The organism is Sulfurimonas sp. NW15 (assembly GCF_051132285.1).
Lineage (GTDB): Bacteria > Campylobacterota > Campylobacteria > Campylobacterales > Sulfurimonadaceae > Sulfurimonas > Sulfurimonas hydrogeniphila.
The window spans coordinates 917412-975082 of record NZ_CP093237.1 but is presented as its reverse complement, the minus strand read 5'-3'; the positions used below and the strand labels follow the sequence as shown (position 1 = coordinate 975082).

Here is a 57671-nt window from a genome sequence, read left to right as displayed (position 1 = left end):
GGTGAATTAGAGATAAAAGTATCCGTAGAAGAAGATAGTATTTGGCTAACTACAAATGATGTAGCGACTCTTTTTAGTGTTCAAAGACCTGCAATCGTAAAACATATTAATAATATCTATAAAAGTGATGAGCTTAGTGAAAAATCAACCTGTTCCATTTTGGAACAAGTTGCCAAAGATGGAAAAAAACGAAAAATAAACTACTACAATCTTGATATGATTATCTCAGTTGGATATAGAGTAAACAGCAAAGAAGCAACTCATTTCAGACAATGGGCTACAAAGGTATTAAAAGAGTATATTAGCAATGGTTATGCAGTAAATAGAGAAAAAATAACCCAACAGAGACTTTTAGAGCTAGAAAAAGATGTAGAGTATTTAAAATCAAAAGTCAAAGATGATGTTTTAGAATACAATCAAGGCATCTTTTTTGATGGTCAAATCTTTGATGCCTATGAGTTCATAGCAACCCTTATAAAAAGTGCAAAAAAAGAGATAAAACTCATAGACAACTACATAGATGAAAGTGTTTTAACTCTTTTTAGTAAAAACCAAAACATAAAAGTAACCATATATACAAAAACCATCTCCAAACAACTCAAACTAGACCTAGAAAAATACAACTCTCAATATAACCCCATAGAGATAAAAAAGTTTGAAAACTCTCACGATAGATTTTTGATTATTGATGAAAAAGAGATTTACCATATAGGGGCGAGTTTGAAGGACTTGGGGAAGAAATGGTTTGCTTTTTCTAAGATAGATAGTGAGAGTTTGAGTGTTTTGGAGAGGTTGAAGTTATGAATGACTTAATAATTGATGAACAAAATATTCAAAATAAAATCTATACCTTAAGAGGTGTGCAAGTGATGCTTGATAGAGATTTAGCAGAGCTTTATGGAGTTAAATCTATAAGACTTAGAGAACAAGTCAAAAGAAATATAAAAAGATTTCCAGAGGATTTTATGTTTCAACTTGAAGATAATGAGATTGAGTTTATGGTATCGCAAAATGCGATACCTTCAAAACAACATCTTGGAGGTGCGAAACCTTATGTCTTTACAGAGCAAGGTGTATCTATGCTAAGTGCTGTTTTAAAAACTAATTTTGCTATTGAGATGAGTGTTCAAATTATCAGAGCTTTTGTAAAAATGAAAAGTTTTTTATCTCAAAATGCAAACCTTTTTGCAAAAATAGAACAAATTGAGAAGCGACAACTTTCTTATGAGATAAAAACAGATGAAAAAATCGATAAAATATTTAAAGCAATAGAAGATAAAAGTATAAAACCAACTCAAGGAATCTTTTACGATGGACAAATCTTTGATGCTTATGAGTTCATAGCAACCCTTATAAAAAGTGCAAAAAAAGAGATAAAACTCATAGATAATTATGTTGATGAAACAGTTCTTACACTTTTTAGTAAAAACCAAAACACAAAAGTAACCATATATACAAAAACCATCTCCAAACAACTCAAACTAGACCTAGAAAAATACAACTCACAATACAACCCAATAGAGATAAAAAAGTTTGAAAACTCTCACGATAGATTTTTAATCATAGATGAAAAAGAGATTTATCATATAGGGGCTAGTTTGAAAGATCTTGGGAAGAAATGGTTTGCTTTTTCTAAAATGGATAGTGAGAGTTTGAGTGTTTTGGAGAGGTTGACGTGATGGATAATATAATAGTTTACAATAGTGGTGCGATAGAGTTAAATATACCAATAAAAGATGAGACAATTTGGGCTACTGTTAAAGATATAGCAAATATTTTTGAAAAAGAAAGAAGTGTAGTTTCAAGACATATAAAAAATATCTTTAAAGATGGCGAACTAGATGAAAAAGTGGTGTGTGCAAATTTTGCACATACCACGAAGCATGGAGCTTGGGAACGAGGGAATAACCATAGTGTAACAATTTTAGATAAATTGGTTTGGGTGGTTTGAGATGAAACAGTTTGATAAATGGAATGATTTAAAAAAGAAGATAGATAGTAAAACTAAAAAGATTGTTACTCCAAAAGAGAGAGAAGTTTATTGGGCTAGTATTGGTGAAAATATTGGCAATGAACAAAATGGAAAAGGAGATATTTTTTCAAGACCTGTACTTATAGTAAAAAGATTTTCTAAAAGTATGTTTTTTGGTGTGCCATTATCTACTCAAATAAAGCAAGGTAGTTTTTTCTATAATTTCAGATTTTTAGACAATTTTAGCAATGCCCTTATAGTTCAAGGCAGATTATATGATACAAAAAGATTAGAAAATAGAATCGGGATGATAAATAAAGAAGATTTTGTAAATATAAAACAAAAATTAAAGGATCTATTAGATGTGTAAGTTTTCTCCCCTTAGAAAACCAAGGGGCGTCCCGAAGGAAATTATGGAAGAATTGTATCATAAAAATATTAAAAATTCAAGAGGTAAAGATTAGATGCCAACATACATAAGACTAACAGACTACAAAAGTAGTGATGAAAAAGAGATTTATCATATAGGGGCTAGTTTCCCCTCGTTCCCAAGCTCCAGCTTGGGAACGAGGGAAGATGGATGGTGAGAGTTTGAGTGTTTTGGGGAGGTTGAAGTGATGGAATTTAAAATAGATAAAAGAGCTAAATACTTAGAGGAAAAAGATTTTGTTAAATATTGTAAGTCATTAAAATTAAATATTACACTTCAAGACCTAAAATATTTCTCTAAACAAAAATTATTATATCCATATTATTCTGTTGTATCTGATAATATAATAGATTTAGAATATAATATTTATAAAAATCATGAACAATATCAAGAAGTTATTGAAAATGGACATCCTTTTGATGTTGCATTTAAAAATTCAAATACTCAAATTAAAAAAAATACCAACTCTAATGACATAAACTATTATGCAAGATGGCAAATTATAATTATACAAGAGTTACTCAATAATAATAGAGCAATTGAAAAGAAAATTTGTTCTATTAAAAATTATCATTTAGTTAAAAAAACAACATCACAATTCAATAGTAATATAATTGAATTTGAACCACTTTTTCAAACTATTACAAATAATCTAATGATTGAAACTTTATTACATGATGAATATTTTAAACTTCCAAAAGAACAAAATGATTTAAATATCATTGAAGGTATATTATTAGAAGAACTAAATGTAGAAATAACTACAAATAGTAAAAAACACTATGAGAAACACCTTTATATTGAATGGATAAAGTTTATACGAAAATTAGTTGAACTTTATAACAATTATATAGATATTGAAAAATATAAATTAGCTGATGAGATAAAAATATTTTTAACCACTACAATAAACCTAATTATTGATTCTGAAGAAAAAGATTTTAATCAGATATGCATAGATTTTGATGGAACTCCATCACTAATTCAGAAAATAGAAGATGATATTATATTTAGTTCAGGTGATTTAAAAAAAATTTATCCTGATGATATAGAACTTTCAATAGAGAAATTTAAAATTACTTTTAAAGATATTGCTGATAAACAAACAATTGATGGACTAATAGAGTTTATTAAAAATAAAGAATTAAAATATATATTTTTACATATTTATGATATTGAAAAAATATGGTTTAATAGAGAGCAATATTGGGAAAGAAAACTATGGGCATATATGAGGTCATTAACTGTTGGAATTGAATTTTATTCAAAAGATATATTTTCTTGTAGATTAGGAGACTTATATTCTCATCTTGGTTTCACTCAAACAAATGGGGACAACAGTATCAGCTCCCATCTAAACAAACCAAGAATAGGCGATGCTGAATCACTTGAAGATTATATAGAAAAATTAAATACTCTCATAGAAGCTTCAAAAAAAGCAAATGACCAATACAAAGATGAATATTTTTATCATATCTTTTATTTAACAAGAAACTTTTTTGCTCACAAATTTAAAGTAGATAATGCAATGACAGGGATAATATTTTATCCGATATATGAATCGCTAAAAAAAGTATTATTAAAAGTTTATGAAATTCAACAAGGACAAAATTAAAATGGCAACATACATAAGACTAACAGACTACAAAAGTAGTGATGAAAAAGAGCAAGAGTTTTTTAATCCTGAAAATAGATATGAAGCGAAGCAGGAAGATTTTTCTAAAATATCAAGTAGCCCAATTGCTTACTGGGTAAGTTCTAAATTGCACAATATATTTCAAGAAAATCCATTGCTTACAAATATTTCTCAACCAAGAGTCGGCTTTTCAACAGGGGACAATGATAGATTTATGAAATATTGGTATGAAGTATTTAATAATAAAATTGGATTTAATTGTTCTAATAGAATAGAAGCTCAAAATAGTTTGTCGAAATGGTTTCCACATAGTAAGGGTGGAGGGTTTAGGAAGTGGTATGGAAATGATGAATATGTCGTTAATTGGGAAAACGATGGATATGAAATTAGGAATTTTTATGATACGAAAGGAAAATTAAGGTCAAGACCTCAAAATTTAGACTTTATGTTCAAAGAAGGTATTACTTGGGGCGATGTAGGAACAGAAATGCCATCTTTTAGATATCAACCAGCCTGCAATACTGCAAATGCAAGAAGTCCGATGTTATATGTAAAGGACTATTCACTACTTGCATTATTAAATACAAATATTGTTATAAATATATTAGAAACAATAAGCCCTACTATTACTTTTAATGTTGGAGAAATTGCAAAACTACCTATTATACTCCCAAAAAATAGTAATGTAAAAAAACAAATAGAAACCCTAACCCAACAAAACATAGACATCTCAAAAGAAGAGTGGGACAGCAGAGAAACATCGTGGGACTTCACAAAAAATGAACTCATAAAACACAAATCAGACAGTAAAATAGAAACAGCATACACAAACTATTGTAACTATTGGAAAGAGAAGTTTAACACTCTCCACCAAAACGAAGAGGAACTAAATAGACTGTTTATAGATATATATGAACTGCAAGATGAGCTTACTCCTGATGTGTCGCCTGAAGATATAACTATACTGAAAAAAGAGACTAAAATAGGCATTCCCAACGAGGACGTTGGGAACGAGAATGAGAGCAAGGACGTTGGGAACGAGAGTGATGGCGATGGGATTGGAAATAAACCCCACCAACCTAGTTCCCAAGCTCCAGCTTGGGAACTCATATTTCAAGCAGATGAGGTTATGAAACAGTTTATCTCTTATGGTGTTGGTGTGATGTTTGGTAGATATTCACTTGATAAAGAGGGGCTTTGGATAGCAAATCTTAATCAAGATATAAGTATGCATTCCCAAGCTGGAGCTTGGGAACGAGAGGGACAGCCAACATTTGAGATAGATGATGACAATATTATTCCAGTGCTTGAAGATGACTACTTCAAAGATGATATAGCTTCAAGATTTGTGCAGTTTGTTAAAACTGTTTTTGGAGAAGAGCATTTAAGTGAGAACATACGATTTATAGAAAACTCACTCGGATCTACTCTAAGAAAGTATTTTGTAAAAGGCTTCTATGAAGACCATATAAAAAGATACAAAAAAAGACCAATCTACTGGATGGTAGCATCTCCAAAAAAAGGTTTTATGAGTTTAATCTATATGCACAGATACGAAGCAGATACATTTGCTCGTGTGCGAAACTCTTACTTAACAGAATACATAGCAAAACTTGAAGCACACAAAGAAACACTCGCTCTTACAACCAGCTCAGACACAGCATCAGACAAAGATAAAAAAGATGCAGACAAACAGATGAAAAACATAGATACAAAATTAAAAGAGATTATAGAGTTTGACAGAGATAAAATGATGCACTTTGCACAAAATCAGATAGAGATAGATTTAGATGATGGGGTGAAGGTTAATTATTGTAAATTTAAAGATATACTTTACCCTATAACGGGGTTGTGTAAGTGATTATGAAAAAGGTAAAGAGTTTCTGGAATGCTATTCTTCATAATTGGCATATTCCTTTTTTTATTATTGTAGGGCTAATTCTTATAATTTATCTTAGAAGTTATACTTCAGATTTTGATGCAGAAACATTTAAATACTATATAGATAATATACATGTAGAATTAGCAGGTGCTTTTTTCGATATTGTAATTTTTGGTATTATTTTTTATTCTATGCAACTTCTATTTCAAAAAAAAGCGAAGATAAATCAACTAAAAGAACAACTTGATGATTTTAGAGATTGGGATGAAAAAGAAGCTGGGTATAGGGTAATAGGCATTTTAAAAAGACTACATAAACTTGGTGTAGAAAATGTTGATTTATCAAGATGTCATTTTAATGAAATTAATATTATTGGAGATGCTGGAAGAATATTTGGATTTGATTTCAAAAAAGCAAACCTAACTGATGTTACCTTTATAAATATGAAAATGAATAATATAAAATTTAATAATGTATTTGGGAATGATGTTCTGGATTGGGCAGACTATGGTAATGACCCAAGAACAATGTTTATAAATTGTAATCTTCGCACTCCAAATTTTTCAAATAATACTTTTACCAGTTTTAATTTTATAGAAACGACATTTATAAATGCAAAGTTTGAAAATGTGCAATTTTATGCTTCACATTTTAATGAATGTATATTTAATAATACAAGTTTTGAAAACACAACATTTTTAAGCTCATCATTTCACAATATGGATATAGCAACAGTAATGTTTTCTAATATAACATTTAAGAAATGCACTTTTGTTAATTGTATATATAAAGACTTAGGTAAATCAGTTGTTTTTGATGATTGTAAGTTTGAAGAGCTAGTGAAATAATGGAGCAAATAAACCAATACCTTGAGATTATAAGAGAAATTATTGTAAAAATAAGTATGAAAGATAACAATCTTATGGAATTTAATGAAATGATGCAAAAACAGTTGAGAATTGACAAAAATAAAATTGAGATAATACTTGTTTCTTTAGATATTATTGGAGATACCCAAGAAGCAATAAATAATTTTTTACAATATGGATTGAAAGAAGAAGTAGGAGAAAAGTATATAAGACTTTATGGTCTTTTAAATGCTATCTATCTACATTCACAAGCAGTTGTTTCTCTTGGAAAATATTTTAATGTCAAAAATATTACAGATATGGAAAAGTTTCTTAACAGTAAAATAATATTAGATGTTAGGCATAAACTTGGTGCACATAGTGTGAATTATGAAAACTTAGATAAAACCATTTCTTGTTATACTCCAATAAGAATGTTAATGGAAGCAAGCACCCTTGTATTTTATAATATGAATCCTCAAAGTACAGAATCTGAAACGATAAATTTATATGATGAAATTCATAAATATATACTTTATGCTAAAAATATCATAAAAGAAACCGTAGTAAAATTATCTACAACTATATATAAAACTGCACCAAATAAGTTACAACAAATTAATAAAAAAATAGTACAAATTGAGATTTCTAAGGTTAATTAAATGAGGGAAACAATAGAACAAAAAGCTATACAATATCTAAATGAAAATAAACAAAAGTTTTTAAAAGAATACTCTGATGGTATAATACCTTTAGATGAAAAAGTAATTGTGTTAACAGCAGGTATGAGTGGTATTGATAAATTGTTAAAGAGAGATTAAACAATATGATAAAATGTTTTGAATATGCGACCCAAAGAGAAGTAGTAACACATAGGAGAATATTTTGAATTTTAATGATAAATTTATGCAAGAAGCCATAATAAGAATCAATGAACTACAAACAGAGATAAAAGAGAAATCTAAAACTATTGAAGGTGCGCAACAATACATACAACAACAGGTAAAATTATATGAAGAGAGTGAAATATTAAAAAATAAAGCTAAGAATCTTCAAGAAGAAGGGCAAAGAATTGCAAATGATTTTTTTTTCTAAGCATTTAAAAATGATTGATGATGCAAAAAAACATTTTGCTTCATAAAAAATCTATTTTTGGAAGGTATGGAAAATGAATAGTTTAGAGATAATGATTATAAAAGTTGGTAAAAAAGCAGTGAAAGATGCTCAAAAAGAGAGTTTAAAGCAAGGTGTAGCAAATGTTTATAGTAAAAACAAGCAACTGTTTTTTCAGTTGCCAGATGGAACAATAACGCAAAATATACCCAAAGAGTATCAAAAATAATTATGAAAGATATACTTTATCCTATAACGGAGTTGTGTAAATGAGTGAAATAGTAAAAGAAGATTTTAATGAAGTGTTAAATCGTATTCAACTATCTAAACAAAAGGCTTATAAGCAGGTCAATACTGTTTTAATAGATTTATATTGGAATATAGGCAGCTTTATATCTAAAAAAACTTCACAAGAAAACTGGGGAAAAAGTATTGTTAAAGAGTTAGCAAATTATATTAAATTACATGACCCAACTATAAAAGGTTTTAGTGATAAAAATCTTTGGAGAATGAAACAATTTTACGAAACCTATAAAGATAATGAAAAACTCTCAGCACTGCTGAGAGAATTGTCTTGGACAAATAATTTATTAATACTATCTCACTCAAAACAGCCAGAAGAAAGAGAATTCTATATACTGTTGAGTATTAAAGAAAAATTATCTTCAAGAGAGTTGGAGCGACAACTAAAAAGCTCCATTTTTGAAAGAACAATGTTAGCAAATGAAAAACTCTCAGCAGTGGTGAGAGAATTACCACAAGATACAACGAATGTGTTCAAAGACATCTATTCATTAGAATTTTTAGGATTACCCAAAATACATAGTGAAAAAGATTTGCAAAAGTCATTAATTAGTTCATTAAAAGAGTTTATTTTAGAGTTAGGGATGGGATTTGCTTTTATTGGACAGGAGTATAGAGTTCAAGTAGGTATGGAAGATTTTTATATTGATTTACTGTTCTTTCATAGAAACCTGCAGTGTTTAGTTGCTTTTGAATTGAAAATTGGTAAATTTAATCCTAGTGATTTAGGGCAATTAGAGTTTTATTTAGAAGCACTTGATCGAGATGTTAAAAACAGAGATGAAAATCCAAGTATTGGAATTTTAATGTGTTCTTCTAAAGATGATGAAGTGGTCGAATATGCTCTTAGCAGAAGCCTCAGTCCAACTGTTATATCTGAATATGAAACTCAGTTAATTCCTAAAAAAGTATTACAAGATAAATTAGATGAATTATATATGCAATTAGAGAGTAAAAATTAAATGATAGATATACAACAAAGATTAAAAACAATTTTCCAAAAAGAAAGATTAGTATTTTGGTATGATGACAAGGAAGCTCTAAAAAATGAGTTTGAAGCCATAGAGTTGGAAGATGTAGAGAAACTTGTCATAGACAACAATGAGTTTGGCATAAAACGGCAACTGCTCAGTTTGCAACCAAACGATAAGTTTTTAATCTACTCTCCAACTAAAGCACCACAAGATGAAGAGAACTGGCTGCTTGATTTGAACATCGCCAACTATATGTTTTCTGCTGATAAAACCAGCCTTGTTTTACAAAATCTTGGTCTTGATGTCAGTTTCAAAGAGTTTGTAAGTCAGTTTGATAGGTTTTTCAACTCCAAAACCCGTTTAGAAGCTCTAAAAAATCTACTGAATGATAAAGAGAGTGAAGACACCCTTGCACTCAAGATAATGGCTGTAAGTATAGGGTGTGATGATAATATAGAGAGTATTATGCTAAAACTCTTCTCTCATGAGAGGCACTTTGAAACATTGGGCAAATACAAGCTTGCAAATGAGTTCTTCAAAGCTGTTACATCCAAATACTCTTATGATGGGGAGAGTCTCAAAGACCTGCTCTATAAACTTTTTCAAAATCATTTCTATTACTCAATTGACAAGAGCAAAAGCACTCTCAACTCCGATGCACGACTTTTTGTAAAAAGCTGGATGGACAGCAGCAGACACAAAGAGAGTTTTGAGATACTCTCAAAAGAGATAAGCGATGCGCTAAATATTGACAATATCATTACGGATATAGAGATTGCAAAAGTAATCTCCTGTGATACTTATGAGAAGTGCGATCAAGTCGTTATATCACACCTGCTTCGTAAGCTGGACAACGACAGCATTAACTCTGTTGAGATGACTAAAATCATTACTATGAGAGAGCATACATTTTGGTTTGAAAGTTATAAGAACATATATAAGGCACTGCTGAGTGCTTCACTGCTCTTTGACTTTGTAAAAGATACAAAACTTACTATGAAAAATTTTGAAGATGGGTTGCAAGAGTATGCTAAACATTGGTATAAGGCAGATAGCTATTATAGAGATTATTCCGTTTATTCAGGCAAAGCCGAACATCTTGAACTGCTAAAGCCGCTCAGCTCCAAGATAGAAGATGTGTATCTGAACTCTTATTTAAGAGAGTTAAATGATAACTGGCAAGAGTTTGCCCAGAAATATATGACAAATACAACAATCCTGCATCAACAAAATTTTTACAACACAAAAGTTGAACCATACCTGCAAAAGAAAAACAAAGTATTTGTAATCATTTCAGATGCCCTGAGATATGAGTGTGGAGTTGCACTCACTTCACAAATATTGGCAGAAAACAAAAAGAGAGACAGATTTTCTGCTACATGTAAAGCCATGCTGAGTTCATTGCCGTCATATACACAGCTTGGAATGGCAAGTTTATTGCCGCATAAAGAACTCAGCATCAAAGATAAGAACGACATTGTATTTGCAGATGACAAGAGTTCATCCGGCATGGCAAACAGAGATAAAATTCTGAAATCGTATGATGAAAATGCTTTTGCTATCGGCTATGAAGATTTTTTGAAATATAAAAGAGAGGAAGGCAGAGCGTTAGTAAAAAATGCAAGTGTAGTTTATATCTACCATGATGAGATTGACAAGATGGGAGAAAAAAACGAGATAAAAACATTTGATGCCGTGCAAAGCACATTTCTTAGTATCATTAAAATCATCAAACAAATTGCTAACTTCAATGGCTCAAATATACTCATAACAAGTGACCACGGTTTTCTTTATACTAATCAAGCGACCCTTGAGAGTGAGTTCTGCAAAGTTGAAGTGCAAGATGTCATCAAACAAAACAGAAGATTTATCATAGGCAAAAACCTGGAGAGTGGCACTTGTGTGCATAAATACAGTGGTGCAGATTTAGGGATTAGCGGAGATAACGAATACCTCATACCAAAGTCTATAAATAAAATCAGAGTGCAAGGCGGAGGCAACCGTTTTGTGCATGGCGGAGCTTCGCTGCAAGAGTTGGTTATACCACTCATTGAAGTCAATGTCGGCAAAGGAAAAAAAGATATAAAAGAGGTGAATGTGGATATTATACCTCTTAGGAGTATATCTACAAATACAGTGAATGTGTCCCTGTTTCAATCAGAAATAGCAGATGACAAAACGAAGCCTGTTACATTAAAGATTGCATTTGAAAGTGCTGAGGGTGTATTGCTCTCTGATGAGATCAAGCATACATTTAACTCTACAGAGCAATATGATACAAACAGAGAAACAAAATTTAAGATGACCTTCAGGCAAAATATAAATGAGTATAATAACCAGACTATCAGACTTGTAACAAAAAAGGTACTTGATGGCAGCAGTGAAACCCCAATATATAAAGAGATTAAAGTAAAATTGGCATTATCCTTTTTCAATGATTTTGATGATGGTTTTTAATGAATGAAAATATACAATATAATAATAAGGATTTTAAGAATGTTTGGATTTTTTGGCAAAAATGAACAGGGTGCAGAGGCAGAGAAGAACGGGATGCAAAATCAAGACGAAAATCAAGACGAAAATTTAAATACTAAGTTAAATAGAGAGTTTATAGGTAAAGTAGTAAGAAAAGATTTGACTAAAAGTATTAAAGAGGGAGCCAATGTTCCTATCTATGTTTTAGAGTATCTGCTTGGTATGTATTGTGCAACTGATAATGAAGAGCTCATCCTTGAGGGTGTTGCCAAGGTTAAAGACATACTTGCCAAGAACTATGTAAGACCAGATGAAAAAGAGCTTATAAAGTCTCGTATAAAAGAGAAAGGTCGTTATAAAGTTATAGATAAAGTATCTGTAAAACTGAATGAAAATGATGATGTTTATGAAGCAGAGTTCTCTAACCTTGGTATTAAAAAAATAGTTATCAATGAGGAGTATGTAAAAAAATACCAAAAGTTACTTGCAGGTGGTATATGGGTAATCGTCACTCTTGAATACTACTATGATGAAAATGCAAAAGGTGCAAGTCCTTTTCATATACAAGACCTCAAACCTATTCAGATGCCAAATATGGATATGGAAGACTTCAAAGCTGGGAGAGGTAAATTCACTAATGATGAATGGATGGACTTAATCATAAGAAGTTCCGGAATGGAGCCGACTAACTTTGATACTAACACTAAATGGCACTTATTGGCCCGTCTCATTCCTTTTGTAGAGAACAACTACAATATGTGTGAGCTTGGACCTCGCGGAACGGGTAAATCATTTGTATATAAAGAGATTTCACCTAACTCCATCCTTGTAAGTGGCGGTCAAACAACTGTTGCAAACCTTTTTTACAATATGAGCAGCAGAACTATTGGTCTTGTGGGGAACTGGGATATTGTAGCATTTGATGAAGTAGCAGGAATAAACTTCAAAGATAAAGACGGCATACAGATTATGAAAGATTATATGGAGTCTGGGTCATTTGCTCGCGGTAAAGAACAGAAACAAGCTAAAGCTTCATTTGTATTTGTTGGAAACATTGACGGGAGCATAGAGAACATCATAAAAACTTCACATCTGCTCTCTCCTTTTCCAAAAGAAATGATTGACACTGCTTTTTTTGACCGTTTCCACAACTATCTTCCAGGGTGGGAAATCCCTAAAATGAGAACTGAATTCTTTACCAATGAGTATGGCTTCATTACAGACTTTATGGCGGAGTGGATGAGAGAGCTCCAAAAGATGAACTTTTCCAATGCTATCGATAAGTATTTTAAACTTGGAAAGGATTTGAATCAAAGAGACAGTCGTGCTGTAAAAAAAACGGTAAGCGGTCTTTTAAAACTTATGCATCCAAATGGTGTTTATGATAAAGAAGACGTAAGAGTTGTATTGGAGTATGCACTTGTTGGGAGAAGACGCATAAAAGAGCAACTCAAAAAGATTGGAGGCATGGAGTTTTACGATGTAAATTTTTCATACATTGACATAGAAGATGACAGTGAGATAAGAGTTGCTGTGCCTGAGAGTGGAGGAAATGCTTTAATCCCCAACGGACAACTTCCAAACGGTTCATTATATACAGTCTCATACAATCCGGATAACGGTCATAAAGGCTTGTTTAGATTAGACTTGCAGGTAATGGCAGGTGGAGGAAAGCTTGATACAACAGGGTTTAGCGGAACTGCTGTTAAAGAAGAGATAAAAGAAGCTACTAACTACATACAGGCAAATTTACACCGTGTTTCGTTGAATGCAAAGTATAAAGATTTTGACTATCACTTAAAAGCAAGTGATCTTAACGGTATAGGCAAATCAAAAGATATTGAGTTAGCTATATTTATATCTTTATGCAGCGGTGTTCTTGAAAAACCATTACTGTCACAAATGGTAGTTCTTGGAAGTATGAGTATAGGCGGAACAATTATCGGCACAGAGAGTCTCCCGAATGCTCTGCAAATTGCAAGTGACAGCGGAGCAAAAAAAATACTGATTCCCGCTGTTGATATGGCACAAATGGCAAAAGTTCCACCAGAACTGATGAGTAAGTTTCAGTTGATTATTTATTCAGATCCTGTTGATGCCGTGTTTAAAGCTCTTGGTGTAGAGTAAAGTGTAATTTTTGATATAATTGCAAATATCAATAAATACATGTAACATTTTTACAAATAATATTAACAGAGTAACAGGATAAGAAAATGGACGAAATTGAATACAAATTATATATAGATGATGTTATCAGACGGGTTGAGACGGCACGTCTTAAGGTAAGTGAACACCATATAGTAAAAATTGTTGCTGTGAGCAAATACTCAACGGCTGATGAGATAAAAAGACTTTACCATATCGGTCAGCGTGCTTTTGGAGAGAATAAGGTACAGGATTTAAAAGCAAAAGCAAAAGAGCTTGAAGAATTGCCGCTTGAATGGCATTTTATAGGCAATCTGCAAAAAAACAAAATCAACAACCTTTTAGATATTAATCCAAGTCTTTTTCAGGCACTTGATTCATTGGAACTTGCCCATGAACTGCAAAAAAGACTTCTGGCAAAAGAGATGACACTTGAGTGCCTTTTGCAAATCAATTCGGCAAAAGAAGAGAGCAAGCACGGTGTTATGCCTGAGGATGCCATAGAAACCTACAAGCAGATTATGCAGGAGTGTCCGAACATACACCTTAAAGGTGTTATGAGCATAGGCGCACACAGTGATGATGAGCAGCTTGTAAGAAAAAGTTTTGAGACGACCCATGCAATCTATGAGCAGCTTCCAAATGCAACAATCTGTTCTATGGGAATGAGCCAGGATTTTGAGCTCGCTATTGAGTGCGGGTCAAATATGGTTCGCCTTGGCTCCATTATGTTTCCCAAGTAAGTTTTTTATCTAATCTAATTATAATTATTATAAGATATACTTTAAGCAAAATTATAATTAGGATTAGCTGATGACAAAAACAAATTTTATGGATAAGTATCCCGTCTTTTCATTACATGTAAAGAAAAATGAAACAAGTTTCAAAAATGCAGATGAAATTATTGCATATTTTCAAGAACGCATACAAGAACACCCTGTAGCTACTTTTATAGCGATTTTCGATCACTATCAACACACATCCTCATTACAGGACGCTACTATTGCCCCTGAAATCAAAGATGCAAAAAACATTGTATTTTGTTTTGGCAAACAGCTGCCAAATGCTAAAATGCTTGCAGTGCGTCCCAGAAGCATAGGTGTTTGTGAATTGGATGACAGTTTTGAGATCAGTTTTTTAGAAGTTCCAAATGAACAACTCCAAAACGTTGTTTATGAATGGGTACAGGCACTAAAAACTCAAGCCTAGTTTACTCTTCTCTTAAAGCGTACCGCGTGAGAGCGTGGATTTTGTATCAGCTCTTTTTGGTACGCTATCATTGCATGAAACGGTTTTAAAAAACCGGCTAACTGTTCTTCTTTAATCTGCTCTATTTTCCACTCCTGCAACAACTCCAAAACAACCAAAGTCGATTCTATTGTAGAGAGATAATTTTCATCCGGCTGTATTTTTATTTGATATTGTGACGTTTTTGTCGTTGTAAAACTCATATGTTTGAGTTTTTGCAGGTTTTTGCTTTGTGTAAACATCTTTTTTGTACAGCTCCACGTAGAGTCTATCAAAAAAATCGCCAGAGGCTTTTGGCTTCTTTTTGGATTTGCAGTTGTCAGGTTCACAGCATCTTCTGAGGGAAAAAGTATATAACTCTCATGTGTGGCAATAATCTCATTAATTCTGGTGTTACATGTAAAGTCTATGCCGACAAAAAGTTCGGAATTGTCAAGACTCTGATGCGTGAAGTGCCCTGTATTGTTTTTGACCTTTTTAAACTCTTTGGGGTGCATCAAAATGATAAATTTTGTTTGTGTCTGTATATGCTCAAAATGCCCGCACATGCAGGAACTTTTGGGTCTGTAACACTTATAACATTTTTCTCTGTCGCCGTAATAAGTTTTCATTAATGCAATTATACTAAAATTACAGAATGATTGAACCAGAGAATAAAAAACATTATGATGTCATCGTTGTCGGAAGCGGTGCAGCCGGAATCATTGCAGCAATAGTTGCGGCACGTGAAGGCAAAAAAGTCCTCCTTTTGGAAAAACTCTCAAAAATAGCTTCCAAACTAAAAGCCACAGGCGGTGGCAGATGCAATCTTACAAACACCCTTTCAAATGAAGATTTCATGGCACGTTTTGGAAGAGAGGGGCGTTTTATGCAAGATGCACTCAAAGCCTTTGACAACAAAGCTCTCGTCACTTTTATGGATGAAATCGGCGTAGAGACCCATGCCCCTGACGGATTTAGAATTTTTCCCACATCACACTCTTCTGCCACCATCATTGCCGGGCTCCAAAAAGAGATGCTCAGACTCGGCGTCAGCGTTACATGTAACCAAAGAACCACAAGGCTTTTGGCAACCGGCAATCACATAGACGGGGTTAAAACACAAACAGATATCTTTTATGCACCCAATGTCATCATCGCAACCGGTGGGCTTGGTTACCCTGTGCTTGGTGCTGAGGGTGACGGCTACAATCTTGCCAGTGAAATCGGGCATAAAGTAACCGACCTCTCCCCTGCCATGATGCCCTTAAAAACAAAAGAGAGCTGGGTCAAAAACTGTCGGGCTGACACCATTGCCAAGGTTGAACTGCGTGTCAATCTGAAAAAACATAAAAAACTGCGGGCAAAGGGTGATTTGATTTTTACAAACTCCGGCATACGAGGACCCGTTGTGCTTGATTTTGCCAGAGAAGTCACACCGCTTTTAAAAAAATACGGTGAAGTGCCACTGCTGTTGAATCTGACAAAGGGAAAAAATGAGGAACAGATACGCGAACATTTTAAAAAAGAGAGTGCAAAAGAAAATATGACAAACATCTTGCAACTGCTTAAAACTCTTTTACCGGAAGCACTTGGCCTTGAGCTGTGCCGATTAGCAGACATAGAGCCAGACACACCATACAAAAAACTCGAAGGGAAAAAACGAGACAGACTTATTTCACTCTTGGCATGGACACCCCTCACCGTTACAGGACATGACGGCTTCAAAATGGCAATGATAACAAGAGGCGGCATCTCCCTCAAAGAGATCAATCCTAAAACAATGCAGAGTAAGATTATGGACGGTTTGTATTTTTGCGGCGAGGTTATGAACCTTGACGGTCCCTGCGGAGGATACAACCTGCAATGGAGCTTTGCCAGTGGCTTTCTTGCAGGCAAACTTTTAAAATAAAAAAGCTTCACTTAATGACAGTGAGGTTGAAACCCAGGTTTCAAGAAAGTATCGAAAATACAAACTTTACTTTTTTTGAGTCTGCCATAGTGGTTTTACCAGAGCACACTCCCAACCGTCATATTTTCCATTATAAGCTTCACTTACATCTATAAGTTCCACAGTCAAAGCATCTATGTCATAATAAAAAGGCTTGTCTTTTCTGTAAAAAGAAATACCGTACATTGTTTCATCTCTAAAAGGCACTTCACTTCTTTTTTGCTCTGCAAATCCCATCTCCTGAATTTTTTGCACAAATCCTTCTCTGTCATCATTACATGTAAAGTAGCTTTTATGTTCTATTGCCCTTGCCTGATGAAGGTCATCACCTTGTTCTTTAAGGTTGTCGCAGGCATGATGATTGGTGATGATCTGCCACTCTTTTACAGTCGGAAAGAGAAGTTTTTGATAAACCTCCCATTCGCTGTCTATGCGTGATCCAAACTCATAGCTATACTCAGGAAAATGTTTCATCGCATCTTCAACTGTATTTTTCCATTCAAAATCCATTTTCAGAGCATAAATAAAATTTACTGCACCCTGTGTAATAATACGTCCTATATATTTTCCGTTGCGATACCGCAAAGACTCCATCTCCAGCCTGTCTTCTATAAATCCGACATCATCGCCCTCTTGTTCCCAAACCAAACCGTCCTCTTTTGGATTATTCAATTTTACTTTGACAAATCCTACATACATGTACTCTTCATCCGGCACGCTGTCCGCCACACCAGCATTCAATGATACCATCGCCGCATGCCCGTCTACAGGCTTCATATACGCTTCCCAATACTCTTGCATTTTCTTTACTCCATTTCCAAACTCATAAGGAACATATCTTCCCCGTCTGTTACATCGACATCAACCGAACCACAACTTTGACAACAGTAATGAATTTTTTCAAGTTCACTGACTTCTTCACAACTGTTGCACTTTATGACAATCGGCTGAATGTTCATGACAAACTCCGCACCGTCGGCTATGGTCTTTTCCTTAAAGGTATTAAACGCAACCTCAAGAAGGTGCGCTTCTATACCGCTCATGACACCGATTTTTACAATGATTTTTGTTACTTTTGTTGCTTCATTTTCTTCCGCAATATTTTCAATCTGTTCCAATAGTGCCTGGACTACACTGTACTCATGCATTTACTTTTCCTGAATGATTATTCGTTATTGTAGCTTTTAGTCGCTGTGGTGTTTCTAAAGGGCATATTTTATAGACAAATTCATAGCGTTTTTTATGAAAAGAGCTGCCTTCTTCCCAAAATTCCGGGTACATCACTGCTATTTCTTCTTCACGATGATGCTCTATCTGTTTTTTATGTGATTCTATGTATTCCTCTTTGTCCCATAAAAAATCTTCTAATTTTTCCTCATCACAAATAAGTTCCAAACAAAAATTTTCAAGTTCTTTTCTGTACTCTTTGTGAGCAAAAAGTTTGTCCGCCAAACCTGTCTCTTTTGCTTTGCCTGCACTCAAAGGCAGACACTCCTCTAAAATCTTCTCAGCATACTCTTTACCGACCCGCTTTGGTAAGCTGTAGGTGTGATACTCACTGCCACTGAGGCGCAATGTTTTATAGTGGGGATTAAGCACAACCCCTTCTTTTACCACAACATAATCACAGGCAAGTGCCAAAAAAACACCGCCTGCTCCCGCATTTTTATGAAGAGAAGCTACAGTGACTACATCATCGGCAAACAAAACACTTTTTACCAAATCATTCATTGCATTGATATTGCTCCAGCCGTCTTCGCCGTTTTTTTTACTGTCTTCTAAAATATTCAGATGAATGCCATTACTGAAAAAATCCTCTCCGCCCATCAGCACAACAATTTTTACCTGCTCTTTGATATATTCAAAAGCATATTTTAATTTCATACACTTGTCACTGCTGAAGGCACCGTTGTGAAAATTGAAATACAAATATGCCACTTCTTCTTTTATATCACAGCTTATTTCATAAAAAGTTTTATAACTTTTGTCAAAAATCAAAGGCAGTCTTTGCTCTTTGACACCTTGCAATCGCTCTTTTAAAACATAGGTGGCAGGAAGTTTGAAACGGTTTGGCTCTTTGAGATGGGTAATCCAGACCGCTCCGTCAACAGTTCCCAGACAGATGGCACCGTCTCGTTTGGCAAGAATCTCTTTTGGTTTACCTTTTAGTTTTTCCTCTCTCCATGCTCCGTACAGGTAACATTCTACTCCTAAAATTTCATCTTTTACTCCAGGATGCGAATCACTCATATATATTTTTTTTAGAATCTCCTGTGTTGTGTCTTTCTGCCAGTCAATCGCTCTGTCTTTTTGAGACAGAGCCTGATGCATCGGTAAATTTGACTGCGATGTAAACTTTTTACCCTGTATATTTTCTAAAAAACCGTCAAGCATACTGTAAAAAGTTGTTATGACTTCATTTCTGTATATACTTGCTTTGTAAGCTTGCCGCATCCCAAAATTTTGTGTAATGACAACATCACCACTGTCAAACTCTCCATTTGCTTTAAGAACAGTAACTCCCCACTCTTTTTTGTCAAGCCTGATGGCATTATCTATCGCATACGCCCCTCTGTCACCCAGTACACCAGGATGGACAATGTAGGTATCAATGTTTTCATAAATCTCTTTGGGTACAAACTTCTTTAAAAACGGACACAAAATAAAATCGGGGCCAAAACAAAAAACCTCATCTATCATCTGTTGTTCATTGATGGCAAATACCACATCAACACTGTACTTTCTGTCTTTAAAGTAAGTATATGCCACCTGTGTCAAGGAATTAAAGGCACTGACAAGAAGAGTAATTTTCATTTAAAAAAACTTATGACTTAAGCTTAAGCGGAATTTTGTAAAACTGTTCTATCGCTTTTTTTCCCAAATACCCGAGTATTCCATCTACTTTTACAAATGATGCTGTTGCAATGGCAAATTTTCCTCCAAGGGCTATGGCCAGACCGTAAATTTTTATATTTGCTTTGATAAGCGGTTTTTGTTTGATTGTACGGAGGATATTTTTTGCAGCGATGACTCCGCTTTGTTCTGCGGTTTGCGCGGTTTGCGGTAACGGTTCACCTGTTTTGTCTTTTAAAAATGCACAATCCCCGATAGCAAATATATGTTCATCTACTCGCAGATACTCATCGACCTTTAAAAGATTTTTCTCTTTTTCAAAGCCAAGATTTTTTATAAATTCACTTACTTCGAGTCCAATGGCTACAACCCCAAAATCAAACTCTATGAGCTCATCCTCAAGGTGCAAGCTGTTTGCTTCAACTTTTTGTACCATTTTTTGCAGTATGCGTATGCCGCTGTTTTGTAAAGTTTGCAGTGCTTTTTTTCTGGAGTGTTCATCAAGTTCACTCAAAAAAGCATCTGCAATCAAAGAGATTTGTATCTCCTGTGCCAAATTTGATTTTAAAAGATAATTTTGCATCTCAGCAGCAATCTCAACACCACTCGAACCGCCGCCGATAACAACTATGTTCGTATTTTTTTTCTCTTTTTTGAGATGTTTTACGATGGTGTCCTCAAAAGATTGTTTCAAATGCAAAGCATTTGAGAGATTTTTAACTTCAAAAAGATGATCATTTTTAAAAATAGAAGGAAGCAGTGTCTTTACCCCTACTGCTATTATGAGATAGTCAAAAAAATATTCTCCTTCTTTACATGTAACCGTATGTGTATCCACCTTGAAAACTTCATCCTGGATAAAACAAAAATTTTTATCTATCCCTTTGACAAGACTGTCCAAAGGGATGATGATATCATCCAAAGAACTGTTCAATGCAACAAGATTATAACTTTCTGTCTGCAGATAATGATAGCGGTTTTTATCTATCAGCGTTACCTCGATGTTTTCATTGTTGGCCAAAGTTTCCAGTGTTTTGATACCGCCATAGCCACCACCGAGAATAATAACTCTTTTTTTTCTGTTCATCTGTTACCTTCTGCTGTATTCCTGTATATGTTCAAGTCGTGCTTCTATAGGAGGGTGTGAGGCAAAAAAACTTCCTAAAAATCCGACTATTCCAAATGCTCTGTAATCATCACTGAGTGCCAATTCTTCTTTTGGAATACGCCCTAATTTCGCCAGTGCATAGTATATTCCCTGTGGTCCGCTCAAGTCAACAGCCCCTTCATCTGCACGATACTCTCTGTGTCTTGAGTACCACATCAGTATAGCAGTAGCAAACAGAGAAAAAATCATCTCTAAGGCAAAACTTATCGCAAAATACATCATATGGTTTGTATTGCCGTTTCTGTCCCGCGCAACCATAGAAGCAAGTAAACGGGAGACAAATATGACAAAAGTATTCAAAACCCCCTGCATAAGTGTCATCGTAACCATATCACCATTTTTTATATGGCTTATCTCATGTGCAAGAACGCCCTCTATTTCATCTTTGTCCATACTCTCAATAAGTCCGGTACTCACAGCAACAAGAGAATTGTTTTTATCCCAGCCTGTTGCAAACGCATTCGGTGGTGCATCAAATATACCAACTTCCGGCATACCTATATTTGCCTCAACTGAAAGCTTGTGAATTGTACCCAACAGCCACTCTTCAAAACTGTTTTGCGGTGTATCTATCAGCTCCACACCCATACCTCTGACAGCCATCCATTTTGACATAAAAAGAGAAATAAAACTTCCACCAAAACCAAAAAGTGCAGCCATCATAAAAAGCCCACTCATACTCTGTTGATCAATATAAATACCAAAAAAACTGCTTAGAATAAAAAGTGCTACATACAGTGATGCCATAACAGCCAGGTTCATTACTATTAACATAATGAAAGACATAGTTTTCCCTTTATAAAAAAATTATAATTTATTGTAGCTTCTTTTTTTATGCTCTTTTGCTACATAAGTAGCTTAAGCGCGCCTCTGAAAACCCTTAACAGATACGGGGCAAAAGTTCCCCTGTAGGGGTATCTAAAAACCTTTTTGTTCCGTACGGGCTTAACAATATAACTTTTTGACTGTATTGTTTAGTGACACTGGCAATTGTAACAGCATTTTTGGAATTTTCAAAAACATGCAGTATATCAAGTGCTTTTTGTGCATCTTCTTTTTTCACTGCCAAAACAAAAGTACCTTCATTTGCAAGGTTGAGTGCTTCAAACCCCAACATCTCACATACTCCGTTTACCTCCTGCGAAACAGGAACAGCATCTTCTTGCACTTCTATACAGATATTGGATTGTTTTGCCCATTCATTCAGTACGGCACTGACTCCGCCACGCGTTGCATCCCGCATAGCAGTGACTTTCACACCTGCATCGAGCAAAGCCTGCACCTGATGGGTCAGTGATGCACAATCACTCTCTAAAGTAGTTGAGAGTTCTATTCCCTCACGAGCACAAAAGATGGTTGCACCATGACATCCAATATCACGACTCAGCAAAATAACATCATCAGTTGTGATATTGTTGGAGCTTATCCCTTTTTTTTGGATTTCTCCTATTCCTGTTGTATTGATAAAGATTTTGTCAACACTGCCACGGGGAACAACTTTTGTATCACCGCTGACAACTACAGCACCATTGACTTCAAGCTCTTTTTTCATACTGCGCACTATTTTTTCAAGTTCACGGGTTGAAAACCCCTCTTCTATAATAACACTGCATGTAAGATATTTCGGCTTTGCACCCATCATGGCAAGATCGTTACATGTACCGCATACAGCCAGCTTTCCTATGTCTGCTCCCGGAAAAAAAAGAGGGCTTACCGTAAAACTGTCTGTAGAAAATGCAAGTTCGCCGCCATGTATCACCGCGGCATCTTCACTCTTTTGCAATATCTCATTTTTAAACGCTTTGTAAAAAATTTTGGAGATAAGCTCGTTGTTCTCTTCTCCGCCGTTACCCATGGCCAAAGTTATCTGTTTGTTCATAATAGATTTCCATATTTATAATACGCCGCACAGGCACCCTCACTGCTGACCATACAGCTGCCAAGCGGTGTCTGCGGTTTGCAGGCTGTACCAAAGATCGTACATTCGTTTGGTTTTGCCATTCCTCGAAGTATATCACCGCAGATACAAAGCTTATGGTCCTCTATCTCCTCTTTTGGTAAAATATCAGCATAAATATGTTCCGCATCAAGATAAGCATATTCGTCTTTGAGTCTGTATCCGCTATCGGGAATATTTCCAAGTCCCCGCCATTTAAAAAGAGAGGCTTTTTCAAAATACTTCTCTATAAGTGCCTGTGCTTTTTTATTGCCGTCATACGAAACAAGTCGTTTGTACTCCACTTCAAGTTCGCATCTGCCTTCATTGAACTGTCTGACTATCATCAAGATAGCTTCCATTACATCGACCGGCTCAAACCCTGCTACAACTACAGGTCGATTATACTTTTTTGGGAATTTTTCGTAAATTTTACTTCCCGTTATAACGCTTACATGTGAAGGCCCCAAAAAAGCATCAATTCTGTTGTTATAGCTGTCTACATGTTCATCTCTGCTGTCTATAAGCTCCACCATGACTTCAGGAACCGTGACATGGTTGATATGAAAGAAAATGTTTTTTATCTCTTTTTTAATAACAATATCTATAAGTGAAGTTGTCATAGGCGTTGTTGTCTCAAAACCGATGGCAAAAAAGATTATTTTTTTATCCGGATTTTCCTGAGCAATTTTGAGTGTATCAAGCGGAGAATAGACAAAACGCACATCCGCACCTTTTGCACGAGCATCCTGCAGACTGCCGTGGCTTCCGGGTACTTTTATCATATCACCGAGTGTTACCAAAATCGTATCATCAAGCTCTGCCAATATGTAGGCATGATCAATCCGCTCTTTTGGCATAATACATACAGGACATCCCGGTCCGTGGATAAAGTTTATATTTTTTGGCAGAAGCTGCGGGAGACCAAATTTCATGATAGAGTGTGTATGACCGCCACAGACTTCCATGATATTAACCGGTTTTGGAAGTTTTTTTGCCTCTTCGTTTATAAGTTTTGCAAAACCCTCGATTACCTCAGGATTTCGAAAACCGTCATACAGATCTTTTAACTGGAGTTGGCTCATTTTATGCACCTCTGTTTGGACAGTTATCATCCTCTTCAACCAAAGAACGCCGCTCTTCCTCATCAAGTTTTTCTAAAATTTCATTATAAACTCTGAGTGATTCGAGGGCATCCTCTTCATCTATTTTGTTCATAATGAAACCGATATGCAATAATACATAATCACCGATTTGTACATCATCTTCTTCCATAAGTTCGAGTCCTGCCTCTCTTGTGATACCCATAGTATCAACAACCGCAACATTACGCTCTTTGTCTATCTTTACTACTTTGCTTGGTATTGATAAGCACATATTACCCTCTCATCTTTCTTTTAAACTCTATCCAGTCTATCACTTTTTCAACGGAGGCTTTGTCTTTGATATTTACTTCCAAAATATCTACATTTGGCTTGATTTTTCGTGCTTCATTTTTTTCATGTTCCACATCATACTCAAAATGCTCAAGCAAATCCGTTTTTGTAATAAGTATCAAATCAGCCTGACGAAACATTACAGGATATTTTTCTATCTTGTCACTCCCCTCAGGAACCGAAACAAGGACAATATTCAGATGTGTACCGACATCATAAGATGCAGGACAGACAAGATTGCCGACATTTTCCACAAAACAGACATCAATCTCTTCAAGAGGCATTTCATGCAGACCCTTATGTACCATAAAAGCATCCAAATGACAGGCACTGCCTGTTTGAATCTGATATGCCGGTATCCCTTTTGCTTTAATCCGCTCAGCATCTCTGCTCGTTTCCAAATCACCCTCGATGACTCCAAACTTAAAATCAGCCATATCAGCCATATGCTCCAAAAGTGTCGTTTTTCCGCTTCCGGGGCTGCTCATCAGATTAATACTCAAGACATTGTGTTTATCAAAATGGGCACGGTTATGTCCTGCTTCATGATTGTTTTTATCCAGAATTTTTGTAATGACACTGATCGTTTTAGAATCATTAAGCTGTGGGTTATGATGCAGTGTTTCATGTGCTGCCTGGTGTTCATGGCTATGGTCGTGATGATGGTGATGCCCATCTCCTAAAGTTGTTCCTGTTATACTGCATCCGCAATCTGCACACATGTTTTCTCCTTATCCTAATAACATATCAGCACCTACAAGAACCGATATGAAACCGGCTGTTGTAAAGACTCTTCTTACATTCTTTTTGTTTGTCAAAACTTCTTTGTTGAGATATAAAATAATGCTTCCGAAAGAAACAAACACAATACTTACCCCTGCTATGAAAAAGAGTATCATCTCGAAATTTATACTCTTGTCATGAAGAGCACCAAGAGTAACAAGCATACCTCGTACTCCGCCCATACCCATCAGCGCTCCCATGGTCCATGCTGATGCTGTTTCTATATTTTCGGTATGTGTATGCTCTTTTCCAAAATAGATATGAATATGTTCTTTTCCGTCATGCATATGTTTGTTGAGATGGATTTTGTCCGTATAGACCATATACAAAAGATATATTCCCATTCCGATAATAACAGTTGAAGAGATAATATCCCCATATGCTGTTATTGCCTCAGGCAATCGATACACCTCTAAGATCTTTGCAAACATAAAAAGTGTCAATCCGTGGCCAAATGCAAACATAACTGTAATCATCATGGTTTTTTTCATAGACTTTCCGATAGAAAAATCCGCAATAGCTGTTAAATGGTCAGGCCCAAACGCATGAAGTATCCCGTAATAGAAGATTATCATATATCCTAATTCCATAAAGTTTTATCCTTTAAAAATGAATGTTTATTCAGGTTTAAAAGATTTTATACTATATTATGTAAAAGAAAGCTAAAAAGCAGTATTTCTTATATAATTTTAGAACTTTGGAGTTACAATGCAATGGCAAACCGAATGTTTATATTGCGGTGGTTACATGTATCGTCTGCATTCACACAATATCAAATGTTCACAATGCAAAAAAAAGCTTTCAATAAAAAGAGTAAATACAGTACTTTTTCTGATGGAGGCTTTTTTAGACAACAAAAGTGCTTTAGATGCATCGAAACTGCTGCATATCTCTTATGTCTGTGCAAAAAACTATTATCAGGATTTCAGAATGCTTTGTGCAAATATCAGTGAAGAACATTATATGAAAATAAGAGACAATGCCGTAGAATATGAAGAATATTTTTATATAGAAAAATCAAAAAAGCATAAAAGCGGTGCCATCTTTGATGCATACAATTTTTTGACTTTTGACTATAATGGATATATTTATACACTTTTAATGCCCTCTTTGCAAAAATATAAAAATCAGTTTCTAGAAGACAACCTTGAAGATACGTATACCAAAGAGTTTAAAAAATTTCAAAGAGCAAGCAAACTCATCCGACTTTCAAACAAAGAAAACAAAATTCTTGATTTTTGGAAATATTTTGAAAAATCGATTCTTGTATATAAAGGTGTTTCCCATAAACTTTTTGACTATTATCTCAAAGAGTTTGAATTTAAATTCAATTATTCAAAAGAAGAAGCTTTAGAACTTCTCATACAAAATTATTTTAAAGAGCAGACATGAAACAACTGGCACTCCTGAGCGTAGGAAACATTTTAGAATTTGATGATGGTGTAGCTGTCTATGCTTCACAATACCTGGAAAAAAACTACACATTTTCTCCGCAGACAGATATTCTCAACGGCGGTGTTGAAGGCATAAATCTCTTAAATCTTTTTATGGAGTATAAACATATCATCATTCTTGATGCCATTGAGATAGATGACAAACCCGGCAGTATCTATCATATACCATCAAATGAGCTTACAGGATATGGTCTCAATTCCGGCGGAGCACATGAAATAGGTGTGTTGCAGTGTTTTGATATTTTAGAACTTATGGGAAAAGAGATCCCTAAATCGAGTATCATCGGTATAGTGCCACAAAAAATTGATGTATGTATAGGATTAAGTATGACTATGCAGGAGACTTTTGGTACATATATTGATACTGTCATTGCTGTCTTGCAAAAAGAGGGAATTCAAGTAAGCAAAAATGAACATCCTGTCTCATTGGAAGCTATTATTGAAAGTTTCAAAAACCCTGTAAGCCGATAATGCAGATGCAATAATTTGCTTTGAACTTTGAGGAATTACAGGAGTTGTGGATATATCTCATATCTGCATTATCATGAAAAAGTCGTAGTTGCATCCAAAATCTTAAAAATGAATGAACATTCATATATTAATATATTCTATCTTATATTCCTGTTAAAAACCACGATTAAATTCTATACTCGGATTGGCAAATATATGTAAAATATCTTCCAAAGAGCATCTTTTTTCTTTTTCCTTTACAACAATTCCCATATTTTTCAAGGTCTGCAAAACAACACTGATATAGTTTTGCCAATGCGACTCAAGAGCTTCGCTCAATGCCACTTCTACCGATATAATATCCTCTGGAACAATACTGATGACCGTTGTCTCTGCCATTTTTTCACTCATAGAACAAATTTGCAGCATTTCGGCAATTTCAACTTCATTGGCAGTTTTTTTGACAAGCTCTCCGTCTAAAAATTCATCAGTAGTTTTTACACTGATCTCTCCCGTTTTTTTCATATTATCAGAGGCTGTATTTACAATAATGACTGCATCATATTCCTGCAAAAGAGGCATTAGTCTAAAGCCCAGTGTCCCTCCATCGACTATTTCGATTTTCGGTTCAAAATCAAAATTTTCTTTTAAAAACTTTCCGGCATACAGACCGGCCCCTTCATCTTTAAAAAATGCATTGCCGCTTCCGATAAGTGCTACTTTTTTATTCATAATTTTCCTTGATACTGTTTTGATGTAATGCATAATAGGCCTGCCCCAGTGATATACCACCGTCATTTACCGGTACTTTTGATGCAATATTATATTTAATATGATTTTTTTGAAAAAGAGACACAACTTTTTCCAGTAAATAACTGTTTTGAAAAACGCCTCCGCTGAGTATTACTCTTTTGTTTTTATGTTGTAAGCTGATTTGTATTATCATCGCAGCAAGAGCATTCATAAATTTTGCCGGTATTAGCTCTTTTTTCTCTTCGGCAAGTATCTCCTTGATAAGATTTTTACAAGATATCACATCATCTTTTACCTCAAAAGTATACTTCTTTCTTGTTTTAAATTCGCGTGCAAGACTCTCCATAATCATCCCGCTCTCTCCTTCGTGTCCTAAAGGATTCAAAAAACCACACAAGGCATATACAGCGTCAAAGAGTCTTCCCACAGAAGTAGTCTGTATAGAGTTTATACTCCTGTTTCGCATGAGGTAGAGCGTTTGTATCTCCTTTTTATCCAAAGAAGATACAAAATCATTGGGCATACTCTTTATTTCCTCAAGAGAAAAAATATCAAACAAAAGGGAAAGAGCAACTCTCTTTGGTTCTTTTATCGCTTTTTCACCCCCTATCAAAAAAAATTCTTCCATATGGCAGACTCTTTTGTACGCTTTTGGTGTTGCCAAAAGCACTTCACCGCCCCATAACACTCCATCGTCTCCAAAACCTGTACCGTCAAAACAAAATGCCAAAACTTCTTCATCCAAAGCATACTCTGCCATCGTACCCAAAGCATGCGCATAATGATGCTGCAGCTGTATAAGTTCACATAAGGGATGATTTTGTATGTACTCTTTGGCCCATTTTGTTGTTTCATATCCTGGATGTTTGTCACATACAATAATGTCAGGTTGAAAATTATAAAGTCTTTGAAAAGTTTGCACAGTCTGCCTGAAATACTCCATAGCGCCAACTGTATTTAAATCCCCGATATGAGGTGAAATAACAATATTTCCCTCAAAAGCCAAAGTAATTGTACTTTTTTGCTGTGCACCGAGTGCCAGGATTTTTTTACTCTTTTGTATCTTTGTTACAAAACTCAGTGGGGCAAAACCCCGTGCCAACCGTAATGTGATATTTTGATCGGCAATCTGCATCATAACACTGTCATCACAGCCGTTAATAATCTCACGGTCATGGTTAAGCGATACTTCCACAACAAGGGGCAATTTTTTAAAGAGTTCTTTTTGATCTTGAATAATCGGTTCATCACTTAAATTTGCACTTGTGGCTACTATGGGGAATTTGAGTTTTTTTAAAATCAATTCATGTAAGGGTGTATAGGGAAGGAACGCACCGATTTTGTCTATATTCGGAGCAATGTATTTGCATAATACCTGTTGCTGCTTTTTCTTTTTTACCAAAACAATAGGACGCTCTTTTGAAACTATGAGTTCTTTTTCACGCTTGGAAACTTGACAGATTTTTTGTAAAGACTCTATATTTTCAAACATTACAGCCAACGGTTTGCTTGGTCTGTGCTTGTTAATTCTCAAAAGCATCACTGCTTCTTCATTTCTTGCATCACATACAAGATGAAAGCCGCCCAATCCTTTGACAGCCACTGTTTTACCGGATTTTATACACTCACATATTTTTTCTACAGCCTCATTGTTCTGAGCCTGACACTCTTCCATCAAAGATACAAATTCCAACTTTGGTCCACAGTCATAACAGGAAATCGGCTGCGCATGATAACGACGATTTGTCGGGTCTTCATACTCCTCTTTACATGTATCGCACATTGTAAAGTTTTGCATTGAGGTGTTTTTTCTGTCATATGGAAGATTTTTTATAATGGTATATCTCGGTCCGCAGTTGATACAGTTGATAAAAGGATACATGTAACGGCGGTTTTTCTTATCAAACATTTCACGCTTGCAGTCATCACACAGTGTCATATCCGGGCTCAGCATTGTTGAAAGAGCGCTGTCTTTAGATTTTACAATACTAAAACCATCATCACTTTTGAGCTGTATATCTTCAATGCCCAGCGTATCTATTCTACTCAAAGGCGGCGCTGAAAAATCAATCTCTTTGATAAATTCAAGAAGCGTCTCGTTTTCCCCCTGTACTTCAACAACAACGCCATTTCCATCATTAAAAACAAAGCCGCATAACCTGTACCTGTTGGCTAAGGCATAAATAAACGGGCGAAATCCGACACCTTGAACAATACCGCTGATATATATCTTTTTTCTACAGATAGACTCCGCCGACAACAGCACTCTCCTTGCCAATTGGATAATTCATGTTCATAAGAGGCGGAGACATTTTCAAATTTCTTTGCATTCTTGAAAAAAGTGACTGGTTTGAAAAATGTGTTCCGCACAGTACAATGTGTTGGGCTTTTGTTTTGGATTTGAGTTCCTGTAAAATATCATTAAAATAATCCCCAAAACTCTCAAATATGGAATAAGCGAGGATAGAAGTACTTACATCAGCCAACTGGTATGAGATAATGCTTGAGAGAAAAGCCGCATGGTCAAAACGGTTGTCACTTACATGGGTGTCAATTTGGATACCGCCTTTGCCTACAAATTTCATCGCTTCATTGACAACGCCCCGCATTGTTTCATCTTCAATTCCGAGTAAAATTGCCACTGCTTCAAAAAGCTTCACATCTTTTTTCTTTTGCAGATGAAGCAGCTTTTTATAAATGCGGGGCATGTTTTTTTCCAAATTGACGACAAGTCTGTCAGACCCTTCTCTGAGATTTTTTATATCTTCTATGATGTTTTTGCCATCAAAAGCCTTGGGAGGCACAACTCTGAGAACATTTTTACCGTCATAATACAAAAAAGAGGGTTCTTCGTCAAAATAGGCTCCGACACATTTTTCTCCGAAAACCTCATGTTCTGCAATCACAGACATAAAAGAAGCCTCTTCGGGCATAAAAATATGCTGATTTGGATGATACACTTCTTCTGTCCCCTCTATGACATTTACTTGCTCTACATGTAAAGAGTCAAAGTGTTGCATTTTATCAAAAAACATCTTATTTTCTTTTGCAAAGCCGATATATTCGTCAGCGATAGACAAAACATTTCGTTTTTTCAGATTATGTGAAGGGAAAGAGACTCTCTCTCCCTGAGCAATAAAAGAGACATCTTTGTTTAAAAAGACTCTCATGTCTTTTTGCGGATTGATTTCAAGGTCATAATCCATCAGCATATCAGCCTCACAGGCAGCATCAGCATCTTCATAGGCAATAAAATCTACGCCAAGTTTTTGCAATTCTGCTCCCAGCAAAATACAAAATCCGTCATCAGGATACTTTACATAGGCAGTATTGCGTCCAAGCTTTTCTTTAAGTGCTTCATTTTTAAGCGTTACATGTAAGATCGGTCGCTCAATACCAAGCAGCGCATTAAACTCCTCTGTAATCAAGGAGAGATGGTCTGTTATTTTGGCCGCATTTATCATCATAAGCACGGAGTCATCATGCATTGTATCGGCTTTGTAAAAGAGACGATATCCCATCGTTGTTTTTATGAGCAGTTTTTTATCATCATTGAGTGCTTTTGCCGCCACCTCAAACATCGTACGAAAACTTCCTGCATCATTGGCATAGCGTTCACTCGATTTGTTCACAAGACGTACCGGTACACCACACTCCTGGCAGCTGTTAATGTGATGCGATTCTCTCAAACCGGCACTTTGCATCTCTTCCTTACACGATGCACAGGGAACAACAAATTTCATAGAGGTGTTTTGTCGTGCATAAGGATAGGCATGTAAAAAACTGTAATTGCCTCCGCAACAGCTGCATGATGTAAAAGGATAGTAATATCTGCGTGAGCTTACATCAAACATCTCTTTTTGACAGGAGGGGCAAAGTCCCAGGTTTAAAGGGTATTCATTCTTTAATTCTGTCTTCGAAGAGACTTCTTCCTCGTTTGCATAACTTTTGGAAGCTTTTAAAAAGATGGAAGCCGGCAGTTTTTGTGCAATTGTATCAAGACACGCTTGTAGATTTTCATGTTCTGATGCAAAAGCACAAATAATTTTTCCTTCTCTTTGCGATATGTCCGCAACAATATCACAGGTTTTTACAATAGATACGACTGTATTATAAAGATAGTTTTGAGAAGATGTTGTGTGTAATTCCAAGATGAATGCCATTGAATGCCTTTAAAATGATTTTTCTGTGTCAGAAAGAAGCGCTATGCTTCTTTCTCTTTAACAAATTTGGTACCGCTGACAACAATACCAATGTCTCCCTCTTTCCAAAATATGGTACGCCATACCTGATAATAGATATGAAATGCCACCCAGGAAAGGATAAACCACATAGTCATATGATGCACTATGCGCACATCCATAATATTTGTTCCCGTTGCCGTTGAACCAATCATCCATGATGAAACCGGCAGGGTCCAGTCTGTCACCAAATGCAACATCCAGGGCCACCATGACCCTATAGAACTCAGCCCGGATTCAAGCCCGTGTACATAGAGTTGCAGTCCTGTCAAAAGCATCCATGCAAGCATTAAATGAAACAGCAAAAAGAAAACAGTATTGAAACTGTCACTGTGAGTAGAATCAAACTTTTTACGGCGGTTCAGCATAACAAGGTTGATGATAACTTCAAAAAACTCTTTGATGTTTCCTGCCGTCGGGATGATCTTTTTATATGGTTTTTCAAATCTTGAAAAGAAATAAAGATACGCGATGACAATACTGCTGACGTCAAATATGATTGCAATCATAAAATGCACCCATCGGTTCCATGCCATCACATACTTCATAACAGCAGGCTCAGCAATCAGTGTCTGATAATAAGGATGCCCTATATAGAGTCCGGTTACTACCGCACCTATCATGCTGAATGCGACAACCCAGTGGTTGAGCCGCATAAAAGCTGTCATCCTTTTGACTTGTTTGTATTTAGGTTTCATAATTGTTCTCCTTAGATACTGCAACCGGTATCTATTTTATAGACACCGAGTTCCTTACCCTTTGTATCAACAACATGCACTGCACACGCGATACAAGGATCAAAACTATGAATGGTACGTATAATCTCCAGAGGCTGTTCAGGATCAGCCACCTTTGTACCGATAAGTGCTGCTTCGTATGCTCCCAAACGGCCTTTGTAATCCCGTGGTGCAGCATTCCATGTTGAAGGCACTACTGCCTGATAATTTGAAATTTTTCCGTTTTCTACTCTCACCCAGTGACCGAGCGCTCCACGAGGTGCTTCGGCAAGTCCCATTCCTTTTGTCTTCACACTTACTTTGTCAAAATCAAACTCTGTCCATGTTCGCAAATCTCCGCTTGCAGCATTTGCAGCCAACTCATCTACCCACTCAACCATAACATCAGCCATAAGCTCTGTCTCAATTGCACGGGCTGCCGTACGTCCGACTGTACTAAAGAGTACCGCTGTCGGTAAATTACCGCGTTTTAAGAAGTTCATGACATATTTTGTTATTCTCTCATCTTTTTTGGCAACACCGACAACCATACGGGCCAAAGGTCCGACTTCAACACGGGTATCATTATAAATCGGAGATTTGATCCAGGAGTATTTCTCATCAGTTTTAAGGTAGGCTATGCCATCCTCTTTTTTATCAAGTCCGGTATATTCCGGAATGGTTGTACCATCATACGGATGTTCGGGTTTTCCTGTACCTGCATACCATGAGTGTGTAACATCTTCTGCAATTTTTTGCGGATCAACATCTTCAACTTTTGACAAATCACCACCATAAACCAGTCCGCTTGGAAAAAGTGTTTTTGCCTTGTAAAAACCGGTATCGTCAAGTCTGAAATCACCATAGGTCATATAGTTAAGCAGACCTCCGCCGGTTCCGCCGACACCTTTGCCCTGCATAAGTTCAGTAAATGTTGCTTTCGAATCCGTTGCCTCATCGGCATACATTGTTCCAGCCATATAAACATCCGGAAGGTAAGCCTGCTTGACAAACTTTGTGGTATCTTGCAAAAGCTGTTTAAACAAAGCAATTCTTGCAGGATTTTGAATATCCTGCACACAGGTCACCCCACCGACAACTATAGACTGAGGATGCGGATTTTTCCCGCCAAATATAGCCTGCATTTTTGCCATATCTCTTTGAATATCCAGTGCTTTGAGGTAATGCGCAACACCAATGAGGTTTTGTTCCGGAGTCAGTTTATAATGTTTGTTCCCCCAGTAACCATTCCCGAAAATTCCAAGACGGCCCTGTTTGACAAACTTGGCTACTCTCTCTTGGACCTCTTTGAGATCTCCATATCCTTCATACGGGACTGTTCCGGCTACTGCAGCCCATTTTTCTGCTTCTTTTGCCGCTTTTTTCGGATCTGCCGAGAGTGCTGAAACAACATCCACAAAGTCAAGTGCATGCAGGTGATAAAAATGCACCAAATGGTCATGCATATAGAGTGCCCCCTGAATAAGGTTACGCACCAAACGCGCATTTTTAGGAACAGTAATGTCAAAAGCATCTTCTACTGCCTCAATACTTCGCTGATAATGCGTTCCCGTACAAACACCACAGATACGCATAGCCAACAATCCCGCATCGCGTGGATCACGGCCTTTTAAAATTGTCTCAATCCCTCTAAAGAGTGTTGAGGAAGCATACGCATCTACAATTGTATTGTTCTCATCTATAATTGCCTCTATTCTTAAATGACCCTCGATTCTTGTTATAGGGTCAACTACTATATGTTTCTTTGCCATTATGCTTCTCCTCCATCTTCTTTCTTTCCTGCTACTGCACTGGCCACTGCATGAATACCTATACCTATGCCCGCTGCGGTCAAGAGTCCCAAACCAAACTCATCAACAGTTTTTTCCACACCGCCGGTAGGTGCTTTAATTTTTGCATCTGCCATTGGTCTCTCATACGCATATTTATCCCAGAAATCCGGTTCTGAACAGCCGATACATCCGCGGCCCACACCAACAGGCCAGTTCACACCCTCGTTATATCTTACTATGGAACAGTTGTTGAATGTCATTGGACCTTTACAGCCGACTTTGTAGAGACAGAAGTTGTTTTTTGCACCCTCGTCACCCCACTCTTCCACATACTCACCTGCATCAAAGTGCGCCCGTCTTTCGCAGTTGTCATGAATTCTATAACCAAAAGCAAACTTCGGACGAAGCAGTGAATCCAGTTCCGGAACCTGTCCGGTTAGGATGTAGTGCAAGATAACCCCTACCATATTTGCAGGATTGGCAGGACAGGCAGGAATGTTGATAAGAGGTTTGCCCTGTATGACATCCATCACACCTACCGCACCTGTCGGATTTGGAGCAGCCGCAGGCACTCCTCCAAAAGTCGCACAACTTCCGACTGCAACAACAGCAGCTGCATGTTTTGCCACACGCAACAAGTGGTCATGCATAGTCTCACCGCTTGCACCTATAGTTCCAAACTGTCCGTTCATACCAAGCGGTACCGCTCCCTCAACAAACAGAAGGTATTTGTCTTTGAAAGTCTCCATCGCATCTTCAAGCTGTTTTTCAGCCTGATGCCCAGAGGCGGCCTGAAGTGTTTCATGAAACTCCAAAGAGATGATATCAAGCACAATTTCATCAATTTTCGGTCCGTCTGAACGCAGTAATGCCTCAGAGTTTCCGGCACAGTCTGAGAGTTCCAGCCAGATAACAGGCGCTCTGTTCATAAGCAGCGCAGCGTCAGCTACAAGCGGAGTAAAAGAAGCCGGAAGCATAAGCATACCGGTTACTGCACTTGCCCACTTTAAAAAATCCCTTCTCTCGATTCCCTGCATCTCCAAAACATCAGTAATGTCCAATCTGTTATTAATCGGTTGTTGCGTCTTTAACTCTTCAATACGGGCTTGACACTTCTCAAACAGCTTTTCATAATAAGCATCCCCTTTGTTTGTCTCAACGCGTGCACTTTTTGATGTAAAGAGTTTTTTTACACCTTCAATTCTATCCGCCATAGCTGACTCCTTCTCTATAAATGAATAATCATTCACTATCTTACAAAAGAATAACTTAAACAAATATAATATTTATTAAATTGAACTAAATTTATATTTTTCTTATATGGTTTTAGAACTAAACAGCTGTCTGAACTAGTGAGTAGTACACACAGAACAGACATCAAAAGTGCGAAATATGAATTTTGCATCTGCCTGTGAGCAATGCAGCATTGCCTGTTGTGCGGGGGAAGGATTTTCTTTTGTAGCGCTTGCTATATTGTACTGTGTCGGAGTGATGATTTCATAAGACTTTATAATCCCGCCTTCTATTTCTACTCTGTGAATTAACGGTCCCCTGGGTGCTTCCACAACACCCTCTCCTTTTGCAGAAATATTTTTAAGCGCAGCACTCTCTACGCATGATTTTTCGCTTACATCTACTTCATCCAAAAGTTTTTTGCAAAATCCAAGAAGATATGCGGTCTCATAAATGCGTGCCATAACACGGGTATAGGCACTGTCTTTAAATCTTCTGTGCATATTTTTTATGAGTTTAAACTCTTTTGCCATGCAACGTGCAAGCGGACCTGTTTCGTAAAACTGGTTTTTATAAAGCGCATTTTTTGCATAACTCTTCTCATCCGGCGCATAGGCATCCTGTGTCTCTACATATTTGGAAGCCACCTTGAAAAGCTTCGTCCCTTTTACTTTTGCAGCATGAGAAAACTCATGTATGCCAAGACTTAAAAATGTATCTTTTGCATGACCTTTTTTGTGCATCTCCAAATCTATCAATAACTGCTCAATTTTTGCAAAATCACTCTCAAGCGGTGCAAAGTCTTTACATGATTCAAAAGATAAAAACTCCTCAACACTCACGCCTAAAGTCTCTGCTTCAAAATACTCTGTCAGTTTTTGCAAATGACTTTTTGCCTTTGTAAGGTCCACATAGGTAAAATCACTTGTAATCCCTCCGGGAACCATATAAGAGGAATGCGGCCACTGTCCGGCAAAAATTGCCAGGATTTTTGTTGCCAAAGAGGCTCCGTAAGCTCCTTTAAGCGGAGTATTGAGCAGTTCTTCGGACTCTGAAAGTTCTTTGAGATGCGGCACAAGCACCAAATATATCCATTTCAGATGGTTTTGAATAATTTCTAAAACCAGTGTTATTTCACGTACCTTTGCTGCTTTGTTTGTTATCTCAACAACAGAATCGCTGTTTTTATAGGCATCTTCTATTGCCCGCACACTTGCCAAAAGATGGGAATGCCCGCAAATACCACACACTCTTGGGGTAATTACCAAAGCATCCATAGCATTTTTGCCCTCAAGCATCTTTTCCATACCTCTGAAATGCGGAAAGGCTATGGTTACAAAATCGACGATATTGCCTTTCATATCAAAATAGAGTGAGGCTTCACCCTCTATCTGTTCAAGTATTGTTTTTGTAATCAATCAGAGGCTCCTCAAGTCGTTTTATGTGGAATGTTTTTGCAATACCTGTTACAGTCAGGTAGGCTCTCTTTGGTACACCGACAGGAGCATCTGCCGGTATGGACATATTTGTTTTTGTCTCAAAAAGATTTGTTCTAGGAAAGTCACTCTCTGTACAGCCAAAACAGGGTGTTCCCGATCTTGTTTTGGAGTTCACACCATTCCAGAGAATTGTATTGCATGATCCGTGTGTCATCGGTGCACGACAACCCTGCTTGTAAAACAGGCAGCCTTCTTTTTCTCCAAAATGGTTTGCATCCACTTTCCACTCAAAATATTCGTTTCGTGTGCAGCCGTGATGCACCAGGGAGCTGTAAAGTTCTTGTGGTCTGTGCTCTTCATCAAGAACAATCTTGCGCCTGTCAATAATCATATTCAGTGTGAAACCAAGCCACTCCGGATGAACCGGGCACCCGGACAGGTTGATTATTTTTGCATTATATTCCTGCAGAGGACCGTTTTTATCTGCTTCATTAAACAGTATACCGGAATTTGTCTGGGGAGAAGTTGCCTTGAATATGCCGCCAAAACTGGCACAGGTACCGACTGCTATAATGTATTTGGCATTTTTTGCATAATGGCGGAGTATTTTATCTACAAAAACACCTGCCCTTTTTAAAGACGGATCATATGCCCCTTCAAATATCAAAACATCACAGCCTGTTTTGCACTCTGCCATTTCGCTTAAAGCGTATTTTGAGGGTAAAAGGGGATGCTGTAAAAATTCTGTCTTTTCTAAAAGTTCGCCTAAATAATCCAGATTTAAAAAAGAGTGGGCATTCCCGTTACATGTAAGGCCCTGCAGCCAAAAAACCTTTAATTTATGTTCTTGTTTTGAGTGCATTATAAATGTTCTCAGAAATTGACTGTTTATAATCATCCAATGGTTCAGGAAGAATTTTCTCACCGTAAAGAAATACCATACCGCCCAGATAGCCCATGAAAAGCCCAAAAGCTGAGAAGAAATCCTGATCATGCAACTCACCTGAAGCCACACCCTTTTCAAAAAATATCATCATTTCCGTAATAAAAGGAGAAACACATATCATTCCCTCGCATCCGTCTTTAAACACTTCCCTGTTTGAAAGATAGACACGCAAAAAATATTCTATCATTTCCGGCCGCTCTTTGGCCGTATCAAAATACATGGAGACAATTTTTTCAATTTTTTCCTGTGTGCTTATATCACTCTCATTGATAGCACGGATATTTTTGCCCAAATATTCAGAGATATACATAATGAGTTCTTTTGCCAGAATATCTTTTGAACTAAAGTAGTTGTAAAAATTACCGACACTCATACCGACTTTTTTTGCTATGTCAGGAATGGTTGTAATATAAAATCCGTTTTCAGAAAAAAGTTCCAGTGCCGCAGAAATTATTCCGTTTTTACGCTCTTCTTTTGTTGTTCTTGCCATACTCTTCCCAATAATTATATTTTCTGATTATAGCACCTTATCAGTGTAAGTGCAAAAATTATCTACCTAAATCAGCCTAAAAAGTAACGTATAGAAGCAAAGCCGTAGACCTTTGTTTCACTTATCGCATCAATCTGCTCTTGCGTGACAATCCCGCCAAGAGCAAAAATTTTGACATCTGTCATCCCTGCTATGCTTTGTAAATCCTGCACACCTTTGGGTTCACCCTTGTCCGGAGACGAAAATACGGGACTGTATGTCACATAATCAGCTCCTATCGCCTCGGCTACATGTACTTCATCATGCGTATGTGTGCTGATGATGACTTCAAGCCCCAGTTCTTTTGCCTTTGCAATATCATCAAACTGCTGGGAGGTCAAATGCACACCATCTGCACCCAATTCCTTAGCCAAGTTATAATCTTGATGCAAAAACACCTTGAGTTCGTGCAGGGGCTTGCACATCTGCACAAAGTTTTGTGCTTCTATGGCGTAGTTTTCATTCTTTTTGTCACGGTAGAGTGCAAAATCAGGCATATATTTTCTGAGTTGAAAATAAGAAGGAGCGGATGTTATGAGATACTTTTTCATTATTTTTTCAACAAAGGATTTTGAAAATCTATTTTCTGCACATCCACATTTTTTGCATAACGCTCTGCCATTGCACTGACATGATAATCCAGCCTGTCAAGCAAATAAAGTTCTGGTTTTGTATATTTTGCTTTTGCCTCTTCTATATAATTTTGCAAAAATGCCAAAGCTTCTGTTTCATCTTCAAACTTTATCTCGGCTATCATCTTTTGTATCATCTCATATTCATCCCCGCAGGCAGACAAAAAATCATAACTCAAATCCATAGTTTTAAGGTTGTGATGTGCTTTGGAAAAAGCGAAATGGTTATACAGCATACAGCCTACAAAGTATTCAATATCCGAGGGTTCATACTCCGAATACTGATTTGCTTCTTTTGCAAAATGTTTATGCCAGATATCTAAAATCTTTTCTATTTTTTTATCCATTTTCTCTCTCTGTTTTTTATAATTTTTGTAAAAGTTCTTATGTTTTCGGGAAACGATGCTTTCGCTTCGTCTTTTAGGCTTTAAAGACTAAAGCCTAAATTAAAACCTCACTACCCTTAAGTTAAGCATTTTTTGGAACCGGTACTTCAGTGCCGGCTGTTGCAATAATCTTGCCACTCTCAGCCGGCACTGAAGTACCGGTTCCGAGAAAACATCTGTTTTTTGCGTATTATACTCAAGTATGATAAACTTAGGCTATGATAAAATTAAACAATGCCTCCTCCAAACAGTTACATGTAATCCTTCCAAATACAAACAAAGCATTGGCGGAGGTATTGAAAAGTGCCTCGCCTCAGGAGATGCAGACGCTGACACAGTCAAAAGATTTGGGCTCCGTCTTAGAAGCTTTATTGCAACGCTCTGTCAATTCAACAGCAAAACAGGATAAACTTTTGCTTGATTTGCTGCAGAACAATCCGACACTGAAAAATTTGACAAACATAAACTCGACACTCAAAGAACTCTTACAGACCTTACAACAGAACAAAAATCCGCTGCCCTTGGAAAAAACACTTGAAGGTTTTTTAACAGATATCAAAGAGATAAACCCAAAAGAGCTAAAAACAAAACTGCAAAATTCCGGTATTTTTTTAGAAGCAAACATAAAAAATTCACAAAGCCCAAAAGAACTTTTTTCATCGGACTTGAAGGCTGTTCTTTTGCAAACCCATGAAGCATTGACGAATTCATCACAGCCAAATAAACACGAAATACTCAAACATATAGATAAACTTCTGCTTCAGATAGATTACAGCCAACTGCTTTCGCACCTGGCAAATGCCTCATCGCTTTATCTCCCTTATGTATGGGATGAACTTGAAGAGGGGAATATAACTGTAAAAAATGCAAAAAACAATAAATTTTTTTGCGATATCCATTTGCAGCTCAAAAACTACGGAGAGCTTGACCTGAGACTGGCACTTTTTCAGGACAATCAACTCAGTATAAATATAAGTACCCAAAATGAAACACTGAAATCTCTCCTGCAAAGCAATCTGCAAAACCTGAAAAAACAGCTTTTACATGTAAACATCCTGCCAAAAGAGATTCGCTTTGTTAACATCCATCAAAATGATTACGAAAAACAGATAAATGACGACCTGGAAATGGGATTTGAGGTAAAAGCATGAAAGAAAAAGCAGTCGCACTCAAATACAACAAAGAAAAAAACCAGGCACCTCTTGTGAGTGCCAAAGGGGAAGGCAAAACAGCACAAAAAATCATTCAGCTTGCCAAAGAAAACGGTGTTCCTCTCAAAAAAGACGAAGATTTAGTGGAACTGTTGTCCAAGGTGGAACTTGACAAAGAAATACCTCCGCAGATGTATAAGGCTATCGCTGAAGTTTTTAGCTTTGTTTATTCAGTTACAAGAGAAAAATCATAAACAAATTAAGCGGTTATATGATATTGTTATCATATATTTAATTTCTGGGAAGGTCAATTGTGGAAGAAGAGCTTACATGTAAAAACTTAAATGAAATACAGCTTGGTCAGCTTCACATCACTCCAAAAGAGTATGAAAAAATTCTTGACATTCAAAGTGCTGTTTTAAATAAACTGTCACTCAATGACGATTATGAGGATATCCTTCAGCATTTATGCCTGTTGACAGAACATCTGTTGCCAAATTCTGTCGCATCCATTATGCTTGTCAACAAAGAGACCGGTTTTATGAGTGTACTTTGCGCCCCTTCTATACCTGATTCAGGACGAAAATCCCTGGAAAATCTCAAACCGGGACCCGGTGGCGGCTCTTGCGGCAATGCAGTCTTTCACAATAAGCCTCAGTATGTTTTAAATACATTTAAAGACAAAAGATGGGCTGATTTAAGACAGGTTGCCTATGATTACAATCTCTGTTCCTGCTGGTCCATGCCAATTGTCGATGAAAACAACAAAGCCGTCGGAAGCTTTGCCCTCTCCTCTTTTGAACATCGGCTGCCGACGCCTTTTCACAAAAAACTTCTTGAAACAGCCGCATTTATTGTTAATATTGTATTAAAAAACAAAGAAATAGAGAACAAAATACAACATATGCTTTATTATGACAATTTAACAGGACTGCATAACAAAACATATATAGACAAATTATTGAATGACACTCAGGAACATACTCTTTTAATTCTCGATATCAATAATTTCAGCTATATCAACAACACTTACGGTTTTTCTGTAGGCGACGCACTGCTCACCAATGTTGCAGATATCTTTACAGCAAAACTGCAATATCCGAAAATATGCAAGCTTGAAGCAGACAGGTTTGCCATTATTTTACATGCAGATGCCAATGTAGAACAAAATGTTAAAAAGATACAGGAGTATTTTTACACACATGAACTGCTTATAGATTCCATAGCCTTGAATATCTCTTTTTCCTACGGAGCTGCCACGGGCAGCACAAACCTTTTTAAACATGCGATTATCTCCTTGAAACATGCAAAAACAAGAGGCAGAAGTGCCCTCTATATTTTTGACAACAAGGAAGAAAATATTTTTTTTCAAAAAAGAAAAGAGTTTATTGAGGCAAATAATATTTTGCACAATGCCCTTATTTCAAATAATATTGTTCCTTTTTTTCAGGGTATACGGGACAATAACACCGGTGAAATTACAAAATTTGAAGCACTTGCCCGAATAAAAACAGAAAAAGAAATTTTTTCTCCCTACTTCTTTTTGAAACCTGCCCACTCCTCCGGTCTTCTGCCGGAAATCACCAAAATCATGATAGACAAAACTTTTGAAATTATGTCACATAATGAGTATATCTTTTCAATAAATCTTACAGAAGATGATTTGACACGTCACTATATTCTGGATTATTTAAATGAGAAATCTGCCAAATACAGTATAAACCCTTCCCGTGTTATTTTAGAGATACTTGAAGGTATCAGTGCAAGCGGAAAGAAAAACCATATCCAACAGTTAAATGCTTTAAAAGAAAAGGGATATGCCCTTGCTCTGGACGATTTTGGTATTGAATATTCAAACTTTGAAAGAGTCTTGGATCTTGATATAGACTTTTTAAAAATTGATGCAAAATATATAAAAGACATTGACACCAATCCAAAAAGTTATGAAATCACCAAAGCGATTGCATTTTTTGCAAAAAATGCCAATATCCCCTGTGTAGCCGAATTTGTACACAATGCCAGTGTGCAAAAGATTGTTGAAGACCTGGGCATTGAGTACTCACAGGGATATCATTTCAGCAAACCCAGTCAAACACTTCCTAGCCCATAGGATATAAAATTTCCTGATGCACTTTATCGCAGGCGTCAAGCACTTCCTGTGAAAGTTCTACATCCATTGCCGCCAAACTTGCATCAAGTTGTGCCGGTTGCGTGGCACCTATAATAGTGGATGCAACAAAAGAAAACTGTTTGGACCAGGCAATTGCCATAGTTACCGGGTCAAGCCCTGCATCATGCGCTATTTTTAAATATTTTTGCGTCGAAGCGAGCGTCTTGTCATTAAGAAATCTTTGTGCCATGGCTCTTTGTCTTGCATTTTTTGATTGTACATACGTTGCAAATCTTCCTGTTTCATTATTTGTCTGATTGTATTTGCCGCTCAAGACTCCGCCTGCAAGCGGCGAATACGGCAAAAGCGAAATCTGCTCTTTTTCACAAAGCACAGCAAGCTCATCCAAAAATCTTCGATTCAAAAGAGAAAAATTGTTTTGAATGGACTCAAATCTGGCATATCCTTTAAATTCGCTTGTCATTAATGCTTTTGAAGTACCGTAGGCCGTATCGTTGGACGTTCCTATATAACGCACTTTACCGCTTTGTACAAGTCTGTCAAAGGCTTTAAGACTCTCCTCAATCGGCACTACGGTATCCGGCCAGTGCATCTGATACAGATCTAGATAGTCAGTCCCCAAACGTTTGAGACTTCCCTCAACCGCCTTCTCAATATGAAAACTGTCTATTGCTGTCAGTCCGTGACGAACAGGCGGAACAAACCAACCGCTTGCAGCCCCTGCAACCTTTGTAGCAAGTATAACACTCTCACGCGGTTTTGTTTTGAGCCATCGGCCTACGATCTCTTCTGTCACTCCTGCAAGTTTGGCAGAAGGAGGTACAGGATACAACTCGGCTGTATCAAAAAAATTCACACCTGCTTCATAGGCTTTGTCCATTATTTCAAAAGCAGCCTTCTCATCAGGTGTCTGTGTCCCAAAAGTCATAGTTCCAAGGCATATTGGACTGACTCTCAAGCCTGTTTTTCCTATATATCGAAACTCCATTATTTTAATTCTCCCCAGTTATCCCCGATATTTAAACTTGCCCGTAGAGGTATTTTGAGTTCTACAATATGATCCATAATATTTCGGAATCTCTCTCCGAGTACATCAACTTCTTTTGCATCAACTTCAAAAATCAGTTCATCATGAATTTGCAGTAACATTTTAGCCGGCAGTTTTTCCTCATTGATAATAGTATGGATTTTATTCATACTGAGTTTTATAATATCACTCACACTTCCCTGAAAAACAGTGTTGACCGCTTCTCGTTCATAGGCAGCCTTGTACATCGGTGTGGCGTTTTCATAGTCAAAATAGCGTCTGCGTTTGAGTAATGTTTCTACATATCCCTGTTCTTTTGATTTTTCCACTATAGAACGAAAGTAGGCTTTAACTGTCGGAAAGGATGCAAAATACTTCTCTATAATTGCTTTTGCCTCTTTTGTTGGAATGCCCAGAGTATCTGAGAGTTTTTTCTGCCCCATTCCATATAAAAGTCCAAAATTAACGGTTTTTGCTATGTTTCTTTTTGCTTTTGCTTCCTCTTCACCGAATAATACCACAGCCGTCTGTAAGTGAATATCTTTGTCATGCATAAATGCATCCACCAAAACAGGATCCTGTGAAAAATGCGCCAAGAGGCGCAGTTCCATCTGCGAGTAATCAATACCAATGAGTTTTTTGCCCTCACCGGCTACAAATGCTCTACGGATTTTTGCACCCAGCGGTGTTCTTGTCGGAATATTTTGCAAATTCGGGTTTTTTGAGCTCAATCTTCCTGTTGCTGTACCGGTTTGCACAAAAGAGGTATGAATTCTATGGTGTTCATCCTCATCCGCCAATTTTAAAAGCGGGTCAATATAGGTAGAGTAGAGTTTATGAACCTCACGATACTCCAGTAGTTTTGGGATGACGGGATGCTTCTCTTTTAAAGAACTGAGCACTTTTTCATCTGTAGAATAGCCTGTTTTTGTCTTTTTTCCCACAGGAAGCCCGAGTTTTTCAAAAAGTATCTTGCCGAGTTGCTGTGTTGAATTGATGTTAAACTCACTCCCCGCAAGTTCATAGATACTTTTTGTCAAGTGTTCGAGTGTCTCTTTTACCTCAACCAAAAACTTTTCTAAAAAGGCTGTGTCGACTTCTATCCCCTCCTCTTCCATTTTCAAAAGTGTATGAATAAACGGAATTTCAACTGTTTTTGCCTCTTCTATGAGGTGTGTCGCATCCTGGAGTTCCAGTTTTTGTAAAAAGAGTTTATAGAGTTTTCGTGTTATAAAAGCGTCCTCTGCAGCATACACACAGGCATCATCAAGTTCCACGGTAGAAAAGTTTTCCCCTTTTTTTACCGTATCTTTGAAATGCACCATTTCATGCCCTAGGAGTTTGTCAGAAAGTTTGTCCAGGCTTAAAGCAGATTCCGGGTTAATAAGCCATGCCAAAATCATACTGTCACAATATACAGGCAGCTCTTTTTCATCTAAAAAACGTAAAACAAAATGCAAATCAAATTTTATGTTATGACCCACTACACGAGAGTTGAAAATACGGCGCATAGCACTTCTGGCAACCTCTTTGCTTACCTGATCAGCCACACCCAAATAAAAATGCCCAAAAGGAACATAATAGGCTTCCTCATCATTAAAAGAAAAGCTAAAACCGACAAGTTTGTTTTTTATATAATCCAGTCCCGTTGTTTCCGTGTCAAAAGCAACGAGTGTATCTGCATCGAGTTTGTCAAGAACCTTGTTCAACTCTGTTTCGTCTGTAAGCAGTGTCGCTTTAAAATCCAGTTTTGAAGCTTTTTCCTCACAGGACTCTTGTAGTTTTTTGGCGCTTTCCTGACGCTCGGGGCTGACCATGTTTTTTGCATGAAGCGTACGCAGAATTGCATTTTGTTCATACTTGACCAGTTCGTCATATATATTTAAAAACGGATTTTTCACATCCATTTTATACTCTTCAAAATCAAAATCTTTGCACTCAAACACATCGGGATGCAAAGTTACCAACTCTTTTGACATATAAGCCTGTTCTTTTGACTCTATGAGCTTTTTTTGTGTCGCGCCCTTGATTTCGTCTATATGGGCATAAATATTATCAAGCGTGCCGTACTCTTTTAAAAGTTTCTCGGCACCGACTTTTCCTATGCCTTTGACACCGGGAACATTATCCGCACTGTCGCCGAGGATGGACTGGTAATCTATAAACTGTTTCGGGGTAACACCGTACTTGTCATAACAGGCTTTTTCATTGATATATTTTTTCTTAATGGCATCAACAATGACTACTTTGTCATCATCTATGAGCTGGTAGAGGTCTTTGTCATGGGAAACAACTCTGACTTTGTAGCCTTTTTCTTTTGCACACTTGACTACTGTCGCTATAATATCATCCGCTTCAAAACCGCTCTTGCCGAGTGTTTTGTATCCCATCTTGTTTATCCACTCTATGGCAACGGGAAGCTGTTGTGTGAGTTCCGGCGGCGGCGCACTTCGGTTTGCTTTGTAATTGACATCTATTTCATTTCTGAAAGTATCGCCTTTGGAGTCTATGGCAAAAATGATATAGTCACTGTCATGCTCTTTTTGCAAACTCGAAATAAAATTGGTAAACCCGGTTAAAAGTCCGGTCGGGAAACCGTCTTTTGTACGTAAATGCTGAGGAAGTGCGTAAAAACTCCGAAAGAAAAATCCGAATGTATCTATGACTGTAACTGTTTTGCTCATGAAGAAACCTCTGCAGCATCAAGCATATCATTGATTGCCTCTTGCAGTATGCTTGAATCATAACCGGTATCTTTGGCACGTTTGAGCCCAAAATTTATTGTCTGCTCTGACAAAGGATTATTAACAGGAATGACAGTCTTGACTATATTCAAAGCAGCAGCATACTCCTGTACCTCTTCCGGTGCACTTGAAGGATTGTCCGCATAACGAATCATTTCAACAAATTCTTTCTCAAAACTCCAGTGCTCAAAGATTTTTGCTGTTACCTGAGAACTTGTCACTTCTACATATGCTTTTTCCAGCTCTGCCAAATTGTTGGAATGCTCTGCTTCTGATTGAAAACTCACACCTTCATCTTCCTGGATGACATCACTTGCTATCAGAATTTTTCCTGTTTCTTGCAAAAATGCAGCCAAATACAATGTATCAGCCTTTTGTTTATCTATTTTTGCATACCATTTACGCATAAGCGTTGCCTGCATACTGGAGATTTCTGCAAATTTCTCACTTGTTACTCCGTAAGGTTGCATATCTACATTTAAAAGTTTACGCACAGAGTTTCCAAGCGCGATAGAACGTGTCATACTCATACCAAAAAGTGAAACAGCCTGTGCAACACTTTTAATCTCTCTCCCAAAACCGTACAAAGGAGAATTGGCATGTTTAAGTAAATTGGCAACTATCATAGGATCACGTTCCACAACCTTGACCAAGTCACCGACACCTGCCTCTTCATCCGCATAAACCCGGTTAATGTCAATAATAGTTTTTGAAAGAGGAGGAAGCGATTTTATACTCTCAATAATTGAGCTCTTCATAAAATAAGCCTTTATTTTTCTTTTATTATAACATATTGTGCTAAAATGTTTTTAGAGCAAATACAACAAGGTTATGAGAATGAAAACATATGATGATAATTTAACCGGATTGACACAAGAAGAAGTACAAGAACGCCTGAACAAATACGGCTACAATGAATTAAATGAAAAAGAAGAGAGTTGGCTGCATCGACTTTTACGACGATTTTGGGGACCTATTCCGTGGATGATTGAAACAGCTGCTGTTCTTTCTGCCATTGCACGCAGGTGGGAAGATTTTGCTGTCATCTTGTTTATGCTGCTTGTCAATGCTTTTGTTGATTTTTATCAAGAGTCAAAAGCACTGAGTGCCATCGCCGTTTTAAAGAAAAAACTGGCAAGAAAAGCACTTGTACTGCGTGAGGGAACATGGCAGAATATTGATGCAAAAGAGCTTGTACCCGATGATATTATCAAAGTAAAAATAGGGGATGTTGTTCCGGCAGACTGTAAACTCCTGGGCGGCGGAGAGTTTTTGCAGGTTGACCAGTCTGCACTGACGGGAGAATCTCTGCCTGTCAACAAACAGGCCCAAGAGGATCTCTATGCCAATGCTATTATCAAACAGGGTGAGATGATAGCACGTGTAACAGCTACAGGAATCAACACCTACTTTGGCAAAACGGTCGGTCTTGTCGCCAAGGCCGAAAAAGAGGAGCAGGGACATTTCCAGAAAATGGTTATCAAAGTGGGAGATTTTCTCATTGCTGTGACAGTTGCCCTTATAGGGATTATTATCTGGCATGGAGTCTCCAGAGGCGAGCCGCTTTTGGACCTGCTGATATTTGCGCTTATTTTAACCATTTCGGCGATTCCTGTGGCGATGCCTGCGGTTTTAACAGTGACTATGGCACTGGGTGCCAGAGTCCTGGCAACCAAAGAAGCCATCGTTACAAAACTCTCAGCCATTGAAGAGGCGGCGGGCATGGACATTTTATGTTCAGACAAAACAGGCACGCTCACACAAAACATCATGAGTCTTGCCGAGCCGTATCTTGTCGGAGACTTTACACAGGAGCAGTTACTGCTTTATGCTGCATATGCCAGTAAAAAAGAGAATGAAGATCCCATAGAAAAACCGATTTTTGACTATATTGAGGCGCATCATCTCAGCAAAGAACTTCAAAAATCACAAATGAAAAAGTTCATCCCTTTTGATCCGGTACATAAAAAAACAGAAGGCGTCTTTGAGAATGGCTTCATTTATACCAAAGGGGCTCCCCAGGTTATTATAGAGTTATGTGATGAAAAAGAGTTTGATAAAAAAGAAGCCTACAAAAAGGTGGATGATTTTGCACAAAAAGGGTTTCGAACACTTGGTGTGGCCTATAAAAAATGTGAAGAAGATTTCTACCATTTTGCCGGGCTCATTCCGCTTTTTGATCCTCCGCGTGAAGATTCCAAAGAGGCCATAGCCGAAGCAAATGCCAAAGGCGTGGCAGTGAAAATGGTCACGGGTGACAATATCGCTGTTGCAAAATATATTGCCGGTATTTTAAATATCGGTCAGGATATAGAAAACATCAAAGAACTCAAAGGACAGAGTACAAAAGAGTACATCTATCTTTCAGAAATTATCGTACGTTCAATATTGAAGACTTTGCAAAAAGATGCGGACAAAGAGGAAATCAAAAAAGAGGTAACCCAGATAGTCGAAGAAGTGCAAAAAGAGCTTGATGCGCAGCCGCTCCCTGAGGGAACTGTCCGTCAGCATGAGAGTGAAATTGTCAAAATTATTGAAAATGCCGACGGTTTTGCACAGGTTTTTCCGGAAGACAAATATTTTATAGTAGACAAGCTCCAAAAAGCAGACCATATTGTCGGTATGACCGGTGACGGGGTCAATGATGCTCCTGCACTTAAAAAAGCCGACTGTGGAATTGCGGTAAGCGGTGCGACTGATGCCGCGCGGGCAGCAGCGGATATTGTACTTATGGCTCCGGGTTTACATGTAATTGTAGATGCGATTGAGCAGGCACGTATTGTATTTGAGAGAATGAAAAGCTATGTTGTTTACCGTATAGCAGAAACCATTCGTATTTTGGCATTTATGACACTGGCTATTGTGGTGTTTGATTTTTACCCTATTACCGCGATTATGATCATTCTTTTGGCACTGCTCAATGATATTCCCATTATGGCAATTGCTTATGACAACACAAAAGTAGAGGAAAAACCGGTACGATGGGATATGAAAATCGTCTTTATTCTCTCGAGTTGGCTTGGAGTTGCCGGAGTGCTGAGTTCTTTTACCATCTTTTATATCACAATGGTCTATTTAAAATCACATCCCGATACAGCAATGTTCCTGCCGGAAGTTCCCTCATGGATCGATATGCATGATGATAAATCATTTTTGGGATTTGTCCAGACACTCTTCTTTGTGAAGCTTATTCTCGCCGGGCATTATACGATTTTTAACACCCGTATTGCTGACTGGTTCTTTAAAAAGCCGTATCCGTCATGGCCGCTTTTCCTGGCATCTTTTTTGACAGCACTCATCGGCACAGCCATAGGTCTGTACAGTTTTGGACTCATGACCCGTATTAACTGGCAGTGGGCCCTCTTTTTATGGGGCTATGTAAGTGTCTGGTTTGTATTTAACGACATGGTAAAACGCATAGTTGTCCGATATTATGAAAAACGCTATGGAGAGGAGGCGCTGTAATGACAAAAAAAGAGTATAAAGAAGAACTGTACACTTTGCAGGTTGAACTCGTAAAATTTCAAAAAGAGGTCATCGCAAAAAATTTAAAAGTATGTGTGATTTTTGAAGGTCGTGACGCTGCCGGAAAAGACGGTATGATAAAACGTTTTATAGAGCACTTAAGCCCCAGAGATGCCAGAGTGGTCGCACTTGGAAAACCCAGTGATGTAGACAAAAAATCATGGTATTTTCAAAGATATGTCCAGGAACTTCCTGTTGGAGGGGAAATGGTGTTTTTCAACCGCAGCTGGTACAACAGAGCCGGCGTGGAAAAAGTAATGAATTTCTGCACACAAAAAGAGTATGAACATTTTATGAAAGAAGTAGGCAATTTTGAGCACCTCTTAGTCAATGCGGAAATTATTTTCATCAAATATTATCTTGATATTTCCAAAGAGGAGCAGAAAAAAAGACTGCAGGAGAGAAAAAAAGATCCGCTGAAACAGTGGAAACTCAGCCCGATTGACGAACAGGCACAAAAACACTGGAAAGCCTACTCAAATGCGCGCGATGAGATGTTTAACAAAACCTCCTTTGTCTTTGCCCCCTGGTATGTTGTACACAGTGATGACAAAAAAACAGCACGGATCAATACCCTCAAACATTTTTTATCACAGGTTGATTATAAAGACAAGAACAAAGAGTGTTTACGTTTTGATCACAGTGTCGTATGCCTTTTTGATGAGAGCTGTTATACAAAAGGATTAATTTATAAATGAGTTTAAATATTGATTTGGTACATTTTCTGGTTGTCACTGTTTTTAGCTTTTTGGTCGGACTCGAAGTTAAATCATACAGAAAACAGTATATTACTTCCAAAACAGAAAATCTTTTCTTTGGAGATGTACGCACCTACAGTTTTGTAGGAATTTTAGGCTTTGTTTTGTTTGCGGTTGATTCGAGTCTGCATATTCTGTATGCGGGAGGGTTTTTGTCAATTACACTCTTGTATGCCCTGCTCTATCAAAAAAATCTTCAAGAAAACCAACGCAGTATTTTACTCTACATTGTTATGCTCCTTGTCTACTCTTTTGGCGCTCTGATTCAGACAGAGGCCTTATGGATGACAGCACTTCTGTATGTCAGTATTGTCTTTATATTGAATGTCAACAAAGGTGTTGAGAAGTTTACACAAGAGATAAATATCAGCGAATTTGAAACATTAAGCAAAATGATACTCCTCTCTGTCGTCATCCTGCCTCTGCTTCCCGATACAAAAATAATTCCCTACATTCCGCTCTCTCCTTTTAAAATCTGGCTGGCTGTTGTAGTGATCTCAGGTATCAGTTACAGTGGATATATACTGCAGAAATACTTTTTTCCCTCCAAAGGCTACTACCTGACAGGAATTTTTGGCGGTTCCTACTCTTCAACGGCAACAACTGTTGTCCTGGCAAGGAAGGCAAAACAGCTGCAAGGATATGCCGTCATAGATGCAGCGATTATTTCGGCAACCGCGGTAATGTATCTGCGTCTCATTGTTATTGCCTTGATTTTTAATATTGAGATTGGAAAAAGTCTGCTTTTTCCTTTTATACTTCTGGCACTTACAGGATTTCTGATTTCTCTGTTTTATTTGAAAAGCGAACAAAAAACACAGGAAAATGTTGAAATTGTCGACCACAATCCCTTGGAACTCAAAACTGCTTTTTTGTTTGCCTTTTTGTTTGTTGCCATGATTGTCATTACCCATTTTGTGACAAAACATTACGGAACATCAGGCCTGGAAATACTCTCTTTTTTAGTCGGATTTACCGATATTGATCCTTTTATACTCTCTATACTGACAGGCAAGTTCTCTATCGAAAACACCCAGACAACTGCCGCTATAATGATAGCCGCAGGAAGCAACAACCTCCTTAAAGCTATTTATGCCTTATGGTTTGGTACAATAAAAAATACCTATAAATCGGCACTGTGGATTTCTCTCTTAGGTGTCATTACCATCGTATGGGGACTCTATTTTGAACATATATTGTAAGGAATGATAAATGAAAATGAAAAAAACCGTTTTACCCTGGGAACATCCAAAACTGCAAGAAGAAGACCCGCAGTCATTAGAACTGATAAAAACCATTATGCAAAGCCCGACATATGCGATGGCGGAAGAAGACAAAGAGTTTATCAACTCTTATGAGGCAAGAGGTGTCCGACTCGAACTTGATTATCTCAAGCCGGAACTCCAAATGAACAAACACGGCATAGAACATACCATAGTTGTCTTTGGAAGTGCACGGATTGTCGAAAAAGAGACTGCAATGAAACGGCTTTCTGCCATTGGGGAAATGCTGCAGAAAAAACCCAACAACAGAGACCTCTTACATGAACTCTATGTTGCAGAACGGATGGTTGGCAAAAGTATTTACTATGATGATGCCAGAAAATTCGGTCAGCTTGTAGGAAAAAGCGGAAAGAGTGCTGAGGACTGCCGTGTCACCGTGATGACCGGAGGCGGTCCCGGCATTATGGAAGCAGCAAACCGCGGTGCGTATGATGTCGGAGCCAAAAGCATAGGGCTCAATATCAAACTGCCGCATGAGCAGTATCCTAATCCTTATATTACCCCTGATTTGTGCTTTTTGTTTCACTATTTTGCCATCAGAAAACTGCATTTTTTAAACCGTGCAAAAGCTTTGGTGATTTATCCGGGCGGATTTGGAACTTTTGATGAACTGTTTGAGACATTGACACTGATTCAAACAAGAAAATCACAGACAATTCCTGTTGTGCTTGTCGGCAAAAGCTACTGGAACAAAGCAATAGATTTCGAATTTTTAAAAGATGAGGGTGTCATTGCCCCGCAGGATACAGAGATCATTACGTTTGCAGACAATGCAGAAGAAGCATGGGAGTACATTCTCTCATGGCATCAAGAACAGGGAACACCACTCTACAGCTAAAAGGCAGTCATGTATGGATATATATTTTGCAGTATTAAACTTCACTCTCTCCGGAGCCATCGGGTTGGTAGGTATCCTCACGCTTCAAAAAGTGAGTACACCCAATGAAGTTCTTTTTGCTCTCTTGCCGCTTTTATTTGCCCTGCATCAGTTTGATGAAGGTTTTGTCTGGCTTGGAATGGGTGGGCATATTGATACACGTGCCCTGGAGATTGCCGCAGGTATTTTTGTCTATTATGCGCAGGGTTTGCTGCCCTTTCTCATTCCTCTGGCTATCTGGCTCATAGAAAAAGACGGATACAAAAAAAAGCTGGTTGGAATTTTGGCAATTTTGGGTTTTGGTCTTGCTGTCTATACAATGTACGGACTCTCAACAGTACCAACAAGTGTCAGTGTTGTAAACAACACACTGTATTACAAAAATCCATGGACTGAAAACTTTTATGATGCGGGCATTTATATACTCACAACCTGCGGCTCTTTGATGCTCAGCAGCAGTATTGCCATAGAACTTTTTGGACTTTTAAACCTCATCGGTCTTGTTGTTATATATATTCTCAGACCTTACGGTTTTACCTCTTTATGGTGTCTGTATGCGGCAGCTATCAGCGGATTGTTATATTTTTATTTTGTTGAACGACGTATTCAGTTTCTCCAGGAACTCAAAACAAAAAAAGACGGTATAGGTAAAAAACTCGAACAGGAATTAAACAGACTCAAAAAAGCACATCCAAAGCTTTTTACTTCACGCCTCTAATGACACTGCAACAGTGTTCTGAGAGGATTCGTCAAATAATCATACCCATTGTAAATCGTAAATATCCCGTATAAAATCACAGCCACTGAAGAGAGGCTCATCATCATATTTCTAAAACTCGTCGCAGAGGCAAGAGAAGATAAAAATCCTAAAGAAAACATTGCCGGAATAGTGCTGATACCGAAAATAAACATTACCAAAGCACCGTAAAGCGGACTTGCCGTACTTGCAGCCGTGATGGCAAAAAAGTAAACAAAACCGCAAGGAAGCAGTCCGTTTAACATACCGAGAATAAAAAAGCTTGTATTTGATTTTGAGTGTAAAATAGCCTGAAAAGATTTTTTGTAAAAATTTGATGAAGAGATGGAATGTTCTATCAATGTAAGAAATTTTATTTTTCCCATTAACGACAAACCTGCCAAAATCATTGCAGTTCCTGCGATGATGAGCAGTGTACCGTTTGCGGTATTGCTAAAAGTTGCCACCCCGCCGATTGCGCCAAAGAGTGCTCCTAAAATTGTATAGGTCAACACACGTCCAAAGTTATACAGCAGATGAGCCACTGTTTTGGAGACCTTGGAGCTTGCAGGTTCAATTTTAATGGTTGAATAGGCAAGGACGATACCCCCGCACATACCGATACAGTGTCCAAAAGAGCCTAAAAAAGCGATAGTGACAATTGTCAATAAATTTACCGTATCCACACTATTGTCCCAGCAGCTGTTTTCTTATTTTTGGATCTTTCATTGTTTCGCCTCGGAGCATTTTTAGACGCATCGTATCGAAATCGACCATGCCCTCTTTTTTGTGCTCATAAGCTCCAAAGCCATACCCCATAGGTGTCAGTTCATTTAATGTATAATAGGCCTTTCTTCCGTCTATCCATCGGTGCGTATCTCTGCTCATCACCCAGATAACGGCCCTGTCTTGAAATTTTTTGTCACTGAGCCAATGCACAAAATCCCCATGATCATGAAAAAACCAGGTCTTCCCATCGGGTGCGACAACCTGAGAGGCATATGTCAAATCATCTATGACCATGCCACAGTCACTGTCTTGAAACTTATGCAACTCCATTTTCAAAGGCAACTGTTTAAGATTTCCCTCTTTGATAACAACCATTTTCTGCGTTTTTTCCAAAGAGAGAAAAAGTGTAACAATAACAATAACAATAATTCCGATAAGAAGAATCGGCATAAATTTTTTCATATTTTTTTAACCTTTATGTGAAATATGTCCTTCAGCCCAATTAAACAGCTTTTTTAAAACCGGTACTTCATACAATTTGGACTTTTGCACACCCAATAGTCGGCACTAAAGTACCGATTCCGATGAAGCATTATATAGCGAAATTGTTACAGTTGTATTAATCTCTTCTTTTTTTACCTTTTCCCAGATCATCATAATGCAAAAACCTTTGTAAATCCTCTTGCAAATCCTCGTCCAAAGCATCCCAGATTTCTTTTTTTTGGGCATATCTGGGGAGATCTTCTTTTTTTGACTTTTTAATATCCCGGATAAGGTAATGATAGCGTACAATTTTTTTCGTGTATTCACTGATAAAAGGCCAGTTTTTTATAATCTGATAACTTTTCTCTTCATGGTCCGTAAAACTCCATTCATGAAACTCATAATCCTCTGCATCTTTTTTATAGGCAACAAAAGGCTTTCCGATATCATGCAAAAGTCCTGCAGCAAAAAACTTGAAATCTCCCGCTTTGAGGGCATAATATGTCACACGAAGTGTATGCAGCAAAACACCGTGCTGATGCCATTTGTTCTGTGTAAAAAAGAGCGAATCCAAAAAAGCATAGGAAAATATTTTGTTGTTTGTTGTATTCACAGTGACTCCTTTGCCATGGGATGACATACTTCTACAGTATCTTTTAAATCCTGTTTTTGAATATGGGTGTATATTTGTGTTGTCAGCAGTGAAGCATGCCCTAAAAGTTCCTGTACTACCCGTAAATCGGCTCCACCCCGAATCAGTGAAGTTGCATAGGAGTGACGCAGTACATGGGGGGAGACTCCAAGATATTTTTGTGTTATTTTATACGCGGAAATTCGACTGAGTTTTCCTCCCTGGTAATTACACCAGACATACTCTTTTTGCATGTTACATGTAAGCAGATAGGCATCTATTGCCTGTTTTGCAACTTTTGCCAGAGGAACAATGCGCTCTTTTTCTCCCTTTGCGTGCCTTACATGTAACCATCCGCCTTCTATATCGCCGAGTTCCAGTTCCAGACATTCGCTGATACGCGTGCCGCTTGCATATAAAAACAGTATAAGGGCATAGTCTCGCAAGCCTATCCAGTTGCTTCTGTCTATCAGGTCCAGACCGTGTAATATATCTTCATAAGATAAAAATTTTGGAAGAAGTTTTGGAATTTTTGCAAATTTCAGTTTCGTTTTTTCACTGCTGAATTGCTGTCTGTAGCAAAATTCAAAAAAGGCATTGACAGAGGAGAGCTTTCTGTTGAGTGTGCGTTTGTTTTCATACGAAGACAAGAGAGTCATAAGTTTTTGTGTATCAAGAAAAATCAACGGTTTGGAGAGTTTTTCTTCAATGGCACACAGATCACTTTTGTACGCCTCTACACTCTTTTTACTCAAAGCTCTTGTTACAGTAATATACTCTAAAAAAGCTTCCAGTTCGTTTGACATCTATTGTATAGAAATTTTCTCATTATCTACAAAGAAGGCTTTTTTACCGACAAAAACAAGCCCGTCATCCAAATCCACTTCATGAACGGTATAATCAAATGTTTTTTTATTGACCACTATCATATACCCCTCTTTTTCCAGAACATATAAATTATCTCCATCACTGATCATCCCCAAAAAGTGTGCAAAAGGAAACTTTATTTTAGAATCAACCTGTAAAGAGGGTGTCAAGGAGAGTATTTCTCCCTGTTTTGTTGTAATATACAAAGCTTTTTCATCATGCACGATATTTCGTAATTCATATTTGGCACGCAGTTCTTTTTGCGAAAGTGACAAGATTTTGGAATCACTTGCGGCAATGATTTTATCATCAAATATACTGAAATAGACAATATTGTTAAAATAGTCATCAGACGAGACTATGACAGTTCTGAGTCTTTTTTTCAGTTTTGTATTCACAATGATGACTTTGCCGTCTAATGTTGAAAAGATAACCAGATCATTCATAAAGTACGGCTGAACAATTCGAATATCATTGGCTATCGCTTTGCCGCCCTGCTCTTTGAACAAAAGCTCTTTTGAATGCATATCATATAAGGCTATTTCATTATTGGCAAACAAAACTGCCAGAATATTATCTTTGACACCTGCGGTTGCTATTGTTCTTTTTAAGGCAAAATGTTTTGTCATTTTCGCTGATTGCTCTGATGTAAGCGTCAAGTTTCCGTCAATTGCGGCAGATAAAACCCAACCGTCACTTTCACCGAGTACTCTTTGATGCTCTTTGTCTATTTGTATGCTTATATTTCCGTCTCTGTCTAAAACTTTTCCATTATCCAAAAGTGCCGTATTTGATGAAATATCAACTATTTCATCTTCAATTTTGGCATGATTTTTCCAGTCATAAGAAACTTTTTTTGGTGTAAAAACCTCTTTTGTACTACATCCGCTCAGCAATACAAGCATAATTGATGCTAAAAATATATATGTTTTCAAAGTCTATTTTACTCCATAGTGCATTAAAGCACGGGAAACCTGTGCCAATGGAGAGTTCACACTGATCATACTGAGTTTTGAATGTGCCTC

General features: G+C 37.3%; 58 protein-coding genes (2 of these 58 cut by a window edge). 27 read left to right on the top strand and 31 right to left on the bottom strand.

The window, feature by feature from the left end:
• From rhuM to MLC52_RS04870, 16 genes are all read left to right on the top strand, one after another.
• Positions 1 to 804, top strand: partial view of a RhuM family protein gene (rhuM, locus tag MLC52_RS04945; protein ID WP_434581480.1) — the 3' portion only. The gene continues 27 nt to the left of window position 1, outside the view; only the last 804 of its 831 coding nucleotides appear in the window; the start codon falls outside the window, past its left edge; its stop codon occupies positions 802 to 804.
• Positions 801 to 1679, top strand: a complete 879-nt coding sequence (locus tag MLC52_RS04940; protein WP_434581479.1) for an ORF6N domain-containing protein — start codon at positions 801 to 803, stop codon at positions 1677 to 1679. Before rhuM ends, MLC52_RS04940 begins: the two co-directional genes overlap by 4 nt.
• Entirely contained in the window at positions 1679 to 1951 is a 273-nt protein-coding gene (locus tag MLC52_RS04935) for a hypothetical protein (protein WP_434581478.1), read from the top strand. Before MLC52_RS04940 ends, MLC52_RS04935 begins: the two co-directional genes overlap by 1 nt.
• Before the next feature lies 1 nt (position 1952).
• Entirely contained in the window at positions 1953 to 2342 is a 390-nt protein-coding gene (locus tag MLC52_RS04930) for a type II toxin-antitoxin system PemK/MazF family toxin (RefSeq protein ID WP_434581477.1), read from the top strand.
• A 247-nt stretch (positions 2343 to 2589) separates the two neighbouring features.
• Entirely contained in the window at positions 2590 to 4017 is a 1428-nt protein-coding gene (locus MLC52_RS04925) for a hypothetical protein (protein ID WP_434581476.1), read from the top strand.
• 1 nt (position 4018) lies between these two features.
• Positions 4019 to 5899 carry a BREX-1 system adenine-specific DNA-methyltransferase PglX gene (gene pglX / locus MLC52_RS04920; RefSeq protein WP_434581475.1) on the top strand — a complete coding sequence of 627 codons (1881 nt, stop codon included), beginning with the start codon at positions 4019 to 4021 and terminating at the stop codon, positions 5897 to 5899.
• Between the two features lie 2 nt (positions 5900 to 5901).
• Positions 5902 to 6768, top strand: a complete 867-nt coding sequence (locus MLC52_RS04915; RefSeq protein ID WP_434581474.1) for a pentapeptide repeat-containing protein — start codon at positions 5902 to 5904, stop codon at positions 6766 to 6768.
• Positions 6768 to 7430, top strand: a complete 663-nt coding sequence (locus MLC52_RS04910; protein WP_434581473.1) for a hypothetical protein — start codon at positions 6768 to 6770, stop codon at positions 7428 to 7430. The genes MLC52_RS04915 and MLC52_RS04910 overlap by 1 nt, the downstream gene beginning before the upstream one ends.
• The gene (locus MLC52_RS04905) at positions 7431 to 7589 is read left to right on the top strand and encodes a hypothetical protein (RefSeq protein WP_434581472.1); all 159 of its coding nucleotides are present in this window, start codon (positions 7431 to 7433) and stop codon (positions 7587 to 7589) included.
• Between the two features lie 64 nt (positions 7590 to 7653).
• The gene (locus MLC52_RS04900) at positions 7654 to 7863 is read left to right on the top strand and encodes a hypothetical protein (protein WP_434581471.1); all 210 of its coding nucleotides are present in this window, start codon (positions 7654 to 7656) and stop codon (positions 7861 to 7863) included.
• Between the two features lie 73 nt (positions 7864 to 7936).
• Complete coding sequence (locus MLC52_RS04895) at positions 7937 to 8110, top strand: hypothetical protein (RefSeq protein WP_434581470.1); 174 nt, start codon at positions 7937 to 7939, stop codon at positions 8108 to 8110.
• 40 nt (positions 8111 to 8150) lie between these two features.
• On the top strand, positions 8151 to 9146 hold the full coding sequence (locus tag MLC52_RS04890; protein WP_434581469.1) for a PDDEXK nuclease domain-containing protein: 996 nt from the start codon (positions 8151 to 8153) through the stop codon (positions 9144 to 9146).
• Positions 9147 to 11615, top strand: coding sequence for a BREX-1 system phosphatase PglZ type A (gene pglZ / locus MLC52_RS04885; protein WP_434581468.1), 2469 nt, complete (start codon positions 9147 to 9149; stop codon positions 11613 to 11615).
• 39 nt (positions 11616 to 11654) lie between these two features.
• Positions 11655 to 13760, top strand: a complete 2106-nt coding sequence (gene brxL, locus MLC52_RS04880; RefSeq protein ID WP_434581467.1) for a protease Lon-related BREX system protein BrxL — start codon at positions 11655 to 11657, stop codon at positions 13758 to 13760.
• A gap of 86 nt (positions 13761 to 13846) precedes the next feature.
• Positions 13847 to 14521 carry a YggS family pyridoxal phosphate-dependent enzyme gene (locus tag MLC52_RS04875; RefSeq protein ID WP_151900554.1) on the top strand — a complete coding sequence of 225 codons (675 nt, stop codon included), beginning with the start codon at positions 13847 to 13849 and terminating at the stop codon, positions 14519 to 14521.
• A 70-nt stretch (positions 14522 to 14591) separates the two neighbouring features.
• The gene (locus MLC52_RS04870) at positions 14592 to 14987 is read left to right on the top strand and encodes a DUF6858 family protein (protein WP_434581466.1); all 396 of its coding nucleotides are present in this window, start codon (positions 14592 to 14594) and stop codon (positions 14985 to 14987) included.
• Here the strand turns inward: MLC52_RS04870 and MLC52_RS04865 are convergent.
• Complete coding sequence (locus MLC52_RS04865) at positions 14984 to 15637, bottom strand: tRNA-uridine aminocarboxypropyltransferase (protein ID WP_434581465.1); 654 nt, start codon at positions 15635 to 15637, stop codon at positions 14984 to 14986. The genes MLC52_RS04870 and MLC52_RS04865 overlap by 4 nt on opposite strands.
• A 26-nt stretch (positions 15638 to 15663) precedes the next feature.
• On the opposite strand from MLC52_RS04865, the gene MLC52_RS04860 reads away from it, so the two are divergent.
• Complete coding sequence (locus tag MLC52_RS04860; protein ID WP_434581464.1) at positions 15664 to 16917, top strand: NAD(P)/FAD-dependent oxidoreductase; 1254 nt, start codon at positions 15664 to 15666, stop codon at positions 16915 to 16917.
• Between the two features lie 66 nt (positions 16918 to 16983).
• Here MLC52_RS04860 and MLC52_RS04855 read toward each other — a convergent pair whose 3' ends face one another.
• From MLC52_RS04855 to MLC52_RS04810, 10 genes are all read right to left on the bottom strand, one after another.
• The gene (locus MLC52_RS04855) at positions 16984 to 17757 is read right to left on the bottom strand and encodes a DUF695 domain-containing protein (RefSeq protein WP_434581463.1); all 774 of its coding nucleotides are present in this window, start codon (positions 17755 to 17757) and stop codon (positions 16984 to 16986) included.
• 5 nt (positions 17758 to 17762) lie between these two features.
• A complete protein-coding gene (hypA, locus tag MLC52_RS04850; protein ID WP_434581462.1) occupies positions 17763 to 18104 on the bottom strand; it encodes a hydrogenase maturation nickel metallochaperone HypA in 342 nt (113 codons plus the stop codon).
• Positions 18097 to 19770, bottom strand: coding sequence for an enoyl-CoA hydratase-related protein (locus MLC52_RS04845; RefSeq protein WP_434581461.1), 1674 nt, complete (start codon positions 19768 to 19770; stop codon positions 18097 to 18099). The genes hypA and MLC52_RS04845 overlap by 8 nt, the downstream gene beginning before the upstream one ends.
• Positions 19771 to 19780: 10 nt before the next feature.
• Complete coding sequence (locus tag MLC52_RS04840; protein WP_434581460.1) at positions 19781 to 20896, bottom strand: NAD(P)/FAD-dependent oxidoreductase; 1116 nt, start codon at positions 20894 to 20896, stop codon at positions 19781 to 19783.
• Between the two features lie 3 nt (positions 20897 to 20899).
• Positions 20900 to 21763, bottom strand: a complete 864-nt coding sequence (htpX, locus tag MLC52_RS04835) for a protease HtpX (protein ID WP_434581459.1) — start codon at positions 21761 to 21763, stop codon at positions 20900 to 20902.
• Positions 21764 to 21857: 94 nt separating this feature from the next.
• On the bottom strand, positions 21858 to 22856 hold the full coding sequence (gene hypE / locus MLC52_RS04830; protein ID WP_434581458.1) for a hydrogenase expression/formation protein HypE: 999 nt from the start codon (positions 22854 to 22856) through the stop codon (positions 21858 to 21860).
• Positions 22853 to 23998, bottom strand: a complete 1146-nt coding sequence (gene hypD / locus MLC52_RS04825) for a hydrogenase formation protein HypD (RefSeq protein ID WP_151900564.1) — start codon at positions 23996 to 23998, stop codon at positions 22853 to 22855. The genes hypE and hypD overlap by 4 nt, the downstream gene beginning before the upstream one ends.
• Before the next feature lies 1 nt (position 23999).
• Positions 24000 to 24290: a HypC/HybG/HupF family hydrogenase formation chaperone gene (locus MLC52_RS04820; RefSeq protein WP_151900565.1), complete on the bottom strand. Its 291-nt coding sequence runs from the start codon at positions 24288 to 24290 to the stop codon at positions 24000 to 24002.
• 1 nt (position 24291) lies between these two features.
• A complete protein-coding gene (gene hypB, locus MLC52_RS04815) occupies positions 24292 to 25071 on the bottom strand; it encodes a hydrogenase nickel incorporation protein HypB (RefSeq protein ID WP_434581457.1) in 780 nt (259 codons plus the stop codon).
• A 9-nt stretch (positions 25072 to 25080) separates the two neighbouring features.
• Positions 25081 to 25722, bottom strand: coding sequence for a hypothetical protein (locus tag MLC52_RS04810; RefSeq protein WP_434581456.1), 642 nt, complete (start codon positions 25720 to 25722; stop codon positions 25081 to 25083).
• Between the two features lie 244 nt (positions 25723 to 25966).
• Here MLC52_RS04810 and MLC52_RS04805 point away from each other — a divergent pair, with 244 nt between their 5' ends.
• Together MLC52_RS04805 and MLC52_RS04800 are read left to right on the top strand one after the other, a co-directional pair.
• Positions 25967 to 26524: a transposase gene (locus MLC52_RS04805; RefSeq protein ID WP_346388633.1), complete on the top strand. Its 558-nt coding sequence runs from the start codon at positions 25967 to 25969 to the stop codon at positions 26522 to 26524.
• Positions 26521 to 27057 (top strand): HyaD/HybD family hydrogenase maturation endopeptidase, encoded by a 537-nt coding sequence (locus tag MLC52_RS04800; protein ID WP_434581455.1) that lies wholly within the window; start codon positions 26521 to 26523, stop codon positions 27055 to 27057. The genes MLC52_RS04805 and MLC52_RS04800 overlap by 4 nt, the downstream gene beginning before the upstream one ends.
• Positions 27058 to 27210: 153 nt before the next feature.
• On the opposite strand, the gene MLC52_RS04795 is transcribed toward MLC52_RS04800, so the two are convergent.
• The 11 genes from MLC52_RS04795 to MLC52_RS04745 form a co-directional block, all read right to left on the bottom strand.
• Positions 27211 to 27768, bottom strand: coding sequence for a hydrogenase maturation protease (locus MLC52_RS04795; RefSeq protein WP_434581454.1), 558 nt, complete (start codon positions 27766 to 27768; stop codon positions 27211 to 27213).
• Positions 27761 to 30049, bottom strand: coding sequence for a carbamoyltransferase HypF (hypF, locus tag MLC52_RS04790; RefSeq protein ID WP_434581453.1), 2289 nt, complete (start codon positions 30047 to 30049; stop codon positions 27761 to 27763). Before hypF ends, MLC52_RS04795 begins: the two co-directional genes overlap by 8 nt.
• Positions 30027 to 31952: a Kae1-like domain-containing protein gene (locus tag MLC52_RS04785; protein WP_434581452.1), complete on the bottom strand. Its 1926-nt coding sequence runs from the start codon at positions 31950 to 31952 to the stop codon at positions 30027 to 30029. Before MLC52_RS04785 ends, hypF begins: the two co-directional genes overlap by 23 nt.
• A gap of 41 nt (positions 31953 to 31993) precedes the next feature.
• Positions 31994 to 32728 carry a cytochrome b/b6 domain-containing protein gene (locus MLC52_RS04780; RefSeq protein WP_434581451.1) on the bottom strand — a complete coding sequence of 245 codons (735 nt, stop codon included), beginning with the start codon at positions 32726 to 32728 and terminating at the stop codon, positions 31994 to 31996.
• Between the two features lie 11 nt (positions 32729 to 32739).
• Positions 32740 to 34518 (bottom strand): nickel-dependent hydrogenase large subunit, encoded by a 1779-nt coding sequence (locus MLC52_RS04775; protein ID WP_151900574.1) that lies wholly within the window; start codon positions 34516 to 34518, stop codon positions 32740 to 32742.
• Positions 34518 to 35753 (bottom strand): hydrogenase small subunit, encoded by a 1236-nt coding sequence (locus MLC52_RS04770; RefSeq protein ID WP_226069083.1) that lies wholly within the window; start codon positions 35751 to 35753, stop codon positions 34518 to 34520. The genes MLC52_RS04775 and MLC52_RS04770 overlap by 1 nt, the downstream gene beginning before the upstream one ends.
• A 135-nt stretch (positions 35754 to 35888) precedes the next feature.
• The gene (locus MLC52_RS04765) at positions 35889 to 37190 is read right to left on the bottom strand and encodes a nickel-dependent hydrogenase large subunit (RefSeq protein ID WP_434581450.1); all 1302 of its coding nucleotides are present in this window, start codon (positions 37188 to 37190) and stop codon (positions 35889 to 35891) included.
• Positions 37168 to 38073 (bottom strand): hydrogenase, encoded by a 906-nt coding sequence (locus MLC52_RS04760; protein WP_434581449.1) that lies wholly within the window; start codon positions 38071 to 38073, stop codon positions 37168 to 37170. The genes MLC52_RS04765 and MLC52_RS04760 overlap by 23 nt, the downstream gene beginning before the upstream one ends.
• Positions 38051 to 38647 carry a TetR/AcrR family transcriptional regulator gene (locus MLC52_RS04755; protein WP_151900578.1) on the bottom strand — a complete coding sequence of 199 codons (597 nt, stop codon included), beginning with the start codon at positions 38645 to 38647 and terminating at the stop codon, positions 38051 to 38053. The genes MLC52_RS04760 and MLC52_RS04755 overlap by 23 nt, the downstream gene beginning before the upstream one ends.
• Before the next feature lie 71 nt (positions 38648 to 38718).
• Entirely contained in the window at positions 38719 to 39237 is a 519-nt protein-coding gene (locus MLC52_RS04750; RefSeq protein WP_434581448.1) for a thiamine phosphate synthase, read from the bottom strand.
• Complete coding sequence (locus tag MLC52_RS04745) at positions 39237 to 39665, bottom strand: hypothetical protein (RefSeq protein ID WP_151900580.1); 429 nt, start codon at positions 39663 to 39665, stop codon at positions 39237 to 39239. The genes MLC52_RS04750 and MLC52_RS04745 overlap by 1 nt, the downstream gene beginning before the upstream one ends.
• 257 nt (positions 39666 to 39922) lie before the next feature.
• Between MLC52_RS04745 and MLC52_RS04740 the strand changes: the two genes are divergently transcribed.
• From MLC52_RS04740 to MLC52_RS04730, 3 genes are read left to right on the top strand one after another with little or no spacing between them, the layout of a single operon-like run.
• Positions 39923 to 40855, top strand: coding sequence for a flagellar hook-length control protein FliK (locus MLC52_RS04740; protein ID WP_434581447.1), 933 nt, complete (start codon positions 39923 to 39925; stop codon positions 40853 to 40855).
• Positions 40852 to 41109, top strand: a complete 258-nt coding sequence (locus tag MLC52_RS04735) for an EscU/YscU/HrcU family type III secretion system export apparatus switch protein (protein WP_151900584.1) — start codon at positions 40852 to 40854, stop codon at positions 41107 to 41109. Before MLC52_RS04740 ends, MLC52_RS04735 begins: the two co-directional genes overlap by 4 nt.
• Before the next feature lie 59 nt (positions 41110 to 41168).
• The gene (locus tag MLC52_RS04730) at positions 41169 to 42965 is read left to right on the top strand and encodes an EAL domain-containing protein (RefSeq protein ID WP_434581446.1); all 1797 of its coding nucleotides are present in this window, start codon (positions 41169 to 41171) and stop codon (positions 42963 to 42965) included.
• On the opposite strand, the gene MLC52_RS04725 is transcribed toward MLC52_RS04730, so the two are convergent.
• From MLC52_RS04725 to MLC52_RS04715, 3 genes are read right to left on the bottom strand one after another with little or no spacing between them, the layout of a single operon-like run.
• Entirely contained in the window at positions 42955 to 43974 is a 1020-nt protein-coding gene (locus tag MLC52_RS04725; RefSeq protein WP_434581445.1) for an aldo/keto reductase, read from the bottom strand. The genes MLC52_RS04730 and MLC52_RS04725 overlap by 11 nt on opposite strands.
• Complete coding sequence (gene polA / locus MLC52_RS04720; protein WP_434581444.1) at positions 43974 to 46697, bottom strand: DNA polymerase I; 2724 nt, start codon at positions 46695 to 46697, stop codon at positions 43974 to 43976. Before polA ends, MLC52_RS04725 begins: the two co-directional genes overlap by 1 nt.
• Positions 46694 to 47515 carry an HDOD domain-containing protein gene (locus MLC52_RS04715; protein ID WP_434581443.1) on the bottom strand — a complete coding sequence of 274 codons (822 nt, stop codon included), beginning with the start codon at positions 47513 to 47515 and terminating at the stop codon, positions 46694 to 46696. Before MLC52_RS04715 ends, polA begins: the two co-directional genes overlap by 4 nt.
• Before the next feature lie 79 nt (positions 47516 to 47594).
• Here MLC52_RS04715 and MLC52_RS04710 point away from each other — a divergent pair, with 79 nt between their 5' ends.
• The 5 genes from MLC52_RS04710 to MLC52_RS04690 are packed head-to-tail and all read left to right on the top strand — an operon-like array spanning position 47595 to position 53918.
• Positions 47595 to 50222 carry a plasma-membrane proton-efflux P-type ATPase gene (locus MLC52_RS04710; protein ID WP_434581442.1) on the top strand — a complete coding sequence of 876 codons (2628 nt, stop codon included), beginning with the start codon at positions 47595 to 47597 and terminating at the stop codon, positions 50220 to 50222.
• A complete protein-coding gene (ppk2, locus tag MLC52_RS04705) occupies positions 50222 to 50980 on the top strand; it encodes a polyphosphate kinase 2 (RefSeq protein ID WP_434581441.1) in 759 nt (252 codons plus the stop codon). Before MLC52_RS04710 ends, ppk2 begins: the two co-directional genes overlap by 1 nt.
• The gene (locus tag MLC52_RS04700; protein WP_151900591.1) at positions 50977 to 52242 is read left to right on the top strand and encodes an MgtC/SapB family protein; all 1266 of its coding nucleotides are present in this window, start codon (positions 50977 to 50979) and stop codon (positions 52240 to 52242) included. Before ppk2 ends, MLC52_RS04700 begins: the two co-directional genes overlap by 4 nt.
• 10 nt (positions 52243 to 52252) lie before the next feature.
• Positions 52253 to 53161 (top strand): TIGR00730 family Rossman fold protein, encoded by a 909-nt coding sequence (locus MLC52_RS04695; RefSeq protein WP_151900592.1) that lies wholly within the window; start codon positions 52253 to 52255, stop codon positions 53159 to 53161.
• Between the two features lie 13 nt (positions 53162 to 53174).
• Positions 53175 to 53918, top strand: coding sequence for a DUF6629 family protein (locus MLC52_RS04690; RefSeq protein WP_346388616.1), 744 nt, complete (start codon positions 53175 to 53177; stop codon positions 53916 to 53918).
• Here the strand turns inward: MLC52_RS04690 and MLC52_RS04685 are convergent.
• The 6 genes from MLC52_RS04685 to MLC52_RS04660 all read right to left on the bottom strand — a co-directional run.
• Entirely contained in the window at positions 53915 to 54622 is a 708-nt protein-coding gene (locus MLC52_RS04685; RefSeq protein ID WP_226069046.1) for a sulfite exporter TauE/SafE family protein, read from the bottom strand. The genes MLC52_RS04690 and MLC52_RS04685 overlap by 4 nt on opposite strands.
• 1 nt (position 54623) lies before the next feature.
• Positions 54624 to 55127: a hypothetical protein gene (locus MLC52_RS04680; RefSeq protein WP_151900595.1), complete on the bottom strand. Its 504-nt coding sequence runs from the start codon at positions 55125 to 55127 to the stop codon at positions 54624 to 54626.
• Between the two features lie 157 nt (positions 55128 to 55284).
• Entirely contained in the window at positions 55285 to 55761 is a 477-nt protein-coding gene (locus MLC52_RS04675; protein WP_230973238.1) for an HD domain-containing protein, read from the bottom strand.
• A complete protein-coding gene (locus tag MLC52_RS04670; protein ID WP_151900597.1) occupies positions 55758 to 56585 on the bottom strand; it encodes a tyrosine-type recombinase/integrase in 828 nt (275 codons plus the stop codon). Before MLC52_RS04670 ends, MLC52_RS04675 begins: the two co-directional genes overlap by 4 nt.
• Positions 56586 to 57581 carry a hypothetical protein gene (locus tag MLC52_RS04665; protein WP_151900598.1) on the bottom strand — a complete coding sequence of 332 codons (996 nt, stop codon included), beginning with the start codon at positions 57579 to 57581 and terminating at the stop codon, positions 56586 to 56588. It lies immediately after the preceding gene.
• A gap of 3 nt (positions 57582 to 57584) precedes the next feature.
• A protein-coding gene (locus MLC52_RS04660) for a hypothetical protein (RefSeq protein ID WP_418641272.1) crosses the window boundary here: on the bottom strand, positions 57585 to 57671 show its 3' end. The gene runs 510 nt beyond the window's last position; 87 of the gene's 597 nt are visible here — the last part of the coding sequence; its start codon lies beyond the right edge, outside the window; the stop codon is at positions 57585 to 57587.

Excerpts from the sequence above, each read along its gene's own strand:
- polA (WP_434581444.1), bottom strand. The coding sequence starts at position 46,697 with ATGAGCAAAACAGTTACAGTCATAGATACATTCGGATTTTTCTTTCGG.
- MLC52_RS04735 (WP_151900584.1), top strand. The coding sequence starts at position 40,852 with ATGAAAGAAAAAGCAGTCGCACTCAAATACAACAAAGAAAAAAACCAG.
- MLC52_RS04700 (WP_151900591.1), top strand. The coding sequence starts at position 50,977 with ATGAGTTTAAATATTGATTTGGTACATTTTCTGGTTGTCACTGTTTTT.
- MLC52_RS04875 (WP_151900554.1), top strand. The coding sequence starts at position 13,847 with ATGGACGAAATTGAATACAAATTATATATAGATGATGTTATCAGACGG.
- MLC52_RS04905 (WP_434581472.1), top strand. The coding sequence starts at position 7,431 with ATGAGGGAAACAATAGAACAAAAAGCTATACAATATCTAAATGAAAAT.
- MLC52_RS04715 (WP_434581443.1), bottom strand. The coding sequence starts at position 47,515 with ATGAAGAGCTCAATTATTGAGAGTATAAAATCGCTTCCTCCTCTTTCA.
- MLC52_RS04800 (WP_434581455.1), top strand. The coding sequence starts at position 26,521 with ATGAAACAACTGGCACTCCTGAGCGTAGGAAACATTTTAGAATTTGAT.
- MLC52_RS04840 (WP_434581460.1), bottom strand. The coding sequence starts at position 20,896 with ATGAACAGAAAAAAAAGAGTTATTATTCTCGGTGGTGGCTATGGCGGT.
- htpX (WP_434581459.1), bottom strand. The coding sequence starts at position 21,763 with ATGTCTTTCATTATGTTAATAGTAATGAACCTGGCTGTTATGGCATCA.
- MLC52_RS04810 (WP_434581456.1), bottom strand. The coding sequence starts at position 25,722 with ATGGAATTAGGATATATGATAATCTTCTATTACGGGATACTTCATGCG.
- MLC52_RS04890 (WP_434581469.1), top strand. The coding sequence starts at position 8,151 with ATGAGTGAAATAGTAAAAGAAGATTTTAATGAAGTGTTAAATCGTATT.
- hypE (WP_434581458.1), bottom strand. The coding sequence starts at position 22,856 with ATGAACAAACAGATAACTTTGGCCATGGGTAACGGCGGAGAAGAGAAC.
- MLC52_RS04915 (WP_434581474.1), top strand. The coding sequence starts at position 5,902 with ATGAAAAAGGTAAAGAGTTTCTGGAATGCTATTCTTCATAATTGGCAT.
- MLC52_RS04845 (WP_434581461.1), bottom strand. The coding sequence starts at position 19,770 with ATGAAAATTACTCTTCTTGTCAGTGCCTTTAATTCCTTGACACAGGTG.
- MLC52_RS04925 (WP_434581476.1), top strand. The coding sequence starts at position 2,590 with ATGGAATTTAAAATAGATAAAAGAGCTAAATACTTAGAGGAAAAAGAT.
- MLC52_RS04805 (WP_346388633.1), top strand. The coding sequence starts at position 25,967 with ATGGAGGCTTTTTTAGACAACAAAAGTGCTTTAGATGCATCGAAACTG.
- MLC52_RS04865 (WP_434581465.1), bottom strand. The coding sequence starts at position 15,637 with ATGAAAACTTATTACGGCGACAGAGAAAAATGTTATAAGTGTTACAGA.
- MLC52_RS04670 (WP_151900597.1), bottom strand. The coding sequence starts at position 56,585 with ATGTCAAACGAACTGGAAGCTTTTTTAGAGTATATTACTGTAACAAGA.
- MLC52_RS04820 (WP_151900565.1), bottom strand. The coding sequence starts at position 24,290 with ATGTGCTTATCAATACCAAGCAAAGTAGTAAAGATAGACAAAGAGCGT.
- hypB (WP_434581457.1), bottom strand. The coding sequence starts at position 25,071 with ATGTGTGCAGATTGCGGATGCAGTATAACAGGAACAACTTTAGGAGAT.
- MLC52_RS04860 (WP_434581464.1), top strand. The coding sequence starts at position 15,664 with ATGATTGAACCAGAGAATAAAAAACATTATGATGTCATCGTTGTCGGA.
- hypA (WP_434581462.1), bottom strand. The coding sequence starts at position 18,104 with ATGCATGAGTACAGTGTAGTCCAGGCACTATTGGAACAGATTGAAAAT.
- brxL (WP_434581467.1), top strand. The coding sequence starts at position 11,655 with ATGTTTGGATTTTTTGGCAAAAATGAACAGGGTGCAGAGGCAGAGAAG.
- MLC52_RS04745 (WP_151900580.1), bottom strand. The coding sequence starts at position 39,665 with ATGGATAAAAAAATAGAAAAGATTTTAGATATCTGGCATAAACATTTT.
- MLC52_RS04910 (WP_434581473.1), top strand. The coding sequence starts at position 6,768 with ATGGAGCAAATAAACCAATACCTTGAGATTATAAGAGAAATTATTGTA.
- MLC52_RS04855 (WP_434581463.1), bottom strand. The coding sequence starts at position 17,757 with ATGCAAGAGTATTGGGAAGCGTATATGAAGCCTGTAGACGGGCATGCG.
- ppk2 (WP_434581441.1), top strand. The coding sequence starts at position 50,222 with ATGACAAAAAAAGAGTATAAAGAAGAACTGTACACTTTGCAGGTTGAA.
- MLC52_RS04780 (WP_434581451.1), bottom strand. The coding sequence starts at position 32,728 with ATGAAACCTAAATACAAACAAGTCAAAAGGATGACAGCTTTTATGCGG.
- MLC52_RS04740 (WP_434581447.1), top strand. The coding sequence starts at position 39,923 with ATGATAAAATTAAACAATGCCTCCTCCAAACAGTTACATGTAATCCTT.
- MLC52_RS04750 (WP_434581448.1), bottom strand. The coding sequence starts at position 39,237 with ATGAAAAAGTATCTCATAACATCCGCTCCTTCTTATTTTCAACTCAGA.
- MLC52_RS04760 (WP_434581449.1), bottom strand. The coding sequence starts at position 38,073 with ATGCACTCAAAACAAGAACATAAATTAAAGGTTTTTTGGCTGCAGGGC.
- MLC52_RS04690 (WP_346388616.1), top strand. The coding sequence starts at position 53,175 with ATGGATATATATTTTGCAGTATTAAACTTCACTCTCTCCGGAGCCATC.
- MLC52_RS04895 (WP_434581470.1), top strand. The coding sequence starts at position 7,937 with ATGAATAGTTTAGAGATAATGATTATAAAAGTTGGTAAAAAAGCAGTG.
- MLC52_RS04785 (WP_434581452.1), bottom strand. The coding sequence starts at position 31,952 with ATGGCATTCATCTTGGAATTACACACAACATCTTCTCAAAACTATCTT.
- MLC52_RS04935 (WP_434581478.1), top strand. The coding sequence starts at position 1,679 with ATGGATAATATAATAGTTTACAATAGTGGTGCGATAGAGTTAAATATA.
- hypD (WP_151900564.1), bottom strand. The coding sequence starts at position 23,998 with ATGAGCCAACTCCAGTTAAAAGATCTGTATGACGGTTTTCGAAATCCT.
- MLC52_RS04725 (WP_434581445.1), bottom strand. The coding sequence starts at position 43,974 with ATGGAGTTTCGATATATAGGAAAAACAGGCTTGAGAGTCAGTCCAATA.
- MLC52_RS04795 (WP_434581454.1), bottom strand. The coding sequence starts at position 27,768 with ATGAATAAAAAAGTAGCACTTATCGGAAGCGGCAATGCATTTTTTAAA.
- pglZ (WP_434581468.1), top strand. The coding sequence starts at position 9,147 with ATGATAGATATACAACAAAGATTAAAAACAATTTTCCAAAAAGAAAGA.
- MLC52_RS04775 (WP_151900574.1), bottom strand. The coding sequence starts at position 34,518 with ATGGCAAAGAAACATATAGTAGTTGACCCTATAACAAGAATCGAGGGT.
- MLC52_RS04695 (WP_151900592.1), top strand. The coding sequence starts at position 52,253 with ATGAAAATGAAAAAAACCGTTTTACCCTGGGAACATCCAAAACTGCAA.
- MLC52_RS04770 (WP_226069083.1), bottom strand. The coding sequence starts at position 35,753 with ATGGCGGATAGAATTGAAGGTGTAAAAAAACTCTTTACATCAAAAAGT.
- MLC52_RS04710 (WP_434581442.1), top strand. The coding sequence starts at position 47,595 with ATGAAAACATATGATGATAATTTAACCGGATTGACACAAGAAGAAGTA.
- MLC52_RS04930 (WP_434581477.1), top strand. The coding sequence starts at position 1,953 with ATGAAACAGTTTGATAAATGGAATGATTTAAAAAAGAAGATAGATAGT.
- MLC52_RS04940 (WP_434581479.1), top strand. The coding sequence starts at position 801 with ATGAATGACTTAATAATTGATGAACAAAATATTCAAAATAAAATCTAT.
- MLC52_RS04680 (WP_151900595.1), bottom strand. The coding sequence starts at position 55,127 with ATGAAAAAATTTATGCCGATTCTTCTTATCGGAATTATTGTTATTGTT.
- pglX (WP_434581475.1), top strand. The coding sequence starts at position 4,019 with ATGGCAACATACATAAGACTAACAGACTACAAAAGTAGTGATGAAAAA.
- MLC52_RS04755 (WP_151900578.1), bottom strand. The coding sequence starts at position 38,647 with ATGGCAAGAACAACAAAAGAAGAGCGTAAAAACGGAATAATTTCTGCG.
- MLC52_RS04870 (WP_434581466.1), top strand. The coding sequence starts at position 14,592 with ATGACAAAAACAAATTTTATGGATAAGTATCCCGTCTTTTCATTACAT.